The sequence below is a fragment of the Aureimonas ureilytica genome (assembly GCF_001475935.1).
Classification (GTDB): Bacteria; Pseudomonadota; Alphaproteobacteria; order Rhizobiales; family Rhizobiaceae; genus Aureimonas; species Aureimonas ureilytica_A.
Window position 1 is genome coordinate 1 of the sequence record NZ_LDQA01000067.1, and the last position, 55,989, is coordinate 55,989.

The 55,989-nt window shown below is 67.0% G+C and carries 40 protein-coding genes and 3 pseudogenes; 14 read left to right on the top strand and 29 right to left on the bottom strand.

Annotation, left to right across the window (positions count from 1 at the left end; all coding sequences use genetic code 11):
* A partial coding sequence (locus tag NS365_RS20405; RefSeq protein ID WP_058602139.1) for a HAMP domain-containing methyl-accepting chemotaxis protein occupies nucleotides 1–1,876 on the bottom strand: 1,876 nt, incomplete at its 3' end.
* 307 nt (nucleotides 1,877–2,183) lie between these two features.
* Between NS365_RS20405 and leuB the strand changes: the two genes are divergently transcribed.
* On the top strand, nucleotides 2,184–3,296 hold the full coding sequence (gene leuB / locus NS365_RS20410; RefSeq protein WP_058602140.1) for a 3-isopropylmalate dehydrogenase: 1,113 nt from the start codon (nucleotides 2,184–2,186) through the stop codon (nucleotides 3,294–3,296).
* Between the two features lie 91 nt (nucleotides 3,297–3,387).
* On the opposite strand, the gene NS365_RS20415 is transcribed toward leuB, so the two are convergent.
* On the bottom strand, nucleotides 3,388–5,043 hold the full coding sequence (locus NS365_RS20415) for an MFS transporter (RefSeq protein WP_058602141.1): 1,656 nt from the start codon (nucleotides 5,041–5,043) through the stop codon (nucleotides 3,388–3,390).
* A 263-nt stretch (nucleotides 5,044–5,306) separates the two neighbouring features.
* On the opposite strand from NS365_RS20415, the gene NS365_RS25240 reads away from it, so the two are divergent.
* Nucleotides 5,307–5,432: a hypothetical protein gene (locus NS365_RS25240; RefSeq protein WP_275477493.1), complete on the top strand. Its 126-nt coding sequence runs from the start codon at nucleotides 5,307–5,309 to the stop codon at nucleotides 5,430–5,432.
* A gap of 88 nt (nucleotides 5,433–5,520) precedes the next feature.
* Here the strand turns inward: NS365_RS25240 and NS365_RS20420 are convergent, their stop codons facing one another.
* The gene (locus tag NS365_RS20420) at nucleotides 5,521–6,753 is read right to left on the bottom strand and encodes a GTP-binding protein (protein WP_058602142.1); all 1,233 of its coding nucleotides are present in this window, start codon (nucleotides 6,751–6,753) and stop codon (nucleotides 5,521–5,523) included.
* Between the two features lie 244 nt (nucleotides 6,754–6,997).
* Between NS365_RS20420 and NS365_RS20425 the strand changes: the two genes are divergently transcribed.
* The gene (locus NS365_RS20425) at nucleotides 6,998–8,029 is read left to right on the top strand and encodes an aspartate-semialdehyde dehydrogenase (RefSeq protein ID WP_058602143.1); all 1,032 of its coding nucleotides are present in this window, start codon (nucleotides 6,998–7,000) and stop codon (nucleotides 8,027–8,029) included.
* An 82-nt stretch (nucleotides 8,030–8,111) separates the two neighbouring features.
* Here the strand turns inward: NS365_RS20425 and NS365_RS20430 are convergent, their stop codons facing one another.
* Together NS365_RS20430 and NS365_RS20435 are read right to left on the bottom strand one after the other, a co-directional pair.
* Nucleotides 8,112–8,705 (bottom strand): fused DSP-PTPase phosphatase/NAD kinase-like protein, encoded by a 594-nt coding sequence (locus NS365_RS20430; RefSeq protein WP_058602144.1) that lies wholly within the window; start codon nucleotides 8,703–8,705, stop codon nucleotides 8,112–8,114.
* Between the two features lie 95 nt (nucleotides 8,706–8,800).
* Nucleotides 8,801–10,186: an Nramp family divalent metal transporter gene (locus NS365_RS20435; protein WP_082684746.1), complete on the bottom strand. Its 1,386-nt coding sequence runs from the start codon at nucleotides 10,184–10,186 to the stop codon at nucleotides 8,801–8,803.
* Between the two features lie 655 nt (nucleotides 10,187–10,841).
* On the opposite strand from NS365_RS20435, the gene NS365_RS20440 reads away from it, so the two are divergent.
* Nucleotides 10,842–11,267, top strand: a complete 426-nt coding sequence (locus NS365_RS20440; protein WP_058602145.1) for a Fur family transcriptional regulator — start codon at nucleotides 10,842–10,844, stop codon at nucleotides 11,265–11,267.
* 63 nt (nucleotides 11,268–11,330) lie between these two features.
* On the opposite strand, the gene NS365_RS20445 is transcribed toward NS365_RS20440, so the two are convergent.
* Nucleotides 11,331–11,765: an OsmC family protein gene (locus tag NS365_RS20445; RefSeq protein WP_058602146.1), complete on the bottom strand. Its 435-nt coding sequence runs from the start codon at nucleotides 11,763–11,765 to the stop codon at nucleotides 11,331–11,333.
* A gap of 219 nt (nucleotides 11,766–11,984) precedes the next feature.
* On the opposite strand from NS365_RS20445, the gene NS365_RS20450 reads away from it, so the two are divergent.
* The 3 genes from NS365_RS20450 (at nucleotide 11,985) to NS365_RS20460 (ending at nucleotide 14,446) form a co-directional block, all read left to right on the top strand.
* Nucleotides 11,985–12,941 carry a tyrosine recombinase XerC gene (locus NS365_RS20450; RefSeq protein ID WP_058602173.1) on the top strand — a complete coding sequence of 319 codons (957 nt, stop codon included), beginning with the start codon at nucleotides 11,985–11,987 and terminating at the stop codon, nucleotides 12,939–12,941.
* Nucleotides 12,942–12,973: 32 nt separating this feature from the next.
* Entirely contained in the window at nucleotides 12,974–14,005 is a 1,032-nt protein-coding gene (locus NS365_RS20455; RefSeq protein ID WP_058602147.1) for a TraB/GumN family protein, read from the top strand.
* Between the two features lie 177 nt (nucleotides 14,006–14,182).
* Complete coding sequence (locus NS365_RS20460) at nucleotides 14,183–14,446, top strand: hypothetical protein (protein ID WP_058602148.1); 264 nt, start codon at nucleotides 14,183–14,185, stop codon at nucleotides 14,444–14,446.
* Nucleotides 14,447–14,665: 219 nt separating this feature from the next.
* Here the strand turns inward: NS365_RS20460 and NS365_RS20465 are convergent, their stop codons facing one another.
* From NS365_RS20465 to NS365_RS20530, 14 genes and pseudogenes are all read right to left on the bottom strand, one after another.
* On the bottom strand, nucleotides 14,666–15,760 hold the full coding sequence (locus NS365_RS20465) for a GGDEF domain-containing protein (protein ID WP_193753495.1): 1,095 nt from the start codon (nucleotides 15,758–15,760) through the stop codon (nucleotides 14,666–14,668).
* A gap of 530 nt (nucleotides 15,761–16,290) precedes the next feature.
* The gene (gene lpdA, locus NS365_RS20470; protein WP_058602150.1) at nucleotides 16,291–17,709 is read right to left on the bottom strand and encodes a dihydrolipoyl dehydrogenase; all 1,419 of its coding nucleotides are present in this window, start codon (nucleotides 17,707–17,709) and stop codon (nucleotides 16,291–16,293) included.
* Between the two features lie 22 nt (nucleotides 17,710–17,731).
* Entirely contained in the window at nucleotides 17,732–18,133 is a 402-nt protein-coding gene (locus tag NS365_RS20475) for an MAPEG family protein (protein WP_058602151.1), read from the bottom strand.
* 127 nt (nucleotides 18,134–18,260) lie between these two features.
* Complete coding sequence (locus NS365_RS20480) at nucleotides 18,261–18,788, bottom strand: hypothetical protein (RefSeq protein WP_058602152.1); 528 nt, start codon at nucleotides 18,786–18,788, stop codon at nucleotides 18,261–18,263.
* A 165-nt stretch (nucleotides 18,789–18,953) separates the two neighbouring features.
* On the bottom strand, nucleotides 18,954–20,201 hold the full coding sequence (odhB, locus tag NS365_RS20485) for a 2-oxoglutarate dehydrogenase complex dihydrolipoyllysine-residue succinyltransferase (RefSeq protein ID WP_058602153.1): 1,248 nt from the start codon (nucleotides 20,199–20,201) through the stop codon (nucleotides 18,954–18,956).
* Nucleotides 20,202–20,255: 54 nt separating this feature from the next.
* Nucleotides 20,256–23,267 carry a 2-oxoglutarate dehydrogenase E1 component gene (locus tag NS365_RS20490; protein ID WP_058602154.1) on the bottom strand — a complete coding sequence of 1,004 codons (3,012 nt, stop codon included), beginning with the start codon at nucleotides 23,265–23,267 and terminating at the stop codon, nucleotides 20,256–20,258.
* A gap of 244 nt (nucleotides 23,268–23,511) precedes the next feature.
* Nucleotides 23,512–24,414 carry a succinate--CoA ligase subunit alpha gene (gene sucD / locus NS365_RS20495; RefSeq protein WP_058602155.1) on the bottom strand — a complete coding sequence of 301 codons (903 nt, stop codon included), beginning with the start codon at nucleotides 24,412–24,414 and terminating at the stop codon, nucleotides 23,512–23,514.
* A 237-nt stretch (nucleotides 24,415–24,651) separates the two neighbouring features.
* Nucleotides 24,652–25,842 carry an ADP-forming succinate--CoA ligase subunit beta gene (gene sucC / locus NS365_RS20500; protein ID WP_058602156.1) on the bottom strand — a complete coding sequence of 397 codons (1,191 nt, stop codon included), beginning with the start codon at nucleotides 25,840–25,842 and terminating at the stop codon, nucleotides 24,652–24,654.
* Nucleotides 25,843–26,413: 571 nt separating this feature from the next.
* Nucleotides 26,414–27,595, bottom strand: a complete 1,182-nt coding sequence (gene zapE, locus NS365_RS20505; protein ID WP_082684748.1) for a cell division protein ZapE — start codon at nucleotides 27,593–27,595, stop codon at nucleotides 26,414–26,416.
* A 341-nt stretch (nucleotides 27,596–27,936) separates the two neighbouring features.
* Nucleotides 27,937–28,509, bottom strand: coding sequence for a protease inhibitor Inh/omp19 family protein (locus NS365_RS20510; RefSeq protein ID WP_082684749.1), 573 nt, complete (start codon nucleotides 28,507–28,509; stop codon nucleotides 27,937–27,939).
* Between the two features lie 533 nt (nucleotides 28,510–29,042).
* A pseudogene (locus NS365_RS20515) lies at nucleotides 29,043–29,684 on the bottom strand (carbonic anhydrase); the annotation flags it as partial.
* Nucleotides 29,685–30,083: 399 nt separating this feature from the next.
* Nucleotides 30,084–30,854, bottom strand: a complete 771-nt coding sequence (locus NS365_RS20520) for a DUF429 domain-containing protein (RefSeq protein ID WP_058602159.1) — start codon at nucleotides 30,852–30,854, stop codon at nucleotides 30,084–30,086.
* A gap of 43 nt (nucleotides 30,855–30,897) precedes the next feature.
* On the bottom strand, nucleotides 30,898–31,797 hold the full coding sequence (gene pdxY / locus NS365_RS20525; RefSeq protein WP_058602175.1) for a pyridoxal kinase PdxY: 900 nt from the start codon (nucleotides 31,795–31,797) through the stop codon (nucleotides 30,898–30,900).
* Between the two features lie 11 nt (nucleotides 31,798–31,808).
* Nucleotides 31,809–32,066 (bottom strand): hypothetical protein, encoded by a 258-nt coding sequence (locus NS365_RS20530; protein WP_058602176.1) that lies wholly within the window; start codon nucleotides 32,064–32,066, stop codon nucleotides 31,809–31,811.
* 173 nt (nucleotides 32,067–32,239) lie between these two features.
* Between NS365_RS20530 and NS365_RS20535 the strand changes: the two genes are divergently transcribed.
* The 5 genes from NS365_RS20535 (at nucleotide 32,240) to NS365_RS20560 (ending at nucleotide 41,037) form a co-directional block, all read left to right on the top strand.
* A complete protein-coding gene (locus tag NS365_RS20535) occupies nucleotides 32,240–32,872 on the top strand; it encodes a LemA family protein (RefSeq protein WP_058602160.1) in 633 nt (210 codons plus the stop codon).
* Nucleotides 32,873–33,085: 213 nt separating this feature from the next.
* Complete coding sequence (locus tag NS365_RS20540; RefSeq protein WP_244498517.1) at nucleotides 33,086–33,877, top strand: TPM domain-containing protein; 792 nt, start codon at nucleotides 33,086–33,088, stop codon at nucleotides 33,875–33,877.
* 9 nt (nucleotides 33,878–33,886) lie between these two features.
* A complete protein-coding gene (locus NS365_RS20545) occupies nucleotides 33,887–34,519 on the top strand; it encodes a TPM domain-containing protein (protein ID WP_058602161.1) in 633 nt (210 codons plus the stop codon).
* A gap of 210 nt (nucleotides 34,520–34,729) precedes the next feature.
* Nucleotides 34,730–39,610, top strand: coding sequence for an NAD-glutamate dehydrogenase (locus NS365_RS20550; RefSeq protein WP_058602162.1), 4,881 nt, complete (start codon nucleotides 34,730–34,732; stop codon nucleotides 39,608–39,610).
* A 359-nt stretch (nucleotides 39,611–39,969) separates the two neighbouring features.
* Entirely contained in the window at nucleotides 39,970–41,037 is a 1,068-nt protein-coding gene (locus NS365_RS20560; protein ID WP_058602164.1) for an acyltransferase family protein, read from the top strand.
* A gap of 326 nt (nucleotides 41,038–41,363) precedes the next feature.
* On the opposite strand, the gene NS365_RS25245 is transcribed toward NS365_RS20560, so the two are convergent.
* Nucleotides 41,364–41,495: a hypothetical protein gene (locus NS365_RS25245; RefSeq protein ID WP_275477513.1), complete on the bottom strand. Its 132-nt coding sequence runs from the start codon at nucleotides 41,493–41,495 to the stop codon at nucleotides 41,364–41,366.
* 180 nt (nucleotides 41,496–41,675) lie between these two features.
* Between NS365_RS25245 and NS365_RS20565 the strand changes: the two genes are divergently transcribed.
* A complete protein-coding gene (locus NS365_RS20565; RefSeq protein ID WP_058602165.1) occupies nucleotides 41,676–43,121 on the top strand; it encodes an MFS transporter in 1,446 nt (481 codons plus the stop codon).
* Nucleotides 43,122–43,170: 49 nt separating this feature from the next.
* On the opposite strand, the gene purH is transcribed toward NS365_RS20565, so the two are convergent.
* From purH to NS365_RS25270, 5 genes and pseudogenes are all read right to left on the bottom strand, one after another.
* Entirely contained in the window at nucleotides 43,171–44,784 is a 1,614-nt protein-coding gene (gene purH / locus NS365_RS20570; protein ID WP_058602166.1) for a bifunctional phosphoribosylaminoimidazolecarboxamide formyltransferase/IMP cyclohydrolase, read from the bottom strand.
* Nucleotides 44,785–45,678: 894 nt separating this feature from the next.
* Nucleotides 45,679–47,787, bottom strand: a complete 2,109-nt coding sequence (locus NS365_RS20575; protein WP_082684752.1) for a methyl-accepting chemotaxis protein — start codon at nucleotides 47,785–47,787, stop codon at nucleotides 45,679–45,681.
* Nucleotides 47,788–47,967: 180 nt separating this feature from the next.
* Nucleotides 47,968–50,097 (bottom strand): methyl-accepting chemotaxis protein, encoded by a 2,130-nt coding sequence (locus NS365_RS20580; protein WP_058602168.1) that lies wholly within the window; start codon nucleotides 50,095–50,097, stop codon nucleotides 47,968–47,970.
* A gap of 411 nt (nucleotides 50,098–50,508) precedes the next feature.
* Nucleotides 50,509–51,087: pseudogene (locus tag NS365_RS25110) on the bottom strand (methyl-accepting chemotaxis protein); the annotation flags it as partial.
* A gap of 6 nt (nucleotides 51,088–51,093) precedes the next feature.
* A pseudogene (locus NS365_RS25270) lies at nucleotides 51,094–51,546 on the bottom strand (PAS domain-containing protein); the annotation flags it as partial.
* A 181-nt stretch (nucleotides 51,547–51,727) separates the two neighbouring features.
* Here NS365_RS25270 and NS365_RS20590 point away from each other — a divergent pair.
* A complete protein-coding gene (locus NS365_RS20590) occupies nucleotides 51,728–52,138 on the top strand; it encodes an NUDIX domain-containing protein (protein WP_058602178.1) in 411 nt (136 codons plus the stop codon).
* Nucleotides 52,139–52,178: 40 nt separating this feature from the next.
* On the opposite strand, the gene NS365_RS24610 is transcribed toward NS365_RS20590, so the two are convergent.
* The 3 genes from NS365_RS24610 to NS365_RS20600 all read right to left on the bottom strand — a co-directional run.
* Nucleotides 52,179–52,355 carry a hypothetical protein gene (locus NS365_RS24610; protein ID WP_156418315.1) on the bottom strand — a complete coding sequence of 59 codons (177 nt, stop codon included), beginning with the start codon at nucleotides 52,353–52,355 and terminating at the stop codon, nucleotides 52,179–52,181.
* Nucleotides 52,356–52,456: 101 nt separating this feature from the next.
* The gene (locus NS365_RS20595) at nucleotides 52,457–54,145 is read right to left on the bottom strand and encodes a heparinase II/III family protein (RefSeq protein ID WP_153003883.1); all 1,689 of its coding nucleotides are present in this window, start codon (nucleotides 54,143–54,145) and stop codon (nucleotides 52,457–52,459) included.
* 480 nt (nucleotides 54,146–54,625) lie between these two features.
* On the bottom strand, nucleotides 54,626–55,989 hold a 1,364-nt coding region (locus NS365_RS20600; protein WP_058602171.1), incomplete at its 5' end, for an RsmB/NOP family class I SAM-dependent RNA methyltransferase.

The following is a 55,989-nucleotide window of genomic DNA, read 5'->3' on the forward strand; positions in this document are numbered from 1 at the left end:
CGGCATCCGTCATGCGGAAGAAGCCCGCGCGCTCTTCGAGGCGGCCCGCTTCGGACGCCAGCTGCTCGGCCGTCGCCGTCATCTGGTTGGCCGCGCCGGCATTGGCCTGCGTGACCTGATCCAGCTGCCCGATCGCCTGATTGATCTGCTCGATGCCGATCGACTGTTCGCGGCAGGCCGCTGAAATCTCGGAGACCAGCTCCGCCGTCTTTTTGATGTCCGGCACCAACTTCTCCAGACGCGAGCCGGCATCCTCGGCGACGATCAGCGTGCGGCTCGACAGGTCACCGATCTCGGTCGCCGCCGCCTGACTGCGCTCGGCGAGCTTGCGCACTTCCGAGGCGACGACCGCAAAGCCCTTGCCATGCTGCCCGGCGCGCGCCGCCTCGATGGCGGCGTTCAGCGCGAGCAGGTCCGTCTGACGGGCGATCTCCTGCACCACGGCGATCTTCTCGGCGATCTCGCGCATGGCCTGCGTCGACTGCGCCACCGCATCGCCTGTGGTGCCGGCATGTTCGGCGGCCTGGGCCGCGATCTTCTCGGTGGTGGACGCGTTGTCGGCGTTCTGGCGGATATTGGCGGTCATCTCCTCGATCGCCGCCGAGGCCTGTTCGGAGGCCGCAGCCTGTTCGGTCGAGCCCGACGACAGCTTCTCGGCGGTGGACGCCGAGCGGGCGGAGCCGGCCGCAACCAAGGACGACGAGGCGCGCACGCCCGAGACGATCTCGGAGAGCTTGACCGTCATGTCGCTCATGGCGCGCTGAAGGTCGGCCAGTTCGTCGCGGCCCTTCACCTCGATGCGCTGCGTCAGGTCGCCCGAGCCGATGCGCCGCGCCAGTTCAACCGCGCGCGACAGGCCGCGCGAGATCGACAGGCCGAGCCAGGCGGCCACGGCCAACCCAATCAGCACCGCGCCGCCGATCAGCGCGATCAGGAAGATTTTCGTTTCCGTGAAGGCCGTGTTGGCGCGCTGCACGAAGCCGCTGGCGATCTGATCCTCGACCTTCTTCTGCGCGAGAATGCGGGTCTCGAACTTCTCGGCCGCCGGCACGATCTGACTGTTGAACAGGTTGCGAGCGCGGCCCGTGTCATTGGCGATGCCACCAGAGACCCAGCCGTTCATCGCGTCCTTGAACTGGCCCCAGCGCTTTTCCAGCGAATTCAGCCGGCCTTGGAAGGACGGGTCGGCCGCCGACTTCAGCTGGTTGATATAGGCGCCGAACTGAGCCTGACGCGCGGTCAGAAGCTGCGACATCGCCTTCAGCTTGGCGTCGTCGGTCTCGATCAGCACCTGATTGGCCATCATGCGCATCTCGGGAAACCGGGCGCGCATGTCCGACAGCGTGTTGATCGAAATGGTCATCAGCGGCGTCTGCGGCCCTGCGCGGAAAGCGCTCTGGAGCTGCTGGAGGACATTGGTGATTTCGATGCCGATCGGCTCGGCCTTGCCCATGGCCTTGATCGCGTCGGTGCGGAAGGTCGTGGAGGCGAAGGGGCGCGCCTGCGCGAAGGCGGCGTCGAGTTCGCCGAGCAGTGTCTTCATATCGGCGGCGTCCCCGCGCATCGCCTCCGGCAGACCCGCGATATAATCCTGAAGCACGGTGTTCACCGTGCCCATCTTCTCGTCGAAGCGCGCGCCGATCGCCTTCTGCTCGTCGGCTTGCTGGCTGAGGATCAGGCTCTGGAAGTCGCTGCGCGCGGTGGCTTGGAGCGCATAAAGCTCGCCCAGGCGCTGAACCTGCCGAAAAGGCCCATCGGTGAAGGCCTCGGTCTGCTCGTTGGAGCGCCCGAGTTCGCCCAGCCCCACCGCGCCGGTGGCCGCCAACATCACCAGAACGACACCGAAACCCGCCGCGAGCTTGGTCCTGATACTCAATCTCACCGCTTCATCCCCCGATAAGACGCCGGGCGACAGATCCGTCGCCTTATTATTCCTGTTGCAGACGATCGTTCGCCTTTTCCCATTGCCAAGATATTGACGCCTCGGCTCCGCGCACGCCTTCGCTGGAATCGGGGTCAAGAAAGCATGAAGACGCGCCCGCCAAAATGCGCCGACACGCGGGCGCGCCGCGCGATCGGTCCGCTCTGCGCCGGCCATGGCGGCTTGCGGTCGGCGGGCCGGGCCGCTACGACCCGTCCGAACCAACTGCCGCACCGGCGGATTTCGAGCCCTGGGGGATCTCATGACCACGCGCAAGCTTCTTCTTCTGCCGGGCGACGGCATCGGACCGGAGGCGATGGCCGAGGTCGAGAAGCTCGTGACCCTTCTCAACGCGGAGCGCGCGGCGGGCTTCGAGACCGAGCGCGGCCTGGTCGGCGGCGCGGCCTATGACGCGTCGGGCGATCCGATTTCCGACGCCGACATGAACAGGGCCATGGCGGCGGACGCGGTGCTCTTCGGCGCGGTGGGCGGCCCGAAATGGGATAGCGTCCCTTACGAGAAGCGCCCCGAGGCGGGTCTCCTGCGCCTGCGCAAGGACATGTCGCTCTTTGCCAATCTGCGCCCCGCCATCTGCTATCCCGCGCTCGCCGAAGCCTCCTCGCTGAAGCGCGAGCTGGTGGACGGGCTCGACATTCTGATCGTGCGCGAGCTGACCGGCGGCGTCTATTTCGGCGCGCCGAAGGAAGTCGTGGATCTCGGCAACGGCCAGAAGCGCGGCATCGACACGCAGATCTACGACACCTACGAGATCGAGCGTATCGCGAAGGTCGCCTTCGAACTGGCGCGCACCCGGCGCGGCCGCGTCACCTCCATGGAAAAGCGCAACGTCATGAAGTCGGGCGTCCTGTGGAACCAGGTCGTCACCGAAACCCACAAGGGCTACAGCGACGTCACGCTCGACCACATGCTGGCGGACGCCGGCGGAATGCAGTTGGTGCGCGCGCCCAAGCAGTTCGACGTCATCGTGACCGACAATCTCTTCGGCGACATGCTGTCCGACATCGCGGCCATGCTGACGGGCTCGCTCGGCATGTTGCCCTCCGCCTCCTTGGGCGCGCCGGACGAGACGAGCGGCCAGCGCCGCGCCATGTACGAGCCCGTCCACGGCTCGGCCCCCGACATCGCGGGCCGTGGCATCGCCAACCCGATCGCCATGATCGCCTCCTTCGCGATGATGCTGCGCTATTCCTTCGCCATGGTGGACGAGGCCGACAAGCTGGAAGCGGCCATCGCCGAGGTTCTGGAGTCGGGCACGCGCACGGGCGACATCATGGCGCCGGGCTGCCGCGAGGTCGGAACGAGCGAGATGGGCGACGCGGTGCTCGACGCCTTCCGCCGCAAGCTCGCGGCCTGACGCTCTTCGTTTCCTGAAGAACAGACAAAACCGCCGCCCCGGTCTCCCGAGGCGGCGGTTTTCGTTTGAGGATTATGTTCGAGCGCGCCGATCAGTCGGCGAGATCGACGCCCTTCTTTTCGCGAACGAAGATGACGCCGATCACGACGGTCAGGAGCGCGAAGAAGACCGGGTACCAGAGACCCGCGAAGATATCGCCCGTGGAGGCGACGATCGCAAACGAGGTCGCAGGTAGCAAGCCGCCGAACCAGCCATTGCCGATATGGTAGGGCAAGGACATGGCGGTGTAGCGGATGCGCGTGGGGAAGAACTCCACCAGCGCGGCGGCGATCGGGCCGTAGACGATGGTCACGTAGATCACCATCACCGTCAGGATCGCGATGACCTTCAGGGCCTGAACCGAGGCGAGCGCCGAGAAGAAGCCGGTGATCTTGACCTTGGCGGGGTCGTTGGCGGCGGGATAGCCGGCCGCGACCATGGCGGGGCCGAGCGCTTCGGAGAAGCCCTTGGCGTCGGTGAAGGCGATCGGCGCGCCGCCATTGACGACGAGCTGCGGCGCGCTGCCGGCGGGCGCGTCCACCTGCGTATAGCGGAAGGCCTGCTGCGACATGGTGCGGCGCATGATGTCGCAGGGGCTAGTGAAGGTGCGGATGCCGACCGGATCGAACAGCGAGCCGCAGGTGGCGGGATCGGCCACGACTTCCGCCCGCACGGTCTGGATGGCGCTGGCATAGGTCGGGTTGGCCGCGTTGGTCAGCGCGCTGAAGAGCGGGAAATAGGTTGCTGCCGCGAGCAGGCAGCCGGCCAGGATCACCGGCTTGCGCCCGATCCGGTCCGACAGCGAGCCGAACACGAGGAAGAAGGGCGTGGCCACGATCAGCGCCCAGGCGATCAGGACGTTGGCCGTCAGAAGATCGATCTTCAGCACAGTCTGCAGGAAGAACAGCGCGTAGAACTGGCCGGTGTACCAGACCACGGCCTGACCGATCACGAGGCCGAACAGCGCGATCAGCACGATCTTGCCGTTGCGCCAGTTTCCGAAGGCTTCCGAGAGCGGCGCCTTGGACTGGGTGCCCTCTTCCTTCATCTTCTGGAAGATCGGCGATTCATGCATCTGAAGGCGGATATAGATCGAGATCAGAAGCAGGATGATCGACAGAAGGAAGGGAATGCGCCAGCCGCCCGTCAGCCCGAGAAACAGCGGCTGCGAACTCTGGAAGGCGTCTTCGCCCAGATTCAGGCGCAGCGTCACGATCACGAAGAGCGACAGGAGCAGGCCCATGGTCGCCGTGGTCTGAATCCAGGCGGTGTAGAAGCCGCGACGGTTGCGCGGCGAGTGCTCCGCGACATAGACGACCGCGCCGCCATATTCGCCGCCGAGCGCCAGGCCCTGCGCCATGCGCAGCGCCACGAGGATGATCGGCGCGGCAACGCCGATCTGGTCGTAGCCCGGCAAAAGGCCGACCGAGAACGTCGACAGGCCCATGATCAGGATCGTCAGAAGGAACGTGTATTTACGTCCGACGAGATCGCCGAGGCGCCCGAAGACCAGCGCGCCGAAGGGGCGCACGAGAAAGCCCGCCGCGAAGGTCAGAAGGGCGAAGATGGCCTGCGTGGCCGGCGGAAATTGCGAGAAGAACTGCCGCCCGATGATCGCGGCGAGCGTTCCGTAGAGATAGAAATCATACCATTCGAAGACGGTGCCGAGCGAGGAGGCGATGATCACCTTGCGCTCGCGCTTCGTCATGGGCTGGCGTTCCAGCGCCGGATCGGCGCTCCTGGAATAACTTGTCACGCGTTGTCCTCCCTGGCCGCATGAAGCGGCGGCGCCTCCCAGCGCTGGTCGCAAAGGCTAACGGATTTTTACGAAATAGGAAGTTACACCGCCCTTTTGCCGACACAATTCAGCTGCGATCACGTGACTGCTATCGTGTATGCTGGTCAGGAACCTCAAGAGCTTGGCCGCATTCTGCCTCCAACGAGACACATCAATCCTTGGAGACCGAACCCATGATCCGCAGCATCATCAAAGCCTTGTTCGTCGGCTGGGTCACGAAGAAGATCGCCGAGCGCAGCGCGCGCCGCTCCGCCACGCCGCAGCCGGTGGGCACGCCCTATCCCGATCGCCGCGTCTGATCCGGGCGCCTTGGCACGGATCAAAGCGTCGAAGTTTTAAAGCTCCAGGCCGGTCTCTCCTATGAGAGGCCGGCCTTTCCCTTAAGTCTCAGGCCGCGCGACCCCATTGCGGAAACGGGTCGGGCAGGGCGCGGAAGCGCGCGGCGTCGAACACGTCCGCCGGGCCGACGAGGCAGTCGTCCAGCGCCTCGCGAATCGCCGCCTCGTCCAGCCCCGCGCCGATGAAGACGAGTTCCTGCCGCCGGTCACCCCAGGGCGCGGACCAGTTGCGGCGCAGGAGATCCTGCCATTCCGGCACATCGGGCCAGCGCTCGCGCGGCACCGCCGCCCACCAGCGCCCGAGGCCCGAGACGCGCGCCACTGCACCTGCCAGCGAGAACTCGCCCACCCAGTCCGGCCGCGTCGCCAGCCAAAAATGGCCCTTGGCGCGGATGAGGCCCGGCCAGACCGCCTTGACGAACGCGTCGAAGCGCTGCGGGTCGAAGGGTCGGCGCGCGCGGTAGACGAAGCTCGTCACGCCGTATTCCTCGGTCTCGGGCTTGTGCGCCTCGGGCTGGTACAGTTCCTTGTACCAGAGCGGATGGGTCTGCGCGGTTTCCTCGTGGAAGAGGCCGGTGTCGAGCACCTCGCCCAGCGGCACGCGGCCGAAATCGGTCTCGACGAGGCGCGCGGTCGGGTTCAGCGCGGTAACAACCGAGCGCACCGCCTGAAGCGTCAGCTTGTCCACTTCGGACGCCTTGTTGATCACCACCACGTCGGCGAACTCGATCTGCTCCACCAGGAGATCCACCAGCGTGCGCTCGTCGCCCTCGCCCGCCGTCTCGCCCCGCTCGGAGAGAAGCACATGCGAGCCGTAGTCGCGCAGGAGGCTGGAGGCATCCACCACCGTCACCATCGTGTCGAGGCGCGCGCGGTCGGACAGGCTTTCGCCCGCCTCGTCGCGGAAGGAGAAGGTGGCGGCCACCGGAAGCGGCTCGGCGATGCCCGTGCCCTCGATCAGGAGATAGTCGAAGCGCCCTTCCTCGGTGAGGCGCCTTACCTCGGCCATCAGATCGCCGCGCAGCGTGCAGCAGATGCAACCGTTCGTCATCTCCACCAGCGTCTCGTCGGTGCGCGACAGATCGGCCCCACCCTCGCGCACGAGATCGGCGTCGATATTCACCTCGCTCATGTCGTTGACGATGACGGCGACGCGCCGCCCCTCGCGATTGTTGAGGATGTGGTTGAGCAGCGTCGTCTTGCCCGCGCCCAGAAAGCCGGACAGAACGGTGACGGGAAGCCTCGTGTCCTTCGGCGTCTCTTCACAGCGATAGCGGCCCATGCGGGTCTCCTCTGTAATGTTATAATATTACATAGACCCATTCCAAAGCGGACCGCAAGCGCGAAACCAGCTTCGTGCCTTTGCGGCGATTGACAGGGCGCGCGGGCTGGCGCATGAGAAGCGCCATGTCCGCGCTTCCGACCAAAACCACGATTACGCCCTGACCCTCGTTCCGCTCGCCCCCGGAACGGGGCTAGAAGCGCATGACGAGTTCTTGCAGGGGGCGGTGGAACAGGTCAGACCCATGGGTTACAAGGTTGCAGTGGTCGGCGCGACGGGCAATGTCGGCCGCGAAATGCTCAACATCCTGGACGAACGCGGCTTCCCGGCCGACGAAGTGGTGGCGCTCGCCTCCCGCCGCAGCCAGGGCACCGAGGTTTCGTTCGGCGACAAGACCCTGAAGGTCAAGGCGCTCGAGCTCTTCGACTTCTCCGACGTCGACATCTGCCTCATGTCCGCCGGCGGTTCGGTCGCCAAGGAATGGGCGCCCAAGATCGGCGCGCAGGGCTGCGTCGTGATCGATAATTCCTCGGCCTTCCGCTACGATGCCGACGTGCCGCTGATCGTGCCCGAAGTGAACGCCGACGCCGTGTCGGGCTTCACGCAGCGCTACATCATCGCCAATCCGAACTGCTCCACCGCGCAGCTCGTGGTGGCGCTGAAGCCCCTGCACGACAAGGCCAAGATCAAGCGCGTCGTCGTCTCGACCTACCAGTCCGTTTCGGGCGCGGGCAAGGAGGGCATGGACGAGCTGTTCGAGCAGAGCCGCGCCGTGTTCGTGGCCGATCCCGTGACCGCCAAGAAGTTCACCAAGCGCATCGCTTTCAACGTCATTCCCCATATCGACGTCTTCATGGAAGACGGCACGACCAAGGAAGAGTGGAAGGTCATGGCCGAGACCAAGAAGATGCTCGATCCGAAGATCAAGGTCACCTGCACGGCCGTGCGCGTGCCCGTCTTCATCGGCCATTCCGAGTCGGTCAACATCGAGTTCGAGAACCCGATCACCGCCGACGAGGCGCGCGAGATCCTGCGCGAGGCCCCCGGCTGCCTCGTGATCGACAAGCACGAGGACGGCGCCTATGCGACGCCGATCGACACGGCGGGCGAGGACGCGACCTATATCTCGCGTATCCGCGAAGACCAGACGCTAGAGAACGGCCTCAACATGTGGGTCGTGGCCGACAATCTGCGCAAGGGCGCGGCGCTGAACGCGATCCAGATCGCCGAGTTGCTCGTCAACCGCCGTCTGCTCGGCGCCAAGAAGGCCGCCTGAGCGCGCCAACTGCTCCGCTGACATAGAAAGGGCGGCGCCATCTCCGGCGCCGCCCTTTCTCGTTTGGCTTCGGTCTCTTGTCTCAGCGAGCGGCCATGGAAGCTGTCGCCGGGCTTGGCGTGGCGTCCGCCGCCGAATATTCGGCAAAGGCTTCGTCCATGGCGCGGGTCTTGTTGCCGAGCCATGGGAAATGGCCGAACATGAGCGACAGCTGATCGGCCGCTTCACCTGCGGCCTGTCCTTGCGAAAGCTCATAGATCGCGGAGGCGAGGCCCGTGCGATCGGCCCCTTGCAGGCAATGGATCAGAAGCGGCTTGGGCGCATCGCGCATGAGGGCTGCGAGATGGCGCATCGCGGCGAGGTCGGGCTTGTGGCGGGCCGACAGCGAGACGGAGATGTATTCGACGCCGTTGGCCTCAGCGACCGCCCGCTCCTCCTGCCACCAGGCCTCGCCCGGATGCTCCCCGCGCAGGTTGAGGATCGAGCGCACGCCCCGCGCCTGAATGGTGCTGGCGAGATCGGCCGGGCTCATCTGCGCGGCGCGGATCACGCCGCCGCCGACCTCATGCAGATTGCCGCCAAGCAAGGTGAGACCGAGCAGCGCCGGCACGGCGAGAGCGGACGCCCCGAGGCTCGCCAGAAGAAGACAGACGATTTTCCCGCCGACCGAACCCATGGCCCCTCGCGACCCAAACCTGCTGGAGGTTTGTTAGGGCCGCGAGGTGGAGACAGCGTCGAGGTTTCCATACGGTTTCGTATAGGAGCGAGGAATCAGCCCGCGAAACCGGAATTCACGAAGTCCAGAACCAGCTTCACGTTGAGGACGATGATCAGCGTCGCGATCGCGCCGGCAATGGCGAGCAGCCAGATCGGGGCCCGGAAATTCCCCATCTTGCTGCGGTCGCGCGACATGAGCACCAGCGGCACCACGGCGAAGGGCAGCTGGAGCGACAGGACGACCTGACTGAAGATCAGGAGCTGGCCGGCGCTTTGTTCGCCATAGGCGATGATGATGCCGGCCGCCGGCAGAATGGCGAGGCCGCGCGTGATGAGGCGACGCACGACCGGGCTGATGCGAAGGCGCAGGAAGCCCTCCATCACGATCTGGCCGGCCAGCGTCGCCGTCACCGTCGAGGACAGGCCCGAGGCCAGCAGCGCGACGGCGAAGAGCACCGGGGCGATGGCCGCGCCCAGAAGTGGCGTCAGCAGCGAATGGGCCTGCTCCAGATCCTCGACGCTGCCATGGCCGGACGCGTGGAAGGCGGCGGCAGCGAGGATGAGAATGGACGCGTTGACGACCAGCGCGATGCCGAGCGCGAGGGTCGAGTCGATCGTGGCGAAACGGATCGCCTCGCGCTTGCCCGCCTCGTCCTCGCGGTAGGCGCGCGTCTGCACGATGCCGGTGTGCAGATAGAGATTGTGCGGCATCACGGTCGCGCCCAGAATGCCGAGCGCGAGATAGAGCTGACGCTCGTCGGTCACGATCGAGGCCGAGGGCAGAAAGCCGGCGAAGATCGCCGCGATCGAGGGCTGGGCCAGAAGCAGCTGGCCGACAAAGCAGAGCGCGATCACCAGGATCATGGTCGCGACGAAGGCTTCGACATAGCGAAAGCCCCGCGACTGCAGCCAGAGAATGACGAAGACGTCGAAGGCTGTGACGATGACGCCCCATTCGAGCGGCAGGCCGAACAGGAGTTTCAGCGCGATGGCCGTGCCGATGACTTCGGCAAGATCCGTCGCGACGATGGCGAGTTCGGCCAGAATCCAGAGGCCGACCGAGACCGGCTTGGGATAGGCATCGCGGCAGGCCTGAGCGAGATCGCGGCCCGTGGCGATGGCGAGCCGCGCGCAAAGCGCCTGAAGCACGATCGCCATGAGAGAGGACAGAAGCACCGCGAAGAGCAGCGTGTAGCCGAACTCCGAGCCACCCGCGAGCGAGGTCGCCCAATTGCCGGGGTCCATATAGCCGACGGCCACGAGATAGCCGGGGCCCAGAAAAGCGAGGAAGCGCCGGAACAGCGTCCCGCCGTCTCCGACCCCCACGCTGCGGAACGACTGGTGCAGCGAGCCCTCCCCGCGCTCCCGCGCAAAGCCTTGTTGATCGGGCGGGTTGGCGAAGGAAGGGGCGATCTCGGCCTCGGCCTGACGCGACGACATGCGGGAACCATCCTTTGCGGGCTGCGAGCGAGAGGAAAGCTAGGAGCAATCCGCCAACCCGTCAATGCAATTGCAAATGATTTGCAAGAAAAGACCATTGCGTCGCGTTGGATGAGGCGCAGCCTCGGGACACGCTGTTCGAAGGCGGCCGGGGTGTGCGTGGCGGGTGGCGATCCGGCGAGACGAGAGACCTGCGAGCCGCGAGCCGCGAGCCGCGAGCCGCGAGCGTCGTAGCCCACTTCGACAACACGCGCCGCTCACGAACTCAGGCGCTGACTTGGACGCTCGAGCCGCAGGAGCAATCCATCGATTCCGGTATGCGTCCGCTCGGCTCAACGCGGTGCGATCCCGAGATTTTGAAGCGCCCCCTGACTCACCAACCCCATCCCGAGAGAGGCGAGGTCTGCTGCGGTGCTCGGCCTTCCAGACGTCAGGGGCGACGGCCCCCCATGAGGTTTCCCTTCCGCCTCCTTGGACGCGCCGACAGGCGCTCGGATGGAAAGCGGGCAAGCTGCACGGAGCCGGAAACGCAGGCCCTGCGGCATGAGCGATAGAGCGGCTCGACCAACGCCACCGAGTCGGTCCTGTCGGACGCATCCAAGTCCTGCCCGGAAGCGTCTCGCGCACCGTGCCATTTGCGGGTAGAGAGCCTTGCATGAGCACGGCGAGCCAAGCCCACGACTATGAGAAGCTGCTGCGCGAAGCGGGTGTGCGCATCACACGGCCGCGGCGCACGATCCTGCGCATCCTTAGCGAAGGCGGCGACCATCCGGACGCGCTGGAGATTTTCCGGCGGGCCTCGGCCATCGACCCTTCCATCTCCCTGTCGACCGTTTATCGCACCATGCGGCTTCTGGAAGACAAGGGCGCGATCCATCGCCATGCCTTCGCCAACGGCCCCTCCCGCTTCGAGCAGGCCGACAGCGACCATCACGACCATCTGATCGACATGGACACGGGGGCGGTGATCGAATTTCGCTCCGACCGGATCGAAGCGCTGCAGGACGAGATCGCGCGTGAACTCGGCTACGAGATCGTCTTTCACCGGCTCGAACTCTACGGACGCAAGCGACGCGGCTAAGTCTCACGCGCCATGAGAAAGCCCGCCGCATCGGCGGCGGGCTCCCGTTTCACAGGCGCGGGATCAGACCAGCTTGGCGTCCAGCGAAACCTCGATGGCGCCGAGCGCCTTCGAGATCGGGCAGCCTTCCTTGGCCTGATTGGCGAGCTTCTGGAACGCCGCGTCGTCGATGCCCGGCACCTTGGCTTCCAGCGTGATGGCGCTCGACTTCACCTCGAAGCCGCTATCGGCCTGCTCGACGCTGACCACGGCGCGCGCCTTCAGCTCGTCGGCGGGCGTGCCGTTCTCGGCCAGGAAATGCGACAGCTGCATGGCGAAGCAGCCGGCATGGGCGGCGGCCAGAAGCTCTTCCGGGTTGGTGCCCGACTTGCCGGATTCGTCTTCGAACCGAGCCTTGAACGAATAGCCGTGCTGGCTGAGAGCGCCCGACTGGGTGGTCAGGTTTCCCGTGCCGGTTCCGAGCGCACCGTTCCAGACGGCGGTTGCATGGCGCTTCATGCGGATCTCCTCGTTTCGGCGGACGATCGTCGTCCTGTCCCTTGATCGAATGCGGCCGCATGATACGTCCGCATTTCATCCCGCGATGTTCTGGGGCGCGACCGGCCGGTTTCCAGCGCGGCAACCTTTCATTTACGCCGAAGCGGCCAGATAGTTGAAACAGCCATGGGTGGCCCGCGCGTCGCCCCCGTCGTCCGGCTGCAAGGAAAGACGCTCGGCATGAACGCCCCTGTTCTGATCTCGGCGACCTCGGACCTTCTGGCCCTGAAGACGCAATGGCTGCGGCGGCTGGAGGTGGAGCGGCAGGCCTCGCCTCAGACGATCGACGCCTACGAGCGCGACGTGCGCCAGTTCCTCACCTTCTTCGCCGGCTACCAAGGCCGCCCCGCCGCTCCGGCCGATCTTGCCGACCTGAAGCCTGCCGAGTTCCGCGCCTTTCTGGCGGAGCGTCGGCGCGACGGCGCGGGCGCTCGCTCGCTCGGGCGTCATCTTTCGGGCGTGCGCTCCTTTATCCGCCATCTGGAGCGCGAAGGGCTGGCGTCCGGCGCGGGCGCGGCCTCCATGCGCGCACCCAAGCGGCCGAAATCCCTGCCCCGCCCCTTGAGCGTGCCGGACGCCCTGGCCGTGACCGAGGAAGCAGGCGCGGGCGCGAGCGAGCCCTGGATCGCGGCCCGCAATGTCGCGGTGCTGACACTGCTCTATGGCTGCGGACTTCGCATCTCGGAAGCGCTGAACCTGCCGGGAGACGCGCTGGCCGATCCGAGCGCGCGCTCCATGACCATCACCGGCAAAGGCAACAAGCAACGCCTCGTACCCCTTCTGCCGGCCGTGCTGGAGGCCGTGGCCGCCTATCGGCGTCTGTGCCCCTACCAGCTCGCGGCCGATGGCCCCTTGTTTCGCGGCGCGCGCGGCGGGCAGCTCGCCCCCGGCATCATCCAGCGCGAGATGCAGCGGCTGCGCGGCTATCTCGGCCTGCCGGATTCGGCAACGCCCCACGCGCTGCGCCATTCCTTCGCCACGCATCTTCTGGCCAAGGGCGGAGACCTGCGCGCCATCCAGGACCTGCTCGGCCATGCCTCGCTGTCCTCGACGCAGGTCTATACTGGCATCGAAGGCGGGCGGCTTCTCCAGATCTATGACGACGCCCATCCGCGCGCGCGGCGCGGCGCGGCTTGACCCTCCCTCCCCTTCCCCGTTCGGGATCGCCCATGTTCGCTCTTGCCTCGCCTCGTCCGCTCCTGCGCCGCAGTGGCGCCCTGGTCGCCTTCGCGCTTCTTGCGTTCCCGGCTCAGGCCGAGACCTCCACCTGCGCCCAAGGAACCAGCGCGCTGCCAGCGCTGGAGCAAAGCGGCAAGCTGGCCGAGGCGGAGCGGGAGGCCGCCGAGGTGCCGAATGGCGAAGGCCGCTTCTACCGCGTCGAGCGGGCAGGCGTGGCACCCTCGTTCCTCTATGGCACGATGCATCTTTCCGATCCGCGCGTTCTGACCCTGCCGCCAAAGGCGCGCGCCGCCTTCGAGGCCGCGTCGGGCATGGTGGTGGAAACCACCGACGCGCTGGATCAGGCGGTCATGGCCAAGGTGCTGCTCTCGCGCCCAGACCTGACCACCCTGCCGGCGGGCCAAACGCTGGACACGCTGGTGCCGGCGGATGAAATGGCCCGCCTTCAGCCCGAGCTGGAAGCGCGCGCCATGCCGCTCGCCGCCATTCGCACGCTCCAGCCCTGGTTCCTCGCCACGCAGCTTCTGGTCGCCCCGTGCGAGATGGAGCGCATGAAGAGCGGCGCGCAGGTTCTCGATCTGGCGCTCGCCGGCGAGGCGCGCGAGGCCGGCAAGCCGCTGATGGGCCTCGAAAGCGCCGCCGAGCAGCTGGAGGCGCTCGCCTCCCTGCCGCTCGATCTCCAAGTCGACAATCTCGTGGCGACGCTGAACCTCGTGGACCGGCTGCCCGATCTCTTCGAAACCATGACCGAGCTCTATCTCAGCGATCGCATCTCGTTGATCGAGTCCGCGACCTCGGCCCTTGCCCCGAGCGGCACGGACGATGCTCGCTCCATCGAGGTGACGCAGCGCTTCGATGAGGCGGTCGTGCACAAGCGCAACGCCGTGATGTCGGAGCGGCTGGGTCCGCTTCTTCAGCGCGGCGGCCTGTTCGTGGCCGTCGGGGCGCTGCATCTGCCGGGCGAGACCGGCTTGGTCGAAAGCCTCCGGCGCGCCGGCTGGAGCGTGACGCGCATTCCCTGACGAAAGACGCGCGGAGCCGGCGACATTGGCGCCGAAGCATCGTCTGCCTCAGTCCGACAGCGGGCCGGGCTTTGCCAGTCCTCTTCGCGGCGGTCGCCGCTCTCTGCGCGGGCGCAGGGAACCTCGGACCGGCCCCCGCTCGTTTCCTCCGCAAATCGATCAGCGGGAGATGCTTCCATGCGCCGACTTCTTTTTGCCCTTCTGGCTCTGCCGCTCGCGGGCTGCGTTCCGACTGCGCCGCCCATCGGCCTCGCCCCCGCCTCCTACCGCCCGCCAGTGCGCCCCGGCTGCGAGAACTATGCCGATCAGACGGCGCGCAACGCCTATGAGAACCTGACGGACCACGAGGATTCGATCGGCGTCGATCTCCTGAACCGCCAAAACGCCGAGGATGCGGGACGGCGAGCCTATGCGCGCTGCCGGGCGGGGCGACTGAACTGACAAAGCCTTCCCCCGAGCGAAAGAGACCAAGCCCCCCCGCGCTGAGGCCGGAGCCATCGACCCTCGCTCTCAAGGCGCATCGTGAGGTCTGTGGAGCAAGGTCGCGGCAGCGGAGCCTTCTGAGTGAGGCTCCCACGATCTAGAGAACCGCCTATCGAGGGAGAGCCGCGCCGCCGACGCTCAGCACCCGGCGAATGGCTTGGAAGCCCACGAAGCCGATCAGGCGTGTTGCCGAGCCTCTGTGCGCTCGGGCAAACGCTTTGCCCCGCTCAGAGCGGCATTGTGCAGGCGGCGAAGATCCTGCGCGGTCGGGGCTTGTTGCGTTGCGATCGGCTCGAACTCGACGCGGTTCCGCCCGTTGGCCTTGGCGCGATAAAGGGCGTGATCGGCGCGATCGAGGACGACGCGGCTGTTTTCAGGCCCGACAGCCAAGGTTCCACCGATGCTGATCGTCACCCTCTCGCCATCCCGGCCAAGATGGCGGATGTCGAGCGCCAGAACCGCCTGGCGGAAGGCCTCCAACCGCGGCATCATCTCTTCGCCTTCCACAAGCGGAAAGAGGACCGCAAACTCCTCCCCGCCATACCGTGCCACGAAAGCGGTGCCCGCCGCCTTGCGCAGGCTGGTGGCGATGCGACGAAGACATTCGTCGCCCGACAAATGGCCGGCCGTATCGTTCAGCGCCTTGAAGTAATCGACATCCAGGAGAGCCACGCAGACAGGCTGGCACGGGAGCGCTCGCGCGAGATGCTCCATCAGGCAGGTGTCGAACGCACGGCGGTTGGCGATGCCCGTCAGCGAGTCGACCTTGGCGAGCCGCTCCAACGATGCCAGCTGAGAAATCCGTTGCTGATGGAGCAATCGGCTCCGATAGCGCAGAAGAAAAGCCTCTCGCCGAAGGGCCGAAACCTCCCCGTTCACATGATCGCTGACCATACGCAGGACCATGGCGACACCGATGAAGACGGCGGCCCGGCCGAACGGGAGCAGTGCGAAGCCACCACAGGCAATCACCAGAACGAGGCCCGCAGTCGCGCGGCGTATCCAGGCCTTGGGAAAAGGCGCGCCGATGGAAATCGCGAGCGTTGCGAGGGGGCCAAGAAGCGTATTCGGCGTCACAGCGCTCTGTGTCCAGAGCGGCAACAATATCAGCTTCATCTGGAGGAAGGCCGTGCCCAGCGTCAAAACACCGACCGCAGCCAGCAACCATTTCCGGCGGGTCAACAGGCTGGCTGGAAAGGCCAGCAATGCCAGAAACACCATCGCTATGACGGCGTATGTATGGATGGGCGTGGCCCAGCCGGCCGGCGTCATGGCCAGACCGAACGCCCAGATGCCGTGGGCGCTTCCCCAGAGTCGGAGCCAGGATCCGATCCGCTTGGGGCGTTCCCGGTCCTCTTGTTCCCGAAACGTCTGTTCCAGCGCTGAAGGGAAAGGCGAGCCGTCGATGCCGCGTGCGAGTTCCGTTTCGACCAGTGCGAGCGAATCTTGCGAGGCGACATCGTCTGTCCGCGGGTCGCCGTGAGGGGAGGCCTGCTTGGCCGCCCCTCGGGTGCCCAAAAGATAAACGGCTGCAAGGCTCATCGAACGACCCGACCGGGGACACGGCCCATGCCTCCCCATGATCGCGCCAGATTGAAGGCCAGCACCTTACGCTACGTTAAAGGTTCCCGCGGTCATGCGTCTCACGTGAAACATGATGAATATCATCTTAACCGCGTCGTCCGATTGCGAGCCACCGAACGTGCGAACCGGAACCTGGAAGCGTGAAGATCGGGGCGCCCATTAAAATCGGGGCACAACCCTGCGGATCAGCCCGCCGGGTTGTGCCCCGATTCTGGGTCTTACATGTGGATCGGCTTGGCGAAGGCCGCGAAAGCGGCCTCGCGCACGGCTTCCGACATGGTCGGATGCGCGTGGCAGGTGCGGGCCAGATCCTCCGACGAGCCGCCGAACTCCATCAGCACGGCCGCTTCCGCGATCATCTCGCCGGCGCCATGGCCGACGATATGCGCGCCCAGAACCCGGTCGGTCTTGGCATCGGCCAGAACCTTCACGAACCCATCCGTGTGCAGCATGGCGCGGGCGCGGCCGTTGGCCGAGAAGGGGAACTTGCCGACCTTGTAGGCGACACCGTTCTTCTTCAGCTCTTCTTCGGTCTGCCCGACGGAGGCGACCTCGGGCGAGGTGTAGACCACCGAGGGGATCACGGCGTAGTTCACGTGACCCTTCTGGCCAGCGAGGATTTCGGCGAGCGCGATGCCCTCGTCCTCGGCCTTGTGCGCCAGCATCGGACCCTTCACCACGTCGCCGATGGCGTAGATGCCCTCGACATTGGTGCGGTAATGCGCGTCGATCTCGACCCGGCCCGCCTTGTCCAGCGAGACGCCGGCGTCCTGGAGGCCGAGACCGTCCGTGTAGGGCTTGCGGCCGGTCGCGATCAGAACGACCTCGGCTTCCAGCGTCTCGGCCGCGCCGCCCTGCGCCGGCTCGAAGGTCACGCTCGCGCCGGCCGAGCTCTTGGCGACGGCGGTGACGCGCGCGCCGAGCTTGAAATGGAAGCCCTGCTTGACGAGGAGCTTCTGGAACTGGGTCGAGACGTCGGCGTCCATGGGGCCGAGAATCTTGTCGAGATATTCCACCACCGTGACGCGCGCGCCCAGGCGCGACCACACCGAGCCGAGTTCGAGGCCGATGACGCCGCCGCCGACCACCACCATCGTGGCCGGCACTTTCTTCAGCGCGATCGCATCGTCCGAGGAGACGATCGTGTCCCGGTCGAAAGCCACGTCGAGGCCGGGAATGCCGGCGACGGACGAGCCGGTCGCAATGCAGATCGCCTTGGTCTTGAGCGTGCGCTTGGCGCCGTCCTCGGCCGTCACCTCGACCTCGCCGGCCTTGACGATGCGGCCCGCGCCCGTGACGCCGGTGATCTTGTTCTTCTTGAACAGGAAGGCGACGCCGTCCGTGTTGGCGCGCACGGTCTTGTCCTTGTGCGCCAGCATGGTCGGCAGGTCCAGCTCCGGCGTCACCTTGACGCCGAGATCGGCAAAGCCGTGGCTGGCTTCCGCGAACATCTCGGAGGCGTGCAGGAGCGCCTTGGACGGGATGCAGCCGACATTGAGGCAGGTGCCGCCATAGGTGGCCCGCTTTTCCACCACAGCCACCTTCAGCCCGAGCTGGGCGGCCTTCACGGCGCAGACATAGCCGCCGGGGCCGGAGCCGATGACGACGAGATCGAAGGTTTCAGACGTGTCGGACATGGGTTGATCGTCTTTTCGTTTGTCAGAGGAAGCGAATGAGCATGAGGAGAAGCCCGATCACCGAGATCAGCCAGGCGAGGCTGCGGATATAGGGAACCCCGAAGAGGTAGAGCGGGATGTAGACGAGGCGGGCGACGAACCACACGAGAGCCCCGGTCGCGCCGATCCCCCCGGTGCGTCCCGAGACGGCCAGCGCGAGAGCCAGCGCAATAAAGGCCGGCCACGTTTCCTGAAAGTTGCGCAGCGCGCGGTCGGCTCGGCCGGCATAGGTTCCGAGGGGCTTGGCCTGCCCGTCGCGCGGACCGGCATTCCACTCTCGGCCCCGCTCGCGTGTCACGAGCTGGCCCTGAAGGCCGACATGAATGAAGAGGATGATGACGGACCAGCCGAGAAGGGCGAGTTCCAGAGACAAGGGCGTGTTCATATCCAAGAAGGCTCCGCACTCGGGCGCGTCATGCGCCGCTTGTCTCCTGAGCTAGGGCGCACGCGGCCGGTCGAAACCATTGCCCACGCCGATCGGGCGCAGCGCGGCGCTGACGCAAGTCCGGTTCTCACGGCTTGGCCGGCGGGTTCGGCTGGGAACAGTCGCCCTGCCCCTCCTCGAACTTCGCCTTGGACTGGCGCAGATTGCCGCGAACGATGCCCATAGGCTGGAAGGGTGGCTCGGCCTGCGTGGCCGGCTGCACGAGACGCAACTCGTAGCAACCCGAAAAGACGGTCGCGGTGCCGCCGCGCGTCGCCTCGACCACGACCGGCAGTCGATAATAGGTGGAGCCCGCCGCTCCTTCCGCCTCGCTCGCGCCGAGCTTCAAGCGCACGCGGCTCGTGTCCTGATAGCCCTTGGCAAAGGTCTCGAAATCCGGCCGGTCCGGCTCCTCACGGAAATAGCTCCAGGCGCGAACGAATTCGCGCCGGTTGATCGCGTTGTAGAGGCTTTCGATCACCGCGTTCGGCGTCGAGCGGTCGTCCCGGTAATCCGGCGTTTCCTGCGCGCGGGCGGGTGCGGCGGGACCGAGCACCAAAAGCCCCAGCAGCATCGCGGACGGGAGCCCGCCCCAGCGTCCGGCAGCACGGGCCATGGAAGGCTTCGTTTCCCTCGTCGTCTCGCGGGGGCATGAGGCGTTCCGGCCCATGGACGTCCTTGGCATTGATACGGCGCTTGGGGGTTGGACGGGAGGCGGCCCGAAGGCGATCTCCCGATGGGATGAGAGAAGCGGGAGACCAGCCCCCGCCAACCCGTGATCTCAGAGGTCGAGCACCAGACGCTCGGGGTCCTCCAGCGAGTCCTTGACGCGCACGAGGAAGGTCACGGCTTCCTTGCCGTCGACGATCCGGTGATCGTAGGAGAGCGCGAGATACATCATCGGACGAATCTCGATCTTGCCGCCCACCACCATCGGGCGCTCCTGGATCTTATGCATGCCCAGAATGCCGGACTGCGGCGCGTTCAGGATCGGCGTCGACATCAGCGAGCCGTAGACGCCGCCATTCGTGATGGTGAACGTGCCGCCCTGCATGTCGCTCATGGTCAGCGAGCCATCACGCGCGGCCTTGGCGAGGCGGCCGAGTTCCTTCTCGATGCCGGCAATCGACATCTGGTCGGCGTCGCGCACGACCGGAACCACGAGGCCCTTGTCGGTGCCGACCGCCATGCCGACATGGCAGTAGTTCTTGTAGATGAGGTCCGTGCCGTCGATCTCGGCGTTGACGGCCGGGATTTCCTTCAGCGCGTGCGTCACGGCCTTGGTGAAGAAGCCCATGAAGCCGAGCTTCACGCCATGCTTTTTCTCGAACAGGTCCTTGTAGCGGGCGCGCAGTTCCATCACCGCCGTCATGTCCACCTCGTTGAAGGTGGTGAGCATGGCGGCCGTGTTCTGCGCGTCCTTCAGGCGGCGCGCGATGGTCTGGCGCAGCTTGGTCATGCGCACGCGCTCTTCGCGCGGCGCATCGGAGGCCGAAGACGGCGCGCGGGGGGCGGCCGGTGCGGAGGCGGCGGGCGCCGTCGTGCCCTTGGCAATGGCGTCGAGAACGTCGCCCTTCAGGATCTGGCCGCGCTTGCCCGAGCCATCGACGTCGGACGCGGAAACGCCCTTCTCGGCCATGAGCTTCTGCGCCGACGGGGCCGCCGGCATGTCCGAGCCGGACGCGGCAGGAGCCGGGGCAGCGGCGGGAACGGGCGCGGCGTTGCCGTAGCCTTCCTTGGCCTCGGGGGCTGGGGTGGCGGGCTTGGCGCTAGCGGGCGCAGCCGAGGCGCCAGCCTCGCCGATCACCGCGATCAGCGCGCCGACACCGACCGTCTCGCCTTCCTTGGCGACGATCTCGGCGAGCGTGCCGGCGGCGGGCGCGGGCACTTCCACCGTCACCTTGTCGGTTTCAAGCTCGGCGATGATCTCGTCCTGGCTGACCTGATCGCCCGCCTTCTTGAACCACTGGCCGATCGTGGCCTCGGTAACGGATTCGCCCAGCGTCGGGACTTTGACTTCGGTGCTCATCGCTTGCTCATTCGTGACTGAAATTGGAATCCGAGTGGATAGGGGCAGCGGCCGTCAGGCCGCCGCGTCGCCGAGAGCTTCCTCGAGGAAGGCTTCCAGCTGCGCGAGATGCTTGGACATGGTGCCCACCGCCGGCGAGGCCGCGGCCTGACGCCCGGCATAGCGGGCGCGGCGCTTGGTGCCGCCGATGCGGTCCAGCACCCATTCCAGATAAGGCTCGATGAAGCTCCAGGCGCCCATGTTCTTGGGCTCTTCCTGGCACCAGACGATCTCGGCATCCTTAAAGCGCGACAGCTCGTTGACCAGCGACTTCGCCGGGAACGGATAAAGCTGCTCGACGCGCAGGAGGTAGATGTCGTCCACGCCCCGCTTCTCGCGCTCTTCCAGAAGGTCGTAATAGACCTTGCCGGTGCACAGCACGACGCGGCGGATGTCCTTGTCCTTCTTGAGCTTCACCGTCAGCGTCGAGGGGCGCATCTCGGCATCGTCCCAGAGGAGACGGTGGAAAGAGGTGTCGCCGCCCAGCTCCGTCAGGTCCGACACGGCGCGCTTGTGGCGCAGCAGGGACTTCGGGGCCATCAGGATCAGCGGCTTGCGGAAGTCGCGCTTCATCTGCCGGCGCAGGATGTGGAAGTAGTTCGCTGGCGTGGTGACGTTGGCGACCTGCATATTGTCCTGCGCGCATTGCTGCAGGAAGCGCTCCAGACGCGCCGAGGAGTGCTCGGGGCCCTGACCCTCGTAGCCGTGCGGCAGCAGCATGACGAGACCCGACATGCGCAGCCACTTGGCTTCGCCCGACGAGATGAACTGGTCGATCACGACCTGCGCGCCGTTCACGAAGTCGCCGAACTGCGCTTCCCAGAGCGTCAAGGCGTTCGGCTCGGCCAGAGAGTAGCCGTATTCGAAGCCGAGCACCGCCTCTTCCGAGAGCATCGAGTTGATGACCTCGTAGGCCGCCTGGCCCTTGGCGAGGTTCGAGAGCGGAATGTAGCGGTTCTCGTTGCGCTGATCGTAAAGGACCGAATGGCGCTGCGAGAAGGTGCCGCGCTCGGAATCCTGGCCCGACAGGCGGATCGGCGTGCCCTCGGTCAGAAGCGAGGCGAAAGCCAGGGCCTCGCCGGTCGCCCAGTCGAGATTTTCGCCGGTCTCGATCGCCTTGGCGCGGTTCTCGAGGAAGCGGCCGATGGTCTTGTGGACCTCGAAATCGGCCGGAATCTCGGTCAGCTTGCGGCCGAGTTCCTTCAGCGTCTTGACGGGAACGCCGGTGATGCCGCGGCGCTGCTCGTCCTCGTCGTCGGCACGCTTGAGGCCCGACCAAGCGCCGTCGAGCCAGTCCGCCTTGTTGGGCTGGTAGCTCTGGCCGGCCTCGTATTCGGCCTCGAGATCCGCGCGCCATTCGGCCTTGCGGGCATCGACGTCTTCCTGGCTGAGGACGCCATCGGCCACCAGCTTGGCGGCGTAGATTTCGAGCGTCGTCTTCTGCTCGCGGATCTTGCGATACATGATCGGCTGCGTGAAGCCGGGCTCGTCGCCTTCGTTATGGCCGAAGCGACGGTAGCAGAACATGTCGACGACGACGGGCTTGCCGAAGGTCTGGCGGAACTCGATCGCGATCTTGGCGGCGTAGGTCACGGCCTCCGGGTCGTCGCCATTGACGTGGAAGATCGGCGCTTCGACCATCTTCGCCACGTCGGACGGATAGGGCGAGGAGCGCGAGAAGCGCGGATTGGTGGTGAAGCCGATCTGGTTGTTGATGATGACGTGCAGCGTGCCGCCGACGCGGTGGCCGCGCAGTCCCGACAGGCCGAAGCATTCCGCCACGACACCCTGGCCGGCAAAGGCCGCATCGCCATGGATCAGCAGCGGCAGAACCTCGGCGCGCACTTCGGCGGGAACCGGCTCGGTGCGGGTGCGCCCGCCGCCGATCTGGTCCTGCTTGGCGCGCGCCTTGCCCATCACCACCGGGTTGACGATTTCCAGATGCGACGGGTTGGCCGTCAGCGAGAGGTGGACCTTGTTCTGGTCGAACTCGCGGTCGGACGAAGCGCCCAGATGGTACTTCACGTCGCCCGAACCCTCGACGTCCTCGGGCTTGAAGGAGCCCCCCTTGAACTCGTGGAAGATGGCGCGGCGCGGCTTGCCCATGACCTGGGCGAGCACGTTCAGGCGGCCGCGATGGGCCATGCCGAACACGATCTCCTTGAGGCCCATCTGGCCGCCGCGCTTGATGACCTGCTCCAGCGCCGGGATCAGCGATTCGCCGCCGTCGAGGCCGAAGCGCTTGGTGCCCTTGTACTTGATGTCGATGAACTTCTCGAAGCCTTCGGCCTCGATCAGCTTGTTCAGGATGGCGCGCTTGCCCTCGGGCGTGAAGGCGACGCCCTTGTGGAGCCCCTCCATGCGCTCCTGAATCCACTGCTTCTCGACCGGGTTCGAGATGTGCATGAACTCGACGCCGATCGTGGAGCAGTAGGTGCGCTCCAGAATGTCGACGATCTGGCGGATCGAGGCGAACTCCATGCCGAGCACGCCGTCGATGAAGATCTTGCGGTCGAGATCGGCTTCGGTGAAGCCATAGTTCGCCGGGCTCAGCTCGTTGTAGTCTTCGTCCGCCGACTTGGCGATGCCCAGCGGATCGAGCTTGGCGTGGAGATGGCCGCGCACCCGGTAGGCGCGGATCAGCATGACTGCGCGCACGGAATCGCGCGTCGCCTGAAGGATGTCGGCTTCGGACGGGCCGGCAGCGCCCTTGGGCGCCTCGGCCGCCTTGTCGCGAAGCTTCTTCTCGATGCGGGCCTCGGTCTGGCCCCAGTTGCCGTCCAGCGCGGAGACGAGTTCGCCATTGGCCGCGATGGGCCAGTTGGCGCGCTGCCAGGACGGGCCTTCGGCGTTCTTGACCACCGTCGCCTTGTCGTCGGCCATTGCGCCGAAGAAGGAGCGCCACTCCTCCGACACGGAGGCAGGATCGCGCTCATAGGCGGCCGCCAGTTCCTCGATATAGTCGGCGTTGCCGCCATAGAGGAACGAGGTCTGCGCGAAGGATTCGTTCGCCGGGTTGCGTGCCATGATCTGAAAACGCGGCTCCCTTTTTGTCGGGCGCCGTCTCCTTGAAAACTGGAAGGTGGCGAAGGACCGTCACTTCGCCGTTCACTCGAAACGCGTCTTACCCGGCCATTCTTGCGCGAAGACCTCCGAACAGGAGCTCCTGCGCAAGAGCCGCGCGGGCCGGGAGCCGCGCGGCATCGCCTTGTCGAACCTCAATCCGGCCGAAACGGGGCAGAAACGACCCGCCTCGCCGGAAGAAGATGCATCAGCCCTTCAGGACTTCCACCAGCGTCTTGCCCAGACGCGCCGGCGAGGGCGACACGCGGATGCCCGCCGCCTCCATGGCCGCGATCTTGGACTCCGCATCGCCCTTGCCGCCGGAGACGACGGCACCGGCATGGCCCATCGTGCGGCCCTTGGGCGCGGTGCGGCCCGCGATGAAGCCGGCCATCGGCTTCTTGCGGCCGCGCTTGGCCTCGTCGATCAGGAACTGCGCGGCGTCTTCCTCGGCCGCGCCGCCGATCTCGCCGATCATGATGATCGACTTGGTCTCGTCGTCGGCGAGGAACATCTCGAGCACGTCGATGAACTCGGTGCCCTTGACCGGATCGCCGCCGATGCCGACCGCCGTGGTCTGGCCGAGGCCCTCGTTCGTGGTCTGGAACACCGCCTCATAGGTCAGCGTGCCGGAGCGCGAGACGATGCCGACATTGCCCTTCTTGAAGATGGAGCCCGGCATGATGCCGATCTTGCACTCGTCGGGCGTCATGATGCCGGGGCAGTTCGGGCCGAGAAGGCGCGACTTCGACTTGTCGAGCTTGGCCTTCACGCGCACCATGTCGAGCACCGGAATGCCCTCGGTGATGCAGGTGATGAACGGGATTTCGGCCTCGATCGCCTCGATGATGGCGTCGGCCGCGCCGGCGGGCGGCACGTAGATCACGGAGGCGTTGGCGCCCGTGGCGTCGCGCGCTTCGGCGACCGTGGCGTAGATCGGCAGGCTCTCGCCCTTCGAGCCGGTCCAGGTCTCACCGCCCTTCTTGGGGTGAATGCCGGCGACCATCTGCGTGCCGTGATAGGCCAGCGCCTGCTCGGTGTGGAACGTGCCGGTCTTGCCTGTCAGGCCCTGCACGATGATCTTGGTGTTCTTATCGACGAGGATGGACATCCAACGTTTCCGATCTTTTGTTTCGGCGGCGGCGTATCAACGATACGGCGATCGTCACACCGGAACTGATGACAATGCTGGCAGCAACCACGGGAGACAGTGGAAGGCAGAGGGTGAGGGCGTAAGGACTAGCCCACGCCTCGAAATCCCGACACCACCGCTCCTCCGATTGCCACCAGAACCAGCAGGCGACCAGGGCGACGGCGGCAAGGGCCGCTGTCGCCCTGGGAACGCTCGTTACTTGATCGCCGCGACGATCTTCTGCGCGGCATCATCGAGATCGTCCGCCGCCGTGATGGCGAGGCCCGACTCGTTGAGGAGCTTCTTGCCGAGATCGACATTGGTGCCTTCGAGGCGCACCACCAGCGGAACCTTGAGGCCGACTTCCTTCACGGCGGCGATCACGCCTTCCGCGATGACGTCGCACTTCATGATGCCGCCGAAGATGTTGACGAGGATGCCCTCGACGCGCGGATCGGCCGTGATGATCTTGAAGGCCGCCGCGACCTTCTCCTTGCCGGCGCCGCCGCCGACGTCGCAGAAGTTCGCCGGCTCCTTGCCGTAGAGCTTGATGATGTCCATCGTCGCCATGGCGAGGCCCGCGCCATTCACCATGCAGCCGATATTGCCGTCGAGCGCGACATAGGCGAGGTCCCACTTGGAGGCCTCGATTTCCTTGGCGTCCTCTTCGGTCTCGTCGCGCAGCTCGCGCATGTCGTCGTGGCGGAACAGCGCGTTGCCGTCGAAGGAGACCTTGGCGTCGAGAACGCGCAGATGGCCGTCCGTCATGACGATCAGCGGGTTCACTTCCAGAAGCGCCATGTCCTTCTCGGCAAAGGCCTTGTAGAGCGCCGGGAAGAGCGACTTGGCGTCCTCGCGCGCCGCGCCGTCGAGGCCGTAGGCGTCGGAGATCTTGGCCACATCCGCCTCGGTCACCCCCGTCTCGGGGTCGATCGCGATCGTGTGGATCTTCTCGGGCGTGTCGTGCGCGACGGCCTCGATGTCCATGCCGCCTTCGGTGGAAACCACGAAGGCCACGCGGCCGACCGAGCGATCCACGAGCAGCGAGCAGTAAAGCTCGCGGGCGATGTCGGCGCCGTCCTCGATATAGAGGCGGTTCACCTGCTTGCCGGCGTCGCCCGTCTGCGCGGTGACGAGCGTGTTGCCCAGCATGTCCTTGGCGTGGGCGACGACCTCTTCGATCGACTTGGCGAGGCGCACGCCGCCCTTGGCGTCGGGGCCGAGTTCCTTGAACTTGCCCTTGCCGCGACCGCCGGCATGGATCTGCGACTTCACGACGTAAAGCGGGCCCGGCAGCTGCTTGGCGGCGGCTTCGGCCTCGCTGGCGCTCGTGATGGCGACGCCGCCCGCGACGGGCGCGCCAAAGCCCTTGAGAACCTGCTTGGCCTGGTATTCGTGAATGTTCATGGGATCATCTCGTTGAGAGCGGGATCGGCGCAGCCGGCAGGGCGGGTGGGAGACCCGGCCGCCGCAGGCTGCGAAGCGACAGGCGAGAACAAGAGCGTCAGCCATGGCCATCCGTCGGCGCGGATAGCGCGCGAAGATTGAGCCAGGATCGTGCGCAATCGCGCCATGACGCCTCGTTTCGCATCCACGGCACGAACCGAACCTCAACACCCGGATCGTAGGAAGCGATCGCGCCTCGCACGCCCGGCCCTGAGCCCTGCTCGTCGCCGTTGTTGCCGGCTGACTACCCCCCTCCCGGAGAAAGTGCAATCATTGCTTTTTGCACTCCAGCAGATTCAACCGGTTAGACCATGTGGGAGTTACGTAAAGGTCAATGACAAAGCTTCGCATTCCCAACAGGAAAGCCGGAGCGAGGTGCCTTTGATGAATTTTTTCGCAAACTGACGGGAGCGCGGGGCTTCGCGGATCGGCCGCGCTTCAACACAGCCACAAAGGCGCAGGACGCGTCATCCGAGAAGCTGCAAGGCCGACGGCACGGTGCCAGCGTTCGGCCCACCCCCTCGAGCGGGCGTCAGGCCGCCTTCGTGGTCTTGGCGGCCGCTTGCGCCAGATACTCGTCGGAGCGCATTTCGGTGAGGCGCGAGACGGTGCGGTCGAACTCGAAGAGTTCGGTGCCCGATGTGCCGCGGTACAGCTCATGGGCCGGAGACGCTGCCGACAGAATGATGCGCCGACCCGCATCGTAGAGCGTGTCGATCAAAAGAATGAAGCGCTTGGCCTCGTTGCGCTGATCCTGCGTCATGACGGGCACGCCGTCCAGAACCAGCGTGTGGTAGCGCGCGGCGAGCGCCAGATAGTCGTTGGCGCCCAGCGGGCGCTGGAGAAGATCGGCAAAGGCGAAGCGCGCGGCCCCCTGGCCCGCACGCGGCACGGCGATGCGCCGGCCCGCCACCTCGAAGCTCTCAGCCCGCTCCGGCGCGCCGCCCAGCACCTGCCGCCAGAGCGCGTCCATGCGTGCATCGGCCTGCGGGCCGAGCGGCGTCACATAGACATCGTCTCCGCCCACCGTTTCCATGCGATAGTCGGTCGGCGCGTCGAGAAAGAACACGTCGGCCCGCGACTTCAGCGTCTCCACGAAGGGTAGGAAGAGCGGGCGGTTCAGCCCGTTGCGGTAGAGATCATCGGGCGCGACATTGCTGGTCGCCACGAGGACGACCCCTTGTGCGAAGAGCGCGTCGAACAGGCGCGACAGGATCATCGCGTCGGCGATGTCGGTCACCGTGAACTCGTCGAAGCACAGGAGCCGGGCTTGCGCCCCGATCGCCTCGGCCACCGGCGGGATCGGATCGTCGCCCTTGGCCTCTCCCGCCTTCACCGCCGCGCGATGGGCGTTGATACGCTCATGCGCCTCGCGCATGAACTCGTGGAAGTGCAGCCGTCGCTTGCGGGGCTCGGAGGAGAGGCGGAAGAACAGATCCATCATCATGGACTTTCCGCGCCCGACCGAGCCGTGGATATAAAGGCCGCGTGGGGCGGCAGGCTTCTCGCGCTTGCCGAAGAGCCAGCCGAGCGCGCTGGATTTGGCCGGCAGCGCCTGAAGCTTCAGCTCGCGCTCCAGCCGATCCAGCCGATCGGCCAGAACCGCCTGGATCGGGTCGGGCTGGATGTCGCCGGCGCGCACGCGCCGCTCCAGCTCGCTGCGCACGGGTCCGCGCTCGGACCCCGGCGTTCCGTAACCCTTCGCATCAGGCATGTCGGATCAACCTCGAAAGAAGCGGGAGGCCGGCCGATGGCAGAGGAAAAAGGGTATCGAGCCCGATCGCGCGCATTGGCCGGTATGCATGGGCAAGGCTCATAGCACCGCCGCCGCCGCACCGCAAAAACGCCGCCCCATTCAGAGCCGCAACGGCGGCAGAATGGAGCGGCGTGACACCTTCGGCCCGCCTGTTGGGCTAGCAAGGATAGGCTGGGCATCCTGACGCTGATCGGACATTCGCCGCGCCTCGGGCCAACGCGCCGCGCGATCGGAACCGCGCGGCGTCTTTCACGAGCGAATCTTCCCGGCCGATCCCCGGCTCGGAAACGAGTCCGCCTTTAGCGGTAGAGGCTGACCGACTGGCCGCCGCTGGTGGTGCCCTCGTAGCGGGTGCCGCCGGCATTGGAGAGCGTGGCGACCGTGGAGCCGCCCGAATCCTTCAGCACGACCTGGCTGCCCGAGACGTCCCAGGCCGACACGTCGGCGACCTGACCGGGGCAGCCGCGCGAGGCCGCGCGGTAGCCGCCCGTCCATTGCGTCAGCGCCATGAAAATCTGGCAATTGCCGCCGCCCGAGGACACGCGCCACGCGCCGACGAGACCTTCGCGGGTCACGGGCGCGGCGGAGGCCGTCTTGGTCGGCTGGGCTGCCGGCTGCGCACCGGGGGCGGGCGTCTGGCCCGGAGGGGTCTGGCCCGGAGGCGGCGTCTGCGCCACGGGCGTTGCCGGCGGCGGGGGCGGCGGAGGCAACTGGCTGGCATAGACCTGCCCGGCCGGGGCCGCGCGCACGGGGGCAACGCCGCCGCCGCCGCCCAGATTGCCACCGCCGCCGAAGCTGGGGGCGACCGAGTTGCACCCCGCAAGGCTCAGAAGCGCCGCCATTGCCACGCCCGTCTTCATCCACTGGGTCATGCGTGCCCGATCCTCGTTCGCATCCGCCAAGCCGCGCCGCCGAGGCCGCGCGCCGTTTCTTAACCGTTAAAAGGGGCCGTCCCCCGATTTCGCAAGCGGGAACGGGATGTCTTCATTAAAATGCAAGGTAAATTGTGGCGGCGCGGCCACGCAAGGGCGAAGGCGAGCTTCCTTGCGAGGCGTCGATTCCGTTGCCGGTTTGACAGGGCGGCGGCTGAGTGCACCGGCCCTCGCTACCCTATCCCTCTACGCGCAGAGGTAGAGCCGACCCTTTTCGGATGATTGGGACCTGCCGCCCGTATCGGTTGCGTTGAGGGGCCCATGAAACGGGGAGCCGCGCCCCGGCCCATCGGGGCCAAGGCGACCGGCAGCGTCTCGGGCCAGCGGGCCAGCGAGCGGTTTCTTGGACCCGCCTCGCTGCCCTCGCGTCAGTTCGCCCCTTCGGACAGAGCGTCCTCGCCGATCTCCTCGCTCTCGCCGGCGCGGTGCATCGGGTCGCCTTTCGCGATGCTGTCGCCCGGCTCGGGATCGAGATCCACTAGCGGGCGCTGGAAATCGCCGCTCTCGGGATCCATCGCCCAAAGCTCGGCCGTCGAAATGTCGAACCAGGCGCCGTGCAGGCTCAGATCGCCCGCCGCCTCGCGCTCGGCGATATAGGGGAAGGAGCGCAGATTGCCGATCGAGGTGCGGATGGAAATGCGCTCCAGCGCGGTCTGGCGCTCGCCGGAGGTCAGAAGCTCGTTGGCCGAAACGGCGGCGGCGACCGGCTCCAGAATGCTCATCCACTTGCCGATGAAATCGCCGGGCGACAGCGGTTCGGCATCGGGCGACAGCGCGGCCTTGATACCGCCGCAACGCCCATGCCCCATTACGACGATATGTTTGACCTTGAGGGCCTGAACCGCAAATTCGAGCGCGGCGGAAGTGCCATGGAAATCACCGTCCGGCTGGTAGAGCGGCACGAGATTGGCGACGTTGCGTACCACGAACAGTTCGCCCGCGCCCGCGCCGAAAATGGTCTCGGGTGCCGCACGCGAGTCGCAGCAGGCAATCACCATGGTTTCGGGCGCCTGCCCTTCGCGTGCCAGGGTGCGGTAGCGCTGCGTTTCCTGGAGATAGCGGCCTTCCACAAAGCTGCGGTAGCCCTGAAGGAGGGGCGTCGGAAGAAGGGACATCGGGCGCTCCATATCTGATGACGCGAGGGGCCGAGCGTGCGAATCAGCCCCAGTTCGGACCGTCTCTAACCTTTTTTGCATTTGCTCACATAGGTGGCTGACGGTTCTTATGAAGCGGAAATCGACGTTGAATCGCCCTTTTCCGATAGGCCCTTCGAGGTTTCCCTTCGTTCCTCGCCCGAAAGGGCGATCAACCAGCCAGGGGGGAGGCCACAGCCTGAGGGAACCGATCCGGTTCTAAGAACCGGGGACAGAACCATTCGGCGGAGGGCGAGCGAGGGATTGTTTCTGTCGGCGAGGCGCCGGGCGCAGGCCATGCAGCGCATGGACGAGCACCGGCAACGATGCCCGGCGGGAACAAGACCCGGTCGATCGACCCGAAGGGTTCTGTCCCCGGTTCTAAACCCAGATCGCGACGGGCAGGCCGAAGGCGTCGCGTCCCGGCGGATCGGGAAGGCTGACGGCTTGCCCCGCGCGCAGACGGTGCGCGACGAGAAGAAGGGCGCAAGAGTCGAGCCTGTCGTCTTCGCCGGCGCCGCGCGGCAGGGGATCGGCCAGAAGTTCGGGCGGCAGGCCGCGGGAAAGAAGCAGGGCGCGGCGCTCCGCCATGCCGTCCTCGAACGGCCGCCCGCCGCGCTTCTTGGAATGGCGCATGGCCTCGCCGCCATTGAGCCGCGCGAAGGCGATCTCGGGATGGCTTTCGAAGACGCGCGTGGAAAGAGCAGCGTCGGCGCGCAGCAAGGCGTCGAGTTCCAGAATGCGGGGAAACAGGCCGAAGCCCTGAATCGACACGGCGCGGGGCGGATCGGAGGTGGCGCGTGCCAGCGCACAGACGCGGGCGAACACCTCCCGGCGATGCGCTTCGCCGGCAAACGGCCCGGCTCCGGTCTCCACCGCCGCGCGGGCGGGAATGGAAAAGATGCTGGAGCGCCGGCTGGGCGACAAAAGCGGGCGAGCGGCGATCTCGGCCTCGCGCCCCGCACCCATGATGCGCTCGGGCAGGCCGATCGGCATGTCCACGGCGAAAAGCGCGTCATCGGGCAGATCGGCGAGGAGCGCGTCGAAGCGAGAAGCCGTGCGAAGCTCGGCGCGCCCATCCTCGTGCTCGATCGCCGCGATCCAGCCGGCGCGGCACCCATCGACGCCGACGAGGCATCGACGCGCCGTCACACTCGAGCTTTGCCGGCTAACTCGCCGTTGGAGCGGGACGCAATCACGCGCGCCGTCCCCCCGTCGCGAGACGGCGGATCTGCACCATGGCCATGGGCGTCTTCAGACTGTCGGCGTCGGTTTCCAGTGTCAGCTCGTCCTTGCCGCGCTTGGTGGTGCGGGCGAGGATTTCGAACACGGCGGCCGTGGTGGATTGCAGCGCCTTTTCGCCCGACAGGCCGGCGAGCTTGCGCGCCAGGAACACCGCGCCGGTGAGATCGCCGAGCCCGTTCGGCACGCCCTCGATGCGCCGATGCTCGGCGAGGATGGCAGCGTCATGCTCCACCAGAAGATTGCCGATGCCCCCCCGCAGGAGCGGATAGGCCGAGGTGACGACGACCGAGCGCGGCCCCAGCGCGCTCGCCGCTTCCACCAGATGTTGGTTGCCGGAGAATTCGAGGCCGGTGAGGAACTCCAGCTCGAAGCGGTTGGGCACGGCGATGTCGGCAAGCGGAATCAGACGGTCGCGGATCGCCTCCAGAACCGGGCGCGGCTGGTAGAGCCGGCCCGCCCCGTCCGCCCCGCCATCGCCGAGCACGGGATCGCAGAGATACAGCGCGCGCGGGTTCTTCGCCTTCACCGCCTGGACCAAAGCGGCGGTGGCCTCCACCTGCTCGGCCGCGCCGAAATAGCCGGAGATGACCGCGCCGACCTCGCCCAGCCAGGGCGCGTTCGCGAGATCCTGCATGAAGGCCGCAAACGCGCCGGGGTCGGGGACGATGCGCGTCGAAGGCCCGTGGCCGGGATGCCAGGGCAGCGTCACGGTCGGCACCGACCAGACGGGATAGCCCAGCGTTTCCAGCGCGAAGACCACGGCCCGGTTGCCCACCGTGCCGCGCGCGACATGGGACGAAATGGAGATGACGGCCGGTTTTTCGTCCGACGCGGAGGAGGGTTGGGACATGAAGGTCTGGTTCACTCCGCCATAAGCTGTCCGACCAAGACGAAGGCGAGCACGATGAAGGCGGCAAGCCCCGCCAGCCGCCCGATCCGCGTGCCCCAGACCTCGATCCGGTCGGCCGGGTCGGCATCGCCGGCCCAGAAATGGCGGCGCGCGCCGAGCACCATCCGCTCCACGCCCGCCCCGGTTTGCGGCTCGGTCTCCTGGCGCACACGGCGCAGGATCGCCTCGGCCTCTTCGCGGCGCTGCTCGTCGTCGGATCGTCCTGTCATGGCCGCGAACCTGACCCAAAAGCCGGTCATGAGCAAGACGAGCCGCTCCGGCCTCCTCGCAAAAAACCAAGGTGTTGGATGGCGACGAGGATCGCGTCGCTGCGACCCTGCCCGGCGCGACATCCTGCCCCATATGGGCCACCATATTATCAGCCCGCCAAGGGATAGCGCCCATGTCCGCTTCCGTCGCCTGTCCGACCGCCCGCCCGCGCCTGGCGCGGCTTCGCCTCGCCGTGGTGCTTCTCTTTCTGGCGCCTGTTCTCTCGGCTTGCGGGATCAACAACGTGCCGACGCTGGAAGAGCGCGCCAAGGCGACCTGGGGCGAGGTGCAGAACCAGTATCAGCGCCGCGCCGACCTGATCCCCAATCTGGTGGAGACCGTGAAAGGCTATGCCGCGCAGGAGCGCGACGTGCTGACCTCGGTGACGGAAGCGCGCGCCAAGGCGAGCCAGACCACGATCCGCGCCGACCAGCTGACCGACCCCGCCGCCGTGCAGCGCTATCAGGCCGCGCAGGAGCAGCTTGGCGGGGCGCTGTCGCGTCTTCTGGTCACGGTGGAGCGCTATCCCGACCTGAAGTCCAACGCCAATTTCATGGCGCTGCAAAGCCAGCTCGAAGGCACCGAGAACCGGATCGCGGTGGCGCGGCGCGATTATATCGAGGCGGTGCAGGCCTATAACACGGAGCTGCGCACCATTCCGGGCCGCTGGATCGCGGCGATCTTCTACTCGGACGCCAAGCCCATGCAGGTCTTCGAGGCGCGCACGGGGGCCGAGATGCCGCCGCCCGTCTCCTTCACGCGATAAGGCGCGGCGACAATGCGCGCCCTCGCCTTACGTGACGTAGCGGCCCGATCCCTTGCGCGGAGAGCCGGCCAGGAATGGTTTGCGGCGGGCCGAAGCGGTGGGCCGCTTCGAGGCGCACGGGGGCGCGACATCAACCTTGCCGATGCGCCTTCGGCTCAAGCCTGCCCGCGTCCGGTCGGGCCTTTTGCTCTGCGGTTTTGGGCGGCGGCGCTGGTGCTCCTCGCCGCGATCCTTCTCGTCTCGCCGGCCGGAGCCCAGACCTTCCCGCCCCTGACCGGCCGCGTGGTGGACGCCGCCGGCCTGCTCGACCCAGCAACCCGAGCCGCGCTGACGCGCGAGCTGGAAGCGTTCGAGACACGTTCGAGCGATCAGGTCGTCGTCGCCACCGTACCCGACCTCCAAGGCTACGAGATCGAGGATTACGGCTACCGGCTTGGCCGCGCCTGGGGCATCGGGCAAAAGGGCGAGAACAATGGCGTCATCCTTCTGGTCTCGCGCGGTGACCGGCGCGTGCGCATCGAGGTCGGCTACGGGCTGGAAGGCACGCTGACCGACGCCCTGTCGCGTCTCGTGATCGAGGGGGACATTCTCCCCCGCTTCCGCGCCAACGACTATGCCGGCGGCATCAAGGCCGGGACAGAGGCGATCCTGCAGATTCTCGGCGGCGACGCAGCCGAGGTGAAGGCCCGGGCCGAGCGCAATCGAGGCTGGCAGGAGGGCGATGGCGGCGGCTGGCTGACCCTCGGCGTCATTCTCTTCATCCTCGCCGTGGCCATCGGCCCGCTCGTCCTCGCCTTTCTGGCGCGCCTGTTCGGCGGCGGCGGGCGTGGGGGGCCCGGCGGCGGCACGCCCTTGCCCGTGCGACGGCGACGGCGCGCCTTGCCCGTCGGCCCCGTCTGGGGCGGCGGCATGGGCTCGGGCTGGGGCGGCGGGGGTTCGTCGTCGGGCGGCTTTTCAGGCAGCGGCGGGTCTTTTGGGGGCGGCGGCGCCTCGGGCAGCTGGTAGGAGACGGGGATGGCGCTTGGCTTCACACCGGACGATCACGCGCGCATCGCCAGCGCCATCGCGGCGGCCGAGCGCCAGACGAGCGGCGAAATCTACGCCGTCTTCGCCCGGTCGAGCGACGATTACCGCTTCGTCGCGGCGAGCGTCGCGCTGGCTTTGTCGCTCGCGCTCGGCTGGGTCGCGACCGTGATCGCCTCTCTCGCCGGCCTTGCCGTGCCGGCGCTGGCGGTGGAAACGGCGCAGCTCGTCGGCGCGGCACTTCTGTTCGCGCTTCTGCGCTCCTCGCAGCTCACCATGCTCTTCGTGCCGCCCGCCTTGGCGCGGATGCGCGCGGCGCGGCTGGCGCGGGCGCAGTTCCTCGCCCACAATCTGCATCGCACGCCCGAGCGCACCGGCGTCCTGCTCTTCGTTTCGGAGGCGGAACATTATGCCGAAGTCATTGCCGACGAGGGGATCGCGTCCGCCGTGGACCCGTCCGAATGGGAGGCGATCGTCGCTCATCTGACGGAAGCCGCGCGCGAAGATCGGCTGGTGGAAGGCTTCGAACAGGCGGTCGGCCGCTGCGGAGCGCGGCTCGCCGCGCGCTTTCCGCCCGACCCCAACAGGCGCAACGCCCTGCCCGACCGTCTGGTGGAAATTTGAGCGGCCTGCGCAATCTTCGCTCCGGCCCGAACCGCAATCGTCTTGTCGCGAACGCATTATAGACCGTTGCTGTTGTAGAAGAGCCCCGTCGCGACGCGGGGGAGCTGCGCCGTCCGATCTTCGACCGGACCCCGGGAGGCGGTGCCGCCGAGGCCCTTGAACGTCGAACGGAGCGGCCCGACGCTCCATGGCCCAGAACGAGGAAACACCATGCAGGAAACGACTGGCGAGAAGCGCGCCATCCTCGAAGCCGTCCTGTCCCGGCTTGGCCCCGGCGGCCCGGCCGCCCGGCTTGCGCCACTCCTCTTCGCGCGGCCGCCGGCCGAAGACCTCGCCCCCTTCGATCCCGCCTTCCTCGCTCGCATGGCCGAGCGCGCGTCCGAGCTTCTCGCCGGCCACCGCCCCGGCCAATCCACCGTGGTGGTGGAGCGCCTGTCGGAGGGTGCGCGCCTCGGCCAGGGTGTGACGCTGGTCACGCTCGTGCATGACGACATGGCCTTTCTGTTCGATAGCGTGACCGCCTGCATCGCGACCAGCGCGCCGGCCATCCACGCCGTCTCCCATCCCGTCCTCGACGTAACGCGCGATGCCACCGGCGCGCCGACCGAATTTCGCGCCGCCGGCCGGGACGGCTCGGGCGGCGAGCGCGTGAGCCTGATCCAGGTCGCCATCGAGCCCACCGCCGAGCCCAAGGCCGAAGCCGCGCTTGCCAGCGATCTCGAAGCCATCCTCACCGAGGTCGCCATCGTCAACCGCGACCATCGGGCGATGTATGCCCGCGTGGAAGACGCCGCTCGTGAGATCGAAGCGCGCGCCGCGAGCGAGAGCGACGCGCAGCGCGCGAGCGACGAGCGCGAGGGCGCGGCGCTCCTGCGCTGGCTCTGCGACGACAATTTCATCTTCTTCGGCCTTCGCGACTTCACCTATTATCCCGAAGGCGAAGCGCTGCGCCGCAACGAGGGCACCGAACTCGGCATCCTCACCAACCCGGACGTGCGCGTTCTCCGCCGAGAAGCGCCGGGTTCGGCCACCAGCGCCGAGGTTCGCGCCTTTCTGGAAGACCCCGCCCCGCTCATCGTCGCCAAGGCGAACGCGCGCTCGCGCGTCCATCGCCGCGTCTATATGGACTATATCGGCATCAAGCGGCGCGACGCGGAGGGCCGCCTCGTCGGCGAAACCCGCATCGTCGGTCTGTTCACGTCCGGCGTCTACACGGCTTCCGTGCTCAGCATCCCGCTTCTGCGCCGCAAGGCCGAGGCGGTGATCGAGCGGTTCGCCTTCTCGCCCCGCTCGCACTCGGCCAAGGCGCTGCGGGTCGCGCTCGATTCCTATTCGCGCGACGAGATGTTCCAGATCGACACCGATCTCTTGGAGCGCTTCATCGGCGTCATCACGGAGCTCGGCGAGCGCCCGCGCATTCGCGTCCTGCCGCGCATCGACCGGTTCGACCGCTTCGCCTCGGTTCTCGTCTTCGTCCCGCGCGAGCGCTACGACGCGCGGCTGCGCGACGAAATCGGCCTGCTTCTGGCCGAGCGCTACGACGGCCATGTCTCGGCCTGGTATCCCGCCTTCCCCGAAGGCTCGCTCGCCTCGATCCATTTCATCATCGGCCGTCGCGGCGGGGTGACGCCGCAGCCCGACCCGGCGGACCTCGAAGCCGAGATCGCCAATCTGGCGCGCGACTGGATGCTCGGCTTCGAGCGCTCCAGCGCCGCCGCCGGCCGCTATGACGCGTTGATGGCGCTGGCCCCCGGCCTGCCGGACGGCTACCGCGATCTCGTGCCGCCCGACGAGGCGGTGGGCGACGCGCTGCATATTCTGACTCTTTCGCACGAAGAGCGTCTGGCCGCCGATTTCTACCGGCGCGAAACGGACGGCGCGGATGTCCTGCGCCTGCGCCTCTACAATTACGCCGAGCCGCTCTCGCTCTCGCGCCGGGTGCCCATCCTCGAAAACATGGGCTTCTCGGCGGTGGCCGAGCGCTCCTTCGAGGTGCGCCGGCCGGACGAGACCACGGTCTGGCTGCACGACATGGAGCTGGTGCTGCGCGCGGGCGGCGCGATCACGCTTCCCGATGGCGGCGCGGCGCTGGAGGCGACCTTTGCCGCCGTCACCGACGGGCGCATCGAGAATGACGGGTTCAACGCGCTGATCTTCGCCGCCGGCCTCGACTGGCGCATGGCCAATGTCCTGCGCGCCTATGCCCGCTATGTCAGGCAGACGGGCTTTGCCTATACGGACGCCTTCATCGCGCAGGTTCTGGAGCGCCAGCCGGCCATCGCGCGTGATCTGGCCGAGCTTTTCACCGCGAGCTTCGACCCGTCGAAGGCCAGCCGCGAGGATGCGCTGCCCGACGATCTGAAGGGCGACGGCGAGGCCGAGCGCGCGGCCAAGCGCGGGGCGCTCGCCATTCTCCAGCGCCTGCGCACGTCCCTCGACGCGCTGGAAACGCTGGACGAAGACCGCGTGGCCCGCCGGCTTCTCTCCGCGATCCTGGCGACGCTGCGCACCAATTTCTACGCGGTACCGAAGGTTTCGGCCGATCCGAACTCGCGGCCCGCCCAGGTCGACCCTGCGCTCGCCTTCAAGTTCGATCCGCATCTTCTGGAGGGCGTCCCCGCGCCCGTGCCCTATCGCGAAATCTTCGTCTTCGACGCGCGCGTCGAGGGCGTCCACCTGCGCTTCGGCCCGGTGGCGCGCGGTGGGTTGCGCTGGTCCGACCGGTCCCAGGACTACCGCACCGAAGTGCTCGGCCTCGTGAAGGCACAGCAGGTCAAGAACGCCGTGATCGTGCCGGTCGGCTCCAAGGGCGGCTTCTACCCCAAGCGCCTGCCCGACCCCGCGCAGCGCGATGTCTGGTTCGAGGCCGGCCGCTCGGCCTATATCGTCTTCATCGCCTCGCTCCTGTCGGTCACCGACAATATCGATGCGGCGGGTGAAACGGTGACGCCGGACGGCGTCGTGCGCCTCGACGATCTCGATCCCTATTTCGTCGTCGCGGCCGACAAGGGCACGGCGACCTTCTCCGACACGGCCAATGCCGTGGCCGAAGCGCGCGGCTTCTGGCTGGGCGATGCCTTCGCCTCCGGCGGCTCGGCTGGCTACGACCATAAGGCCATGGGTATTACCGCGCGCGGTGCATGGGAGGCCGTGAAGCGGCATTTCCGCGAGATGGGCTCCGGTGACAAGGCTTGGGACATCCAGTCCGAACCCTTCACGACGGTCGGCTGCGGCGACATGTCGGGCGACGTGTTCGGCAATGGCATGCTGTTGTCGGAAAAGACGCGCCTCGTCGCGGCCTTCGACCATCGCGACATCTTCATCGACCCGCAGCCGGACACGGCGGCCTCCTATGCCGAGCGTCGGCGTCTGTTCGATCTGCCGCGCTCCTCCTGGAACGACTACGACCGCGCGAAAATCTCGGCGGGCGGCGGCGTCTTCTCGCGCCGCGAAAAGCGCATCACGCTCTCAGTCGAGGCGGCCGAGGCCATCGGTTGGGACAAGCGCTCCGGCACCCCGCAGGAGGTGATCTCCGCCATCCTGCGCGCGCCGGTCGATCTTCTCTGGTTCGGCGGCATCGGCACCTATGTGCGCGCGCGCGCCGAGACCAACCAGGATGTCGGCGACCGCGCCAATGACGCGGTGCGCATCACCGGCCGCGATATCCGCGCCAAGGTCGTGGGCGAAGGCGCGAACCTCGCCCTCACCCAGCAGGCGCGCATCGAGGCGGCGCGCGCGGGCGTGCGCCTCAACACGGACGCGATCGACAATTCGGCGGGCGTCAACACGTCCGACGTCGAGGTCAACATCAAGATCGCGCTGCGCGCGGCCATGGCGGGCGAGCGTCTATCGCGGCCCGACCGCGACACGCTTCTCGCTTCCATGACGGACGATGTGGCGCGCCTCGTCCTCAGCCACAATTACGAGCAGACGCTGGCGCTCTCGCTGGAGCAGCGCGCCGGCACCTCCCGCCTCGCCCTACAGACACGCCTCATGAACGTTCTGGAGGAGACCGGCGCGCTCGACCGCACGGTGGAAAACCTGCCGAGCGATGCGGCGATCGCCGATCTGCGCGCCAAAGGTCAGAGCCTGACACGGCCCGAACTCGCCGTTCTCCTCGCCTATGCCAAGATCGACCTGTTCAACGGCATCGTCTCCGGCCCGCTGCCGGACGATTCCTATTTGCATGAGCGGCTCGTCTCCTACTTCCCGCCGGCCATGCGCGAGAGCTTCGCGGCCGAGATCGACGGGCACCGCCTGCGCCGCGAAATCGTGGCGACGCGCCTCGCCAACGATCTTGTCAACCGCCTCGGCCCGAGCTTTGCCGTGGTGCTGCGGGATGCAACGGGGCGCAATGCCAGCGCGGTCTGCCAGGGCTTCGTCCTGGCGGCGGATGGCTTCGAGGTGCACGATCTTCTCAAGCGCATCGACGCGCTCGACAACGCCCTGCCGGGAGAAGTTCAGAACGAGCTTTACGCCTCGGTCTCGACCTTCCTTCAGCGCGTGACGGTCGGACTCGTGCGGGCCGGCACGAGCGATCTCGGCCCCGCCGTCGCGGCGCTGCGCGAGCGCGTGCGTCTTCTCAAGCCGCAACTGGCCTCTCTCGCCAGCGAGCGAGCGCGTCAGGCCTTCGAGGCGGCCGAAGCCGGCCTCGTCGAGCGTGGCATCCCGCAGGATCTGGCCACCGACCTCGCCCTCCTGCCGCTTCTGGCACTGGTGCCCGATATGGACGCCGTTTCACGTGAAACATCGCAGCCGATCGAAGCGGTCGTGCGCGCTCTGTTCGAACTGTCCCATGCCCTGCGCATCGGCCAGCTCGAAAACGCGCTCGGGACGCTCCGGCCGACCGACTATTACGAGACCCTGGCGCTGGAGCGCGCCGCCAGCCAGATCGCCCGCGAGCGCCGCCGCCTGACGGTGCTGGCGCTGCGAAACGGCAACGGCGAAGACCCGGTCGGCTCTTGGCTCGCCAGCCAGGGCGACGCGCTGCGCGACGCCAGCGAGCAGATGGCGCGCCTCGCCGGCACCGGCGAAACCTCCGTCTCGCGCCTGACGCTGGCCGCCGGCCTCTTGCAGGACCTCGGCCACTGAGACGATGACAGGGCCGGGCCGTTCCTTCGGGAACGGCCCGGCCCTTCTTTTGCTGGAAACCGAGTTCGGTCGACCGCCGGAATGATGGTCCGCCCCTCCTTGATTAACGTTCCTTCCAAGGCGTCTCAGCCAGGAACACCGCCCCTTCCCTGCGGATCAGGCTCTCGTCATTCCCAAGGGGAAGTGCGGCTCGTGCGAAATCGCGAGAAACATCCGCCGCGAAGACTTGGCTTTCGAGTGCTCTCCTGATGCCGAATTGATACGGCCACATCGCTCTGTTCAGTTTCCAGCCCTCACCATCTTCCCTCAATGACTGCAAAATCATACAGATAATGCATCCATAGATTGCAGGATGCCTGATGGGAAAGACGATCATCTCCGTTCAGTATCTGCGTGGGATCGCCGCGCTGATGGTCGTCTACTTCCACACCAAGGTCTATCTCGCGGGATATGCTTGGGGCGTTCCGAGAAATTTCGGCTATTCCGGCGTCGATCTGTTCTTCTGCATCAGTGGTTTCATCATGATGCACACCACGCTCGGCCGCCCGGTCCAACCCGCGTCTTTCCTGCGAAACCGGCTCTTGCGAGTCTATCCGCTTTACTGGCTGCTGACCCTTTCCAGCCTCGCGCTCTACGTGATCGCACCGTCCGCCTTTATCGATGGCTCGGCCAGTCTGGGCCACGCGATCCTGTCGCTCCTGCTGATCGCGCATTTCGATGCGCCGGTGCTGAGGATCGGCTGGACGCTGGTCTATGAGATCTTCTTCTACGCGCATTTCGCGCTGACGCTTTGGGCGACGCCCCATCGCAGACTACCTTTGCTCTGCGCCCTCATCATCGGCCTCGTCGCGCTCGGTGCCCTCTGCGCGCCGGAAAGCCCGGTGTTGCAGACCTATACGCATCCTTTCCTCCTGGAGTTTCTGGCGGGCGCAGCTATCGGCGCCGCCTTCCGCTCCGAGCGTTTCACGCAGCTGCCGAGCGGGTTGGCGATCCTCTGCCTTCTGGCAGGCGTCGGCCTCATCGCCCTCGGGATGGAACGGCGGGGCGGCGACGGGTTCTCGCGCGTGCTGTGGTTCGGATCGGGCGCGGCGTTGATCCTGTTGGCCGGTCTCGTCTTCGAGCGCAGAGGGCGCCTCTTCGCCAGCCGGTGGCTGCACGACATGGGGGACGCCTCCTATTCGCTTTACCTCACCCATCCCTTCGTGCTGACCGGCTTTCGCCAGATCGGACGCCGCCTCGGCGTCGCGGATGGAACCGCCTTGGTGCACGGCCTCTGGGTCCTGGCCGCGATCTCCACCGCGATCGTGACGGGATGGCTGACCTATCGCCTTGTGGAGCAACCGCTTCAGCGCGCCTTGCGCGAGCGTGGCTGGAACGGGCGTGAGACGGTGGACCGTCTGCCGGCGAACGCCGCAGCCCAAACCTGAATGCCTGATTTGGACCGGGAGCAGGTTTTTCCCCGTCCTATCCCATCCACCCGACAGAACGTGGGGACGGTTGGCCTAGCGCCATAACCAAGGCCGAGGAGGTGCAGCGGGTCGAAGCGGTTGAGCCCATAGAGAGATGAGCAAGGCCATCCGACACCAGGCGGGTCTCTGGTCCGCATGAGACGTCAAAGCCCGCCGGGGCTTGCCGAATGGACGATACCATCCGGCGGGAGATGCCATGCGGGGCGATCGCGATGCCTTATTCCGTCAGCCGATCGTCCTGACGGATCGGGCCGGCAGCACCCCGGCCGCCGGCCCGACAGTGGTCATTTCTTGGTATCTTTCTGGGGCGTGGCGAACTTGCCGGGAACGCCGGTCGCCACGGGATCGACCTTTTTGGTCTTGTCCGCCTTCGGCTTGCGGGTTTCCTTGTTGCTGCGCATCTGACCCTTGGCCATCTCGTCCTCCACAAGACCGCCGCGCCCGGACGTCCAGGCGTCGAACCGACGATCGGTCGAGCTTTGTGGGCCGAATTTTCAGGCTCCACAAGCCGTTTCGTCGCGCCTTTCGAATGACAATTTGGAAAGGCCGCAAGGCTCGGCTAAACCGGTCGCGCTGCGTCCTCACGAGAGCCTGCCATGACCGAGCCCCCGTCCGCGATCCCGGCACAGGCCTCAGACGGTGCAGAGCCCCCCGCCTCGCCCTTGAAGCGCCTCTCCGTCTGGAGCTGGATCGGCTTCGATTTCGCCGCGCAGCCCTTCTTCACCGTGGTGCTCACCTTCGTCTTCGGCCCCTATTTCGTGGCGCATCTGGCGAGCGATCCGGCGGAGGGCCAATCGACCTGGGCGCTGGCCGCGAGCCTCACGGGGCTGTGCATCGCCATCGCCTCGCCCGTCGTCGGCCAATGGGCCGATCGGCGCGGGCCGGTCAAACCCATGCTCCTCCTCCTCGGCCTGGTTCAGGTTCTCGCCTGCCTCGCGCTCTGGCGGGCCGCACCCGGCTCGGCGCTGTGGCCGGTCGCGGTCGCGGTGGTGCTGGCGGGCGTCGCGGCCGAACTCTCGGTCGTTCTCAACGACACGCTTCTGCCAAGCCTCGTGCCCCGCGCCTCGCTCGGGCTCGTGTCCAACATCGCCTGGGGCACCGGCTATGTCGGCGGCATTCTGGCGCTTCTGGTCACGCTGGGCGGTCTGGCGGGCGATCCTGAAAGCGGCCTGACGCTGCTCGGCCTCACGCCCTGGTTCGGGCTCGATCCTGCCCAGTTCGAGGGCGCGCGCGCGGCCGGGCCACTCGCCGCGCTCTGGTACGTCGCCTTCGTCTGGCCGATGTTTCTGTTCGTGCCCGACCGCCCGCGCCGGGCAGCCTTGAAAGCGCCAGCGAGCGGGGGCGCGGTGCGCGCTTTCTGGCGAACCTTGGTCAGTGACCTGCGCGATCATCCGCGTCTCGCCCGCTTCATCGCCGCGCGGATGCTCTATCAGGATGGGATCAACGCGCTGCTGGTGCTCGGCGGGGCCTTCGCGGCGGCGACCTTCGGCTGGACGGTGACGGAGAGCGGCGTGTTCGGCCTGCTTCTGGCGGTGGCGGCGAGCTTCGGATGCCTGGGCGCGGCCTTTCTCGACAGGCGCTTCGGCCCCCGCCCCGTGCTTCTGACGGGCCTGTCGATGCTGACGCTGGCCACCATTGCCATCGTCTCGACCGGGCCGGACTCGACCCTGTTTGGCACGCTGGCCTTCGCGCCCGGAGCGGGGGCCAGCGGCCTCTTCGCCGCGCCGGCCGAAAAGGCGTTTCTTCTCTACGGGCTTCTGATCGGCATCGCCTTCGGCCCGGTTCAGGCCTCGTCGCGCTCGGCGCTCGCCATGGCCGTGCCGGCAGAGGACGCGGCGCGCTGGTTCGGCCTCTATGCGCTGGCCGGCCGGGCCACGGGCTTTCTCGCGCCCCTGCTGGTCGCGGTGCTGACAGCGCTCGCCAGCCTCGCGACCGGCCCGACCACCGCCACGCGCATCGGCATGGCCGTGATCGCGCTGTTCTTCGTCGCGGGTCTCGCGCTTCTGCCCCGGCAGATCGTGAAAGGGCGCGCTGCCCCCTGACGCAGACATGAGCGCGGACGAGGCGCTGCCGCCTCGCCCGGTTTCGTCTTTAGTGGCGGAAGTGGCGCATCCCGGTGAAGACCATGGCGATGCCATGCTCGTCGGCGGCGTCGATCACGTCCTGATCGCGCATGGAGCCGCCCGGCTGGATCACCGCCGTCGCGCCCGCCGCGACGGCCGAGAGAAGCCCGTCCGCGAAGGGGAAGAAGGCGTCGGAGGCGACGGCCGAGCCGCGCGTCAGCACCTCGCCGCCGGCCGCCTGCGCGGCGTCTTCGGCCTTGCGCGCGGCGATGCGGGCGGAATCGACGCGGCTCATCTGGCCCGCGCCGATGCCGACCGTCGCCAGATCCTTGGCGTAGACGATGGCGTTCGACTTCACATGCTTGGCGACGCGGAAGGCGAACTGGAGATCGGCCATTTCCTGCGCGCTGGGGCTGCGCTTGGTGACGACCTTGAGATCGAGCGCATCCACCGTGCCGGAATCCCGGTTCTGGACGAGGAGGCCGCCCGCGACGGACTTGACCAGAAGTCCCGGCGCGCGCGGGTCGGGCAGGCCGCCGGTGAGAAGGAGGCGCAGGTTCTTCTTGGCGGCGACGAGCGCGATCGCCTCCTCGTCGGCTTCCGGCGCGATGATGACCTCGGTAAACACCTTGACGATCTCGGCCGCCGCCTGCGCATCCAGCTTGCGGTTCAGCGCCACGATGCCGCCGAAGGCCGACACGGGGTCGCAGGCGAGCGCGCGCGTGTAGGCCTCGATCAGGCTGCCGCCTTCGGCGACGCCGCACGGGTTGGCGTGCTTGATGATGGCAACGGCCGCCGTGCGGGCGGGGTCGAACTCGGCCACCAGCTCGAAGGCGGCGTCCGTGTCGTTGATATTGTTGTAGGAGAGTTCCTTGCCCTGCACCTGCCGGGCAGTGGCGACGCCCGCTCGGTTGGAGCCGTCGAGATAGAAGGCCGCGCTCTGATGCGGGTTCTCGCCATAGCGCAGCGAGGAGGCGAGCGTGCCGGCAAAGGCGCGGCGCGCCGGGGCGACATCCTGCATGACGCCCGCGAACCAAGAGGAAACGGCCGCGTCATAGGCCGCCGTCATGCCATAGGCCTTGCCCGCGAGACGGCGGCGAAACTCCAGATCGACCTCGCCCTTGCTCTCGTCCATGGCGGCGAGGAAGCCGTCATAGTCGGAGGGGTCGGTGAGAACGCTGACATAGGCGTGGTTCTTGGCGCCGGCGCGGATCATGGCCGGGCCGCCAATGTCGATATTCTCGATGATGGCCGCCTTGTCGGCGCCCGAGGCGACGGTCTGCGCGAAGGGGTAGAGATTGACCACGAGAAGGTCGATGCCCGAAATGCCGTGCTCGTCCATGGCCGCCTGATGCGCCGGGTCGGCGCGCATGCCCAGAAGCCCGCCGTGGACGCTGGGGTGCAGCGTCTTCACGCGCCCGTCCATGATCTCGGGAAAGCCGGTGATGTCGGAGACGTCCCGCACGGGCAGGCCGGCCGCCTCGATCGCCGCGCGGGTGCCGCCGGTGGAGATCAGCTCGACGCCGCGCGAGGCGAGACCCCGCGCCAGATCCACGAGCCCGGTCTTGTCGAAGACCGAAAGCAGCGCGCGGCGCACGGGATGGCGATCGGGGGCGGGATAGAGATTGGCGGCGACGGCCATGGGCGGCACTCCGGCAGCAGGGGCGGCGGATGGCGGGGCGCGGGAGAAGCCCCGGAACGATCGCCTCCCCATAGAGCGCAAACGCCTGGGGAACAACGCCTCGGCGCGAATTCCGTCCTCTCCCCGCGCGGCCATCGTTCGATATCCCGTTGCGAGCCGATGAAGGGGTGTCGAGACGGCGGGGTGGGGGCGCGGTCGTTCGGCCGGCGAACGTTGGCGGTGCCGCGCGACCGCCCCGCCCCGCATGGCCGGCGAAGCTACGCTTCGTTCTGTCCCGGATCGCGCTTGCTTTGTCGCCTTGCGTTAGCAGAGCCAGTTCGCCCGCAACGGTCTGATAATGGGTGTTTCGCTTCCGCAAAGCGCCCGACGCCGATGATGTCACGTCCGTTTCGGCTGAGCCGGGCCAAGATGCGCGCGCGAAAATCCGCCGGGCCGCCGGGTTGTTCGATAGAGGCGGCGTGGACCATCCGGACGCACCGCAAGCGTCAATCGGGTCGAGCATCGAATGGCGGGTTCGAGCGGGCGTCCCGCTCTTGCGGCAAGCGAGGCTGCGGGAAACGGGCGTGAGCCTACAAGTCCCACGGCACGAGCCACCCATGGGATCGCTGTCGCTTGCGGGCGGGGTTCGAAGCATCCTTGTGCGTGTCGGCGGAGGCTTCCGTGAGAATGCGCGGCAGCGGATGTGGCCGATGCCGGATTGCTTCAAATGCGGGGTCTCAAGGACACCACATCGCCAAGGAAGCCCGGCGGGCGTTGAAACAGTCGCCTATCGCCGTGGCCAGGCAAAGGTCCGTCGCGGCTGATCCCGCCGGAGCGATCGAGGTCGCGCGTGGCTAAAGGCCTGCCAAAGCCGCCTCTCCGCCATCGGGCCGCAGCGCGGCGGTCTGACCGGCGTCAGGCGCTCATGCGCTCGAAGCCGGCCTCCGTGTCCAAATCCAGGGCGAAGCCCGCGTCGCTGCGCTCCGGTGAGACCGGCGGCGCGGCATTCGCGCGAAGGCGCGTCGAGGCCCGCGTGGGTGCGGCTGGAGCGTGCTCCGCGCGCGCGGTCTGGATACGGGTCTTCAACTCGCGCACGCTTTCCTGGCGGGACGGGGCGACCACGGCGGGGCGTTCGGCCCCTGCGCGAAGTCGAAAGAAGCTCGTGTTCTGCGTCAGCCGCTGCGCTTCGCCCGAAAGCTGGTGCGCGGTGGCGGCCATTTCGTTGGCGGCGCTCGCATTGCCCTGCGTGACCTGGTCGAGCTGCTGGATGGCCTGATTGATCTGCTCCACGCCGATCGTCTGCTCGCGGCAGGCGGCGGAAATCTCGGACACGAGATCGGCCGTCTTCTGGATGTCGGGCACCAAAGCGTTCAACATCCGCCCTGCTTCTTCCGAGGTCAGCAGCGTCTGGGCCGAGAGCTGGCCGATCTCCTGCGCCGCCGTTTGGCTGCGCTCGGCCAGCTTGCGCACTTCCGAGGCCACGACCGCAAAACCCTTGCCGTGCTGGCCGGCGCGGGCCGCCTCGATGGCCGCGTTCAGCGCCAGAAGGTCGGTCTGGCGCGCGATCTCCTGCACCAGCGCGATCTTTTCGGCGATTTCGCGCATAGCCTCCAACGAGGCGCCGACGGCCTGACCGGCCTTCTGGCCGCTTTCAGCGACCTGCGTGGCGATCCGCTCGGTGGTCGCGGCATTGTCGCCGTTCTGGCGCACATTGGCGCTCATCTGCTCGATCGCGGCCGACGCCTGCTCCGATGCGGCGGCCTGCTGCGTGGCGCCCGAAGACATCTGGTCCGCCGTCGCGGCCGACTGTAGGGCGCCGCCTGCCACCTGTTGGGAGGAGGACAGGACCTGCGACATGATCTCGGACAGCTTGGCGCTCATCTGGTTCATGGCGCGCAGGAGTTCGCCGATCTCGTCATTGCCCTTGACAGCGATGGTCTGCGTGAGATCGCCCGAGGCGATATCGTTGGTCAATTGGACGGCACGGCCCAGCCGACGCGAAATGGAAAGCGACATCCAGACCGCCGTTCCGAGGCCCAGCAGGAGGCAGGCCACGATGGTGGCGATCATGACGGCGCGTGCGGAAACGTAGGTCTGATCGGTGTCGGCGGCGAGCTTGTCGGCAAACGCCGTCTCATGGGTCAGAAGCTCGCGGGCATTTGTCGTCAGTTGCAGAAGTGCGGGCCGCATCTTGCTCAGCATCAGGCCAACACCTGCCTGAGATCGATCGCCGAGGCCCGCCACGAAAGCCTGGTCCAAGGATTCCCGCAAGGAGTTCCAGTCCGCGACCGCCGCCTTGGCCGGCACGATCATCGAAGCGGGGTCGCTTGCGGCCGCAAGGACCGTGAAGTTTCGACCGGCGCTTTCCATCAGCGTGGCATAGTCCGTCCTCAACGACGCTTCGGCCTGCGGGTCGGGACGTTTGCCCGCCCGCTCCACATAGACCACCAGGGTCGGCAGAGCCGATCGTAACTCCGATACCGCGTTGCGAAGCGGACCGGTCGCATTGGCGGCCGCCAGCGTTTCTTGCAGGGAATGCAGTTCGCCCGTCAGCCGTTTGAAAAGGGGAGCGATCTGGGTTCGGTTGATCTCCTCAGCCTGAACGATCGTGTTCTGTTCCAGAAGAGCGTCGATGGACTGGAACAAGGGCGTGATGGCTTGCCAGCTTTCGATCAGCGCCGTCGCCTTGGCGATCGCCTCCAGATGGCTGGGCGTGATGCCATCGCGGTAAGCCTGCAATTCCTTCAATGTGGCGTCGATCTTGCCTGTGATCGCACCGCGCAGCTGGCTTCGCGCGTCCTCGGTATCGACCAGAGCCAAAGCCGCCATGGAACGGCCGACCGCCTCGGTCTCGGCCACGACATTGGCCAGCCGGCGAGATTGGGCGAACGGATGGTCCACGAAGTTTTTCATCGTTTGGTTGGCGGAGCCAAGCGCCGCGACGCCCTCGTAGCCCGCGACCCCCATCAGCAAGAGCACCACGCCGAAACTCACGCCAAGCTTCAACTTGATCGATGTACGCATCGCCAGACCCACCTTACCGAAGAAAAAGATCATGAGATACGGCGTTGAATTATTCGTGAATCGGACTCATCTTTTGGTGCCGTAAGATTCGGAGCGCCCTGTCTCGAATAACGCAATCTTCCCTTACGACCGTTCGCGTTCCATTCAGCGGCGCGGTGGCCGGCACCGCGCCTTGAGCTCTCAGGCGCTCAGGCGCTCGAACGAAGCCTTGTCGTCCAGTTCGAGGTCGAACCCCTTCGCCTCGCCCTCGAAGCCCGTCATTTCGTCGGGAACCTGGGCCTTGGGGGCCGCGACTGACTTGACGGGACGGGCGGGCTTGGCGCCCTCGTTCGCCGCGTGCTGGCTGCGCAGGGTCTGGATCCGGTCCTGGAGCCCCCGTACGGTCTCCTGGCGGGCCGGCGCGACCACGGGCGGGCGCGCCGCGCCGGCGCGCAGGCGGAAGGCGGCCGAGCTTTGCGCCAGTCGTTGCGCCTCGGCCGAAAGCTGCGCCGATGTCGCCGACATTTCGCCGGCCGCGCCGGCATTGGCCTGCGTGACCTGATCCAGCTGCTGGATCGCCTGGTTGATCTGTTCGGTGCCGATCGTCTGCTCCCGGCAGGCGGCGGAAATCTCCGACACGAGGTCGGCCGTTCGGCGGATATCAGGCACGAGCGCCTGCAACATGCGCCCCGCCTCCTGCGAGGTGAGAAGCGTATCGGCCGACAATTGGCTGATCTCGGAGGCTGCCTGCTGGGAGCGCTCGGCGAGCTTACGCACTTCGGACGCGACCACCGCGAAGCCCTTGCCGTGCTGGCCGGCGCGGGCGGCTTCGATGGCTGCATTCAGTGCCAGAAGGTCGGTCTGGCGCGCGATCTCCTGAATCACCGCGATCTTTTCGGAGATGACGCGCATGGCCTCCAGCGAGGCGGCGACCGCCGCGCCCGCCTGCTCGCCGCTGACGGCGACCTGCGTGGCGATCCGCTCCGTGGTCGAGGCGTTGTCGGCGTTCTGGCGCACATTGGCGGTCATCTGCTCGATGGCGGCGGAGGCCTCTTCCGAGGCCGCGGCTTGTTCTGCGGCGCCCGAGGACAGGCGCTCGGCCGTGATCGCCGACTGTGCCGAGCCCGTGGCCACATGGCCGGACGAGGCGACGACCTCGCTCATGATCTCGGACAGTTTGGCGCTCATGCGGTTCATGGCGCGCAGGAGATCGCCGATCTCGTCCGAGCCCTTCGCGTCCGCGACCTGCGTCAGATCGCCGTCGGCGATGTCGTTGGACAGTTTGGCCGCGCTCGCCAGCCGCCGCGAGATCGACAGCGACATCCACACGGCCGCCCCAAGGCCCAGAGCCAGCGAAGCGCCGACGACACCCATCAGAATCGTGCGGGTCGTCAGATAGGTTTCGCGCGTCTCCTGGGCGAGCTGGTTCGCCACACCGGCTTCGTATTGCGACAAAGCCTGGGCTTGTTCGGTGAGCTGGTTCAGGGCCGGGCGCACGCCGCTCGCCAGAAGGGCGGCGGCCTGAACCGTGCGGTCCGCCTCGCCCAAGGCAAAGGTCTGCTGGAGCAGGGGGCGCAGCTTACCCCATTCTCCCAGGCTCTCGCTCATCAGCGCCCCTGCGGGCCCCGTTCCCAGACTTGTGGAAAGGGTCGCAAATCCTTGGTCGGCTTGACCGAGCAACGTGTCGATTTGCTGCTTCAGATGAACCATCGTCTGCGCATCGACGCGGTTTGCAGCATCGGACACGATGAGGGCCAACATGGGAAGGATGGTGCGCAGGTTCGACAGTTGATCGCGCACACCGACATTCGCATTGACCTTGATCAGGCGTTCCCGAACACCACCCAGGCTTTCCTGCAGACGATCCAGCGTCGGCATGATCTGCATGTGGACGATCTCGTCGGCCTTGATGGCACTATTCTGGTCGAGAAGCCCAACCGTTTCGAGAAGCACCGGGTGCAGATGCTGCCAGCCTTCGATCAGCGTGGCGGCCTGCGCCAGAGCCTTGGTGTCGCCCGCGGCGATCTGGGCGCGATAGGCTTTCAGCTCCTCGATCGTGGCGCCGATCTGGGCTTCGCTGTCGTCCCGCAACGCGGCGCGCAGCCTGTCGTCGGTTTCATAGGAGAGGGCGCCGATCGAGCGACCGACGCTTTCGGTTTGCCTCATGATATTGGCGAGGCGCTTGTTCTGCGCGAACGGCCGGTTGACGAAGCTTTCCATCGTGTCATTGGCCGAGCGCAACGACGCCACACCGAAATAGCCGGCCGTGCCCATCATCGCGAGAATGACGCCAAAGCTGGCCCCAAGCTTCAACTTTATCGTCGCGCGCATACCGATCCCCAACCTTCTGAACTATAATATCTCCGTGTTATGCTGAAATATCGGTTAATTCGTGCAACGGTTGTTCATAAAGCCGCGCTAGAAAGCTCTGGCGCGCAGCGTTTCGTTCTTTTTCTGCCACGATATTGACGAGCGCTGCCACCTTTCCATATTCAGTCGGCCATAATAGTAATTAATACATACATTAGGCGCAGCATTTTCTACCGCGAGGCGCGCTACTGGAGCCGCAACGCGAAAAGGGCCCGACGCGTCAAACGCCGAGCCCTCTCACGAACCATCGATTTGACCCCGCCCCATCAAATGGAGAAGGGAGAACGGCCTTCGGCCTTTCGATCCGCAAGGGTTCGAAGCTGAGAAGGCTGCGTCCCGTAGCGCTTACGCAACCAGACGAATACGAGCGCCGCTTGCGCCACGGTTCGCTTCGTCCGCCGCCAGATTGTGCCGGTCGAGGGCGTGGAGCGCCTCGTTGATCTGCTGCGCGCCGACGCTCTGCTCGCGGCATGCGGAGGAAATCTCGCGCACCAGTTCGGACGTCCGCTCGATGTCGGGCATCAGCGACTTCAGCATGTCGCCGGCCTGCTCGGAGATCGTCACCGTGGAGGCCGACAGCGCGCTGATCTCGGCCGCGGCATGCTGCGAGCGCTCGGCGAGCTTGCGCACCTCGGAGGCGACCACCGCGAAGCCCTTGCCGTGCGTGCCGGCGCGCGCGGCCTCGATGGCCGCGTTCAGCGCCAGAAGGTCGGTCTGGCGCGCGATTTCCTGCACCACACGAATCTTGTCGGCAATAACCCGCATCGCCGTCACGGCTTCCGCCACGGTCTTCCCGGTGCGCAACGCGCTCTCGGCGGCATGCTGGGCGATCCGGTCGGTCTGCGTCGCGTTGTCGGCGTTCTGAGCGATATTGGCGGCCATCTCTTCCATGGCGGTCGAGGCCGCGACCGTGGCGTTGGACTGCGAGGCCTGCATCTGGGCCTGCTGTTCCTCCACCAGCTTCTGGGAGTGGATGTCGCGCACCGCGCCGCAGGTGCGGATCGGGTTGCCCTGCGAATCCCGCAGACAACCACCCACAGCCGCGACCCAGCGATAGCTGCCGTCCTTCATGCGAATGCGGTACTCGACTTTATATTCCGTCTTGCCCGTCTTATCCATCATGAAGTCGCCGAAGGCGCCAAACACATAGGACCCATCCTCTGGATGGACACGGTCCATCCAGGCTTGCAGCACGTTGGGAAATTCTTCGACGGTGGTGAAACCCAGAAGACGGCGAAACTCCATCGACCAGGACCAGCGGCTGTTCGGTGAGCCGGGATCGCCGTCGACGATCACCGCGTCCCAAAGACCGACACCGCAATCTTCGTCCAATAGATGAAGACGCTGCTCCAGGTCGGCCACCCGCTCGGCGAGTTGCTTGACCTTATTTTTCCGAAAACGGCTCAACATTGCAAGCTAACCTTATAAACGTAGCGGCAATGGCACTTTACGCCTTGAATCTTGATGTTTCGTATTGTCGAGAAATCCAATCGACGCGATTCCCCTCCTCCTTGGGGTGTTGTCGAGCGACGGGTCGTTACATAAGACGGATGATGCAACTTGCTGCGCCATGCGGGAGATGGAGAAGGGCATGACACCGGAACCAAGGCTCGGCTGCGGGATCGCGCTCTGGCGTGACGAACGGCTTCTTCTGGTTCGGCGGCGGCGCGCGCCCGAGGCCAGCACCTGGAGCTTTCCGGGCGGCAAAGTCGATCCGTACGAGCCGACGGAAGCGGCAGCGCGGCGCGAAACGCTGGAGGAACTGGGGATCGAGGTCGGGCCGCTCGAGCTTCTCTGCGTCGCGGACCTGATCGACCCCGAGGCAGGCCAGCATTGGGTTTCGCCGGTCTATGTCGCACAGGAATGGCAGGGCGAGCCCCGCCTCGTTGAGCCCGACAAGCACGAACGGTTCGACTGGTTCGCGCTGGACGCGCTGCCGGAGCAGATCTCGATCGCGGTCGTGACGGCCACCGCCGCGCTTCAGCGGCGGCTTCAGAGATAAGCCGGCTTACACCACACGGTTAGCGATAGTGCGCGGGGTTTCAGCGCCTGGTGGCGGCCAGGGCCTCGTCGCCTGGCTGCCGGCCCGCGCGCAGGGGCTCGGTGCGCCGGCCGAGGTCGTCCAGCGTGTTGGGCAGAACGGCCACGGCGCGATTCATGCCTGCGCAGCCGGCAAGGCTCGCGCAGAGAAGCGCCGATAAAAGGACAAGGCGAGACATGGACGGCTCCCGAACGGCATCCGCTTGGCCCCTCCGGGAGTGCGGATGCGTTGAAGGCTCGTCAGATAGGTCGGCTGTTCCCGATTGTCAGCCGCTGATGGTCAGTTCTGCCGCTCGAAGCACCAGCCGAGCTGCGTGCGCTCGGTGGGATCGAACACCATCGTGATTTGCAAGGTCGGCCGAGCGCCGCTCGCATCGGCGAAGAAGATCGAGTCCTCCAGCCGGGGCATGACCTCGCCGTAGAACCACCAGACCTCGCCACCATGGGACAGGCGGATGCCGGTCCGCGTCTCGTCGGCCACCACGTCCGGGTGGAGATGGAAGCGCAGAAGGCCCAGCGGCTCTTCGCTGGCGGCGCGGGTCGCGCGCCCGGTGGACGGCAGAAGCCGATCCACACCCTCGATTCGCCCGCCGTCGCGCGACAGATGAATCTGCCGCTCGTGGACGAAGCCGAAGGGCAGGCGGTAACCGTCATGGGCGGCGGTGAGCAACTGTCCCTCGCCGGTGTCCTCGCGCGTCACGGGCACGCGGGTCGGCCCCGGCAGAAGCGGCACGCCGAGATAGCGATCCACCACGGGCGACTTGGCAAAGCGCGAGGACGAATGGTCGGCGAGAACGAGGGTCGAATGCGCCGCCGTGTTGCGCGACAGGCGACGGCCAGCGTCTTCGGCGCGCGCCGTCGCGCCGCAATTGATCACCATGCGATGGCGGCCGGAGGAGAATTCGAAGGCCAGCGTGCCGGCATGAGCCTCGCCCGCGACGGCGGGCGCGGGCGGCACGCCGGTATCGGCCAGAAGCGTGGTGCCGCCGGCCGACAGGCGCTGGTAGCCGGACTGGCGCAGCGCCGAAACCGGCTCGCCCAGCGTTTCGTCATAACGCAGGAGCGCCAGCGCCATGGCCCGATCCGACAGGCCCATACCGTTGAACAGCGCCAGCGCCCCGTCGCCATGCTGGAAGAAGCGCAGCGCCAGGAACAGGCGGTCCATCGCGCTGAACAGGGCGCGCGGCATGGCTTGGTTGCGATGGGCGAAGAGCTGGCGCAGCGGCAGGAGATCGGCCAGCAGCGCCGGGATCGCCGCCGGGTTGCGCGAGATATGGCCGCCATCGGCGTAAAGCTGGCGATCCAGCTCCTCGCCCAGGAACTTGGCGGCCCAGCGCACATGGTAGCGCCGGCTCGGCTGGCAAAGGGCGGCGAAGGCCAGCGCAATCCGCGCGCGAAGGCGCGGCAAGCCGTCGGGCGCGGCGGAGGCGGCGCGGGCGAGGCGGCGCGTCTGGCGCGCCAGCGAGGTTTCGAAGCGCTGGACGAAGGCGGTGTCGGCCTGCGCCAGGATGATCGGCGCATGTGACAGCCAGCTGATGATACGGCGCGCCACCACGTCATGGTCGAAGGCCTGACGCGGCAGGACGCTGCGCTCGAAGCGCATCCAGTCGCCGACCAGAACGCGCGCCTGCTCGGCGGCGAGCGCGTCTCCCGCCTCGGTGAAATGGCGCAGCCAGCCGAAACCGTGCAGGTCCCCCGTCCAGCTGCGGGGCGCGGTGCGCAGAACGAAGGGCGAGGTCGTGCCGAAATCCACGATATGCCCGGCCAGCGGCAGACGCCCGATATAGAAGCTTTCGACCAGCGAGGCCTCGCCCCGGCGCAGGTCCGCGGGCACCGCGACCAGTCGCCCGGCGCGGCGCGCGACGGGCGAAAACGCCGTCATGGCCGGAGCCACGCCGCGCAGGCGGCGAAGCGTCTCGCGGACCATCAGCCCCGCAAGGCGTGGCTCATCGACAAATCCCGTCGTCATCGCAAGTCCCCCGACCGACAAAGCCGGCCCTGTGCACCGATCCGGGACGCGCGAGGCGAAACCGGATCGGTTCCTCTCGCAGCCCCTCTTGCCACGAGTTTTCCGCAATCAGGGTTAACAGGGCGCTAATGGCGCCTGAGCGTCGATCTGGAAACTGGGACGGGACGGTCCGCCCATGCCTGTTCGCCGGTGATCCGCCCCCGTGTTTCCCCACCCGGTGTCAGGATCGGGTCAGGCCGGGGCCAGCTTGCGCGCTCCAAAAGCAACCGCGCATCCCGAGACAGGCCCGCCATGGGGATCGGTCCTTCGGGCCAGCGGACGCAGCGCCGGGTGCGATCGCGGGGATCGGCTGGCCCGCGCAAAGGCCAGCCCGAGCCGCTCGGCGTCGGCTTGCGCCGCAAGACGCCGTTTCAGCCGTCTGGAGACGGGGTCCGGAGCCCACTGGACCGGGCTCTTCCCAAGCGCTGATGCCGCCAGACGTCAGCTGGCGCGGCGCAGCCGGGCGGCGAAGAAGCCGTCGAGGCCGGAATGCTCGGGCGTTTCGCGCCGGAGCATGGCGGGCGTCGTGCGCAGATAGCCCTCCGGCGAGATCGCATCCTCCAGACCCGGCACCTCTTCGGGGCGCACGGGCTCGACATGGAAGTCCGTGCGCGAAACCAGGAAGGCCCGCATCAACTCTTCACCCTCGATCGGGTCGAGCGAGCAGTTGGAAAACAGGAGCATTCCGCCGCGCGCCACGAGATCGGCGGCCCGGCCGAGAAGCCGCGCCTGCACCTCGGCGAGCTTGCGCACTTCTTCGTCATCCTTGGTATAGGCGACGTCGGGATGGCGGCGGATCGTGCCGGTGGACGAGCAAGGCGCGTCGAGCAGCACAGCGTCGAAGGGCGTCTCGGGCTCGAAGCGCATGAGATCGCTGCCGACGAACTCCGCCTCCAGCTTCAGCCGCGCGAAATTCTCCTTCAACCGGCGCAAGCGCGAGGGCGAAATCTCGACCGCCGTCACATGGGCGCCGGCCGCCGCGAGCTGCGCCGTCTTGCCGCCCGGCGCGGCGCACAGATCGGCGACGCGCTTGGCCCTGACATCGCCCATCAGCCGCGCCGGCAGGCTGGCGGCGGCGTCCTGCACCCACCATTCGCCCGTTTCGAAACCGGGGAGATCGCTCACCGCCTCCTCGCCCGGCGCGCGGCGGATCGTGCCGAAGGGCAGAAGCTCGCCGCCCAGCATGGCGCCAACGGCGGCGGGGTCGCTCTTGGCGGTGAAGTCGAGCGGCGCGGGCAGGCGATGCATGGACACGATGTCGAGCGCCACGGCCTCGCCATAGGCCGCCTCCAGCCGCGCCCAGAGCCAGGGCGGGCAGTCGAGGCGCGGATCGTCGAAGCGGGCGGCAAAGGCGTCCTTCTCGCGCGCGATGCGCCGCAGCACGGCATTCACGAGCCCGCTGAAGCGCTCGGTGCGCGGATCGACGGAGGCATGGGCGACGGCCAGATCGACGGCAGCGGAATCGGGCACGTCGAGATGCAGGATCTGCGCCGCGCCCACATGCAGGATATGGCGCAGATGCGCCGCGCGGCTCGGCAGCGGCCGGTCGAGGCAGGAGGAGACGATCGCCTCGATCGAGCCGCGCCGACGCAGCGCCGTTAGAAGGATGGCCCGCACCAGGCCCTGATCGCGCGCGGGGAGTTTCAGAAAATCGGGATGGCCGCCCTTGCGATCGGTCAGCCCGTCGGCCGAGGTCTTGGTGTCCACCACGGCGGCGAGCAGCCGGGCCGCCGTGCGGCGAGCGGGCAGACCGGCGCGCTCGGGCTCCGGGCTTTGTGCGGGGCGAGGGGTGCGGCCCTCGGGGC

What these genes read in the sequence shown, in the direction of transcription:
- leuB (WP_058602140.1), top strand. Translation starts at nt 2,184, where the DNA reads ATGACCACGCGCAAGCTTCTTCTTCTGCCGGGCGACGGCATCGGACCG.
- NS365_RS20415 (WP_058602141.1), bottom strand. Translation starts at nt 5,043, where the DNA reads ATGACGAAGCGCGAGCGCAAGGTGATCATCGCCTCCTCGCTCGGCACC.
- NS365_RS25240 (WP_275477493.1), top strand. Translation starts at nt 5,307, where the DNA reads ATGATCCGCAGCATCATCAAAGCCTTGTTCGTCGGCTGGGTCACGAAG.
- NS365_RS20420 (WP_058602142.1), bottom strand. Translation starts at nt 6,753, where the DNA reads ATGGGCCGCTATCGCTGTGAAGAGACGCCGAAGGACACGAGGCTTCCC.
- NS365_RS20425 (WP_058602143.1), top strand. Translation starts at nt 6,998, where the DNA reads ATGGGTTACAAGGTTGCAGTGGTCGGCGCGACGGGCAATGTCGGCCGC.
- NS365_RS20430 (WP_058602144.1), bottom strand. Translation starts at nt 8,705, where the DNA reads ATGGGTTCGGTCGGCGGGAAAATCGTCTGTCTTCTTCTGGCGAGCCTC.
- NS365_RS20435 (WP_082684746.1), bottom strand. Translation starts at nt 10,186, where the DNA reads ATGTCGTCGCGTCAGGCCGAGGCCGAGATCGCCCCTTCCTTCGCCAAC.
- NS365_RS20440 (WP_058602145.1), top strand. Translation starts at nt 10,842, where the DNA reads ATGAGCACGGCGAGCCAAGCCCACGACTATGAGAAGCTGCTGCGCGAA.
- NS365_RS20445 (WP_058602146.1), bottom strand. Translation starts at nt 11,765, where the DNA reads ATGAAGCGCCATGCAACCGCCGTCTGGAACGGTGCGCTCGGAACCGGC.
- NS365_RS20450 (WP_058602173.1), top strand. Translation starts at nt 11,985, where the DNA reads ATGAACGCCCCTGTTCTGATCTCGGCGACCTCGGACCTTCTGGCCCTG.
- NS365_RS20455 (WP_058602147.1), top strand. Translation starts at nt 12,974, where the DNA reads ATGTTCGCTCTTGCCTCGCCTCGTCCGCTCCTGCGCCGCAGTGGCGCC.
- NS365_RS20460 (WP_058602148.1), top strand. Translation starts at nt 14,183, where the DNA reads ATGCGCCGACTTCTTTTTGCCCTTCTGGCTCTGCCGCTCGCGGGCTGC.
- NS365_RS20465 (WP_193753495.1), bottom strand. Translation starts at nt 15,760, where the DNA reads ATGACGCCGGCCGGCTGGGCCACGCCCATCCATACATACGCCGTCATA.
- lpdA (WP_058602150.1), bottom strand. Translation starts at nt 17,709, where the DNA reads ATGTCCGACACGTCTGAAACCTTCGATCTCGTCGTCATCGGCTCCGGC.
- NS365_RS20475 (WP_058602151.1), bottom strand. Translation starts at nt 18,133, where the DNA reads ATGAACACGCCCTTGTCTCTGGAACTCGCCCTTCTCGGCTGGTCCGTC.
- NS365_RS20480 (WP_058602152.1), bottom strand. Translation starts at nt 18,788, where the DNA reads ATGGCCCGTGCTGCCGGACGCTGGGGCGGGCTCCCGTCCGCGATGCTG.
- odhB (WP_058602153.1), bottom strand. Translation starts at nt 20,201, where the DNA reads ATGAGCACCGAAGTCAAAGTCCCGACGCTGGGCGAATCCGTTACCGAG.
- NS365_RS20490 (WP_058602154.1), bottom strand. Translation starts at nt 23,267, where the DNA reads ATGGCACGCAACCCGGCGAACGAATCCTTCGCGCAGACCTCGTTCCTC.
- sucD (WP_058602155.1), bottom strand. Translation starts at nt 24,414, where the DNA reads ATGTCCATCCTCGTCGATAAGAACACCAAGATCATCGTGCAGGGCCTG.
- sucC (WP_058602156.1), bottom strand. Translation starts at nt 25,842, where the DNA reads ATGAACATTCACGAATACCAGGCCAAGCAGGTTCTCAAGGGCTTTGGC.
- zapE (WP_082684748.1), bottom strand. Translation starts at nt 27,595, where the DNA reads ATGCCTGATGCGAAGGGTTACGGAACGCCGGGGTCCGAGCGCGGACCC.
- NS365_RS20510 (WP_082684749.1), bottom strand. Translation starts at nt 28,509, where the DNA reads ATGACCCAGTGGATGAAGACGGGCGTGGCAATGGCGGCGCTTCTGAGC.
- pdxY (WP_058602175.1), bottom strand. Translation starts at nt 31,797, where the DNA reads ATGTCCCAACCCTCCTCCGCGTCGGACGAAAAACCGGCCGTCATCTCC.
- NS365_RS20530 (WP_058602176.1), bottom strand. Translation starts at nt 32,066, where the DNA reads ATGACAGGACGATCCGACGACGAGCAGCGCCGCGAAGAGGCCGAGGCG.
- NS365_RS20535 (WP_058602160.1), top strand. Translation starts at nt 32,240, where the DNA reads ATGTCCGCTTCCGTCGCCTGTCCGACCGCCCGCCCGCGCCTGGCGCGG.
- NS365_RS20545 (WP_058602161.1), top strand. Translation starts at nt 33,887, where the DNA reads ATGGCGCTTGGCTTCACACCGGACGATCACGCGCGCATCGCCAGCGCC.
- NS365_RS20550 (WP_058602162.1), top strand. Translation starts at nt 34,730, where the DNA reads ATGCAGGAAACGACTGGCGAGAAGCGCGCCATCCTCGAAGCCGTCCTG.
- NS365_RS20560 (WP_058602164.1), top strand. Translation starts at nt 39,970, where the DNA reads ATGGGAAAGACGATCATCTCCGTTCAGTATCTGCGTGGGATCGCCGCG.
- NS365_RS25245 (WP_275477513.1), bottom strand. Translation starts at nt 41,495, where the DNA reads ATGGCCAAGGGTCAGATGCGCAGCAACAAGGAAACCCGCAAGCCGAAG.
- NS365_RS20565 (WP_058602165.1), top strand. Translation starts at nt 41,676, where the DNA reads ATGACCGAGCCCCCGTCCGCGATCCCGGCACAGGCCTCAGACGGTGCA.
- purH (WP_058602166.1), bottom strand. Translation starts at nt 44,784, where the DNA reads ATGGCCGTCGCCGCCAATCTCTATCCCGCCCCCGATCGCCATCCCGTG.
- NS365_RS20575 (WP_082684752.1), bottom strand. Translation starts at nt 47,787, where the DNA reads ATGCGTACATCGATCAAGTTGAAGCTTGGCGTGAGTTTCGGCGTGGTG.
- NS365_RS20580 (WP_058602168.1), bottom strand. Translation starts at nt 50,097, where the DNA reads ATGCGCGCGACGATAAAGTTGAAGCTTGGGGCCAGCTTTGGCGTCATT.
- NS365_RS20590 (WP_058602178.1), top strand. Translation starts at nt 51,728, where the DNA reads ATGACACCGGAACCAAGGCTCGGCTGCGGGATCGCGCTCTGGCGTGAC.
- NS365_RS24610 (WP_156418315.1), bottom strand. Translation starts at nt 52,355, where the DNA reads ATGTCTCGCCTTGTCCTTTTATCGGCGCTTCTCTGCGCGAGCCTTGCC.
- NS365_RS20595 (WP_153003883.1), bottom strand. Translation starts at nt 54,145, where the DNA reads ATGACGACGGGATTTGTCGATGAGCCACGCCTTGCGGGGCTGATGGTC.